General features: G+C 45.7%; 39 protein-coding genes (2 of these 39 running past the window's edge). 6 read left to right on the top strand and 33 right to left on the bottom strand.

All coding sequences use genetic code 11. The features are described 5' to 3' along the window. The 3 genes from NXH67_RS07970 to NXH67_RS07980 form a co-directional block, all read right to left on the bottom strand. Positions 1 to 772 carry the 5' end (the start) of a DUF4332 domain-containing protein gene (locus tag NXH67_RS07970; RefSeq protein ID WP_272797029.1) on the bottom strand. Its footprint begins 3668 nt before the window's first position, so only the first 772 of its 4440 coding nucleotides appear in the window; it begins with the start codon at positions 770 to 772; the stop codon falls past the left edge of the window. A gap of 311 nt (positions 773 to 1083) precedes the next feature. After that, positions 1084 to 2103 (bottom strand): DUF4332 domain-containing protein, encoded by a 1020-nt coding sequence (locus NXH67_RS07975; protein ID WP_272797030.1) that lies wholly within the window; start codon positions 2101 to 2103, stop codon positions 1084 to 1086. Between the two features lie 265 nt (positions 2104 to 2368). Beyond that, the gene (locus NXH67_RS07980; RefSeq protein WP_272797031.1) at positions 2369 to 3478 is read right to left on the bottom strand and encodes an ABC transporter ATP-binding protein; all 1110 of its coding nucleotides are present in this window, start codon (positions 3476 to 3478) and stop codon (positions 2369 to 2371) included. 1012 nt (positions 3479 to 4490) lie between these two features. Here NXH67_RS07980 and NXH67_RS07985 point away from each other — a divergent pair. After that, complete coding sequence (locus tag NXH67_RS07985; RefSeq protein ID WP_022778830.1) at positions 4491 to 4787, top strand: hypothetical protein; 297 nt, start codon at positions 4491 to 4493, stop codon at positions 4785 to 4787. A gap of 478 nt (positions 4788 to 5265) precedes the next feature. On the opposite strand, the gene NXH67_RS07990 is transcribed toward NXH67_RS07985, so the two are convergent. From NXH67_RS07990 to bglS, 9 genes are all read right to left on the bottom strand, one after another. Further along, positions 5266 to 6069: a YesL family protein gene (locus NXH67_RS07990; RefSeq protein ID WP_022778829.1), complete on the bottom strand. Its 804-nt coding sequence runs from the start codon at positions 6067 to 6069 to the stop codon at positions 5266 to 5268. A 30-nt stretch (positions 6070 to 6099) separates the two neighbouring features. After that, positions 6100 to 6573 carry a GNAT family N-acetyltransferase gene (locus NXH67_RS07995; protein ID WP_022778828.1) on the bottom strand — a complete coding sequence of 158 codons (474 nt, stop codon included), beginning with the start codon at positions 6571 to 6573 and terminating at the stop codon, positions 6100 to 6102. Positions 6574 to 6586: 13 nt separating this feature from the next. Further along, positions 6587 to 7537, bottom strand: coding sequence for an alpha/beta fold hydrolase (locus NXH67_RS08000; RefSeq protein WP_022778827.1), 951 nt, complete (start codon positions 7535 to 7537; stop codon positions 6587 to 6589). Between the two features lie 89 nt (positions 7538 to 7626). Continuing rightward, entirely contained in the window at positions 7627 to 9663 is a 2037-nt protein-coding gene (gene metG, locus NXH67_RS08005; protein WP_272797065.1) for a methionine--tRNA ligase, read from the bottom strand. Between the two features lie 111 nt (positions 9664 to 9774). Next, positions 9775 to 10650, bottom strand: coding sequence for a methionyl aminopeptidase (locus NXH67_RS08010; RefSeq protein WP_022778825.1), 876 nt, complete (start codon positions 10648 to 10650; stop codon positions 9775 to 9777). A 261-nt stretch (positions 10651 to 10911) separates the two neighbouring features. Beyond that, entirely contained in the window at positions 10912 to 12453 is a 1542-nt protein-coding gene (locus tag NXH67_RS08015) for a bifunctional metallophosphatase/5'-nucleotidase (RefSeq protein WP_272797032.1), read from the bottom strand. A gap of 147 nt (positions 12454 to 12600) precedes the next feature. Further along, positions 12601 to 16143 carry a leucine-rich repeat domain-containing protein gene (locus NXH67_RS08020; RefSeq protein ID WP_272797033.1) on the bottom strand — a complete coding sequence of 1181 codons (3543 nt, stop codon included), beginning with the start codon at positions 16141 to 16143 and terminating at the stop codon, positions 12601 to 12603. 117 nt (positions 16144 to 16260) lie between these two features. Beyond that, on the bottom strand, positions 16261 to 17502 hold the full coding sequence (locus tag NXH67_RS08025; RefSeq protein ID WP_272797034.1) for a family 43 glycosylhydrolase: 1242 nt from the start codon (positions 17500 to 17502) through the stop codon (positions 16261 to 16263). Positions 17503 to 17706: 204 nt separating this feature from the next. After that, entirely contained in the window at positions 17707 to 18999 is a 1293-nt protein-coding gene (gene bglS / locus NXH67_RS18300; protein WP_330676643.1) for a beta-glucanase, read from the bottom strand. 246 nt (positions 19000 to 19245) lie between these two features. Between bglS and NXH67_RS08040 the strand changes: the two genes are divergently transcribed. Then, complete coding sequence (locus tag NXH67_RS08040; RefSeq protein WP_272797035.1) at positions 19246 to 20184, top strand: hypothetical protein; 939 nt, start codon at positions 19246 to 19248, stop codon at positions 20182 to 20184. A gap of 34 nt (positions 20185 to 20218) precedes the next feature. Here the strand turns inward: NXH67_RS08040 and rpe are convergent, their stop codons facing one another. The 12 genes from rpe to NXH67_RS08100 form a co-directional block, all read right to left on the bottom strand. Beyond that, positions 20219 to 20872, bottom strand: coding sequence for a ribulose-phosphate 3-epimerase (rpe, locus tag NXH67_RS08045; RefSeq protein WP_272797036.1), 654 nt, complete (start codon positions 20870 to 20872; stop codon positions 20219 to 20221). Beyond that, positions 20872 to 21813 (bottom strand): transketolase family protein, encoded by a 942-nt coding sequence (locus NXH67_RS08050; RefSeq protein ID WP_022778818.1) that lies wholly within the window; start codon positions 21811 to 21813, stop codon positions 20872 to 20874. Before NXH67_RS08050 ends, rpe begins: the two co-directional genes overlap by 1 nt. Before the next feature lie 14 nt (positions 21814 to 21827). After that, a complete protein-coding gene (locus NXH67_RS08055; RefSeq protein ID WP_026668733.1) occupies positions 21828 to 22658 on the bottom strand; it encodes a transketolase in 831 nt (276 codons plus the stop codon). 224 nt (positions 22659 to 22882) lie between these two features. Continuing rightward, complete coding sequence (locus NXH67_RS08060; RefSeq protein ID WP_022778816.1) at positions 22883 to 23578, bottom strand: L-ribulose-5-phosphate 4-epimerase; 696 nt, start codon at positions 23576 to 23578, stop codon at positions 22883 to 22885. 330 nt (positions 23579 to 23908) lie between these two features. Continuing rightward, positions 23909 to 25504, bottom strand: coding sequence for a xylulokinase (locus tag NXH67_RS08065; RefSeq protein WP_022778815.1), 1596 nt, complete (start codon positions 25502 to 25504; stop codon positions 23909 to 23911). 25 nt (positions 25505 to 25529) lie between these two features. Beyond that, the gene (locus NXH67_RS08070; protein ID WP_272797037.1) at positions 25530 to 26606 is read right to left on the bottom strand and encodes a GntR family transcriptional regulator; all 1077 of its coding nucleotides are present in this window, start codon (positions 26604 to 26606) and stop codon (positions 25530 to 25532) included. A 120-nt stretch (positions 26607 to 26726) separates the two neighbouring features. Continuing rightward, positions 26727 to 27542: a DNA-3-methyladenine glycosylase family protein gene (locus NXH67_RS08075; protein ID WP_272797038.1), complete on the bottom strand. Its 816-nt coding sequence runs from the start codon at positions 27540 to 27542 to the stop codon at positions 26727 to 26729. Then, entirely contained in the window at positions 27539 to 27985 is a 447-nt protein-coding gene (locus NXH67_RS08080) for a restriction endonuclease (RefSeq protein WP_022778812.1), read from the bottom strand. The genes NXH67_RS08075 and NXH67_RS08080 overlap by 4 nt, the downstream gene beginning before the upstream one ends. A gap of 11 nt (positions 27986 to 27996) precedes the next feature. Next, complete coding sequence (locus NXH67_RS08085; RefSeq protein ID WP_272797039.1) at positions 27997 to 29034, bottom strand: hypothetical protein; 1038 nt, start codon at positions 29032 to 29034, stop codon at positions 27997 to 27999. A gap of 27 nt (positions 29035 to 29061) precedes the next feature. Beyond that, positions 29062 to 30495, bottom strand: a complete 1434-nt coding sequence (locus tag NXH67_RS08090; RefSeq protein WP_272797040.1) for an MBOAT family O-acyltransferase — start codon at positions 30493 to 30495, stop codon at positions 29062 to 29064. Between the two features lie 26 nt (positions 30496 to 30521). Continuing rightward, positions 30522 to 31613: a PTS transporter subunit IIC gene (locus NXH67_RS08095; RefSeq protein ID WP_272797041.1), complete on the bottom strand. Its 1092-nt coding sequence runs from the start codon at positions 31611 to 31613 to the stop codon at positions 30522 to 30524. A 123-nt stretch (positions 31614 to 31736) separates the two neighbouring features. Then, positions 31737 to 33242: a hypothetical protein gene (locus NXH67_RS08100; protein WP_272797042.1), complete on the bottom strand. Its 1506-nt coding sequence runs from the start codon at positions 33240 to 33242 to the stop codon at positions 31737 to 31739. Between the two features lie 144 nt (positions 33243 to 33386). Between NXH67_RS08100 and NXH67_RS08105 the strand changes: the two genes are divergently transcribed. The 3 genes from NXH67_RS08105 to NXH67_RS08115 are packed head-to-tail and all read left to right on the top strand — an operon-like array spanning position 33387 to position 40897. After that, entirely contained in the window at positions 33387 to 36962 is a 3576-nt protein-coding gene (locus tag NXH67_RS08105; RefSeq protein ID WP_272797043.1) for a lectin like domain-containing protein, read from the top strand. Positions 36963 to 36992: 30 nt separating this feature from the next. Further along, on the top strand, positions 36993 to 40115 hold the full coding sequence (locus NXH67_RS08110; protein WP_272797044.1) for an ATP-binding protein: 3123 nt from the start codon (positions 36993 to 36995) through the stop codon (positions 40113 to 40115). 20 nt (positions 40116 to 40135) lie between these two features. Next, positions 40136 to 40897 carry a response regulator gene (locus NXH67_RS08115; protein ID WP_022778805.1) on the top strand — a complete coding sequence of 254 codons (762 nt, stop codon included), beginning with the start codon at positions 40136 to 40138 and terminating at the stop codon, positions 40895 to 40897. A 72-nt stretch (positions 40898 to 40969) separates the two neighbouring features. Here the strand turns inward: NXH67_RS08115 and pelA are convergent, their stop codons facing one another. The 4 genes from pelA to NXH67_RS08135 all read right to left on the bottom strand — a co-directional run bounded on the left by pelA (position 40970) and on the right by NXH67_RS08135 (position 50253). Next, positions 40970 to 44149 carry a pectate lyase gene (gene pelA, locus NXH67_RS08120; RefSeq protein WP_272797045.1) on the bottom strand — a complete coding sequence of 1060 codons (3180 nt, stop codon included), beginning with the start codon at positions 44147 to 44149 and terminating at the stop codon, positions 40970 to 40972. A gap of 168 nt (positions 44150 to 44317) precedes the next feature. After that, positions 44318 to 46150 (bottom strand): hypothetical protein, encoded by a 1833-nt coding sequence (locus NXH67_RS08125; protein WP_022778803.1) that lies wholly within the window; start codon positions 46148 to 46150, stop codon positions 44318 to 44320. 34 nt (positions 46151 to 46184) lie between these two features. Next, the gene (locus NXH67_RS08130) at positions 46185 to 48593 is read right to left on the bottom strand and encodes a toll/interleukin-1 receptor domain-containing protein (protein WP_272797046.1); all 2409 of its coding nucleotides are present in this window, start codon (positions 48591 to 48593) and stop codon (positions 46185 to 46187) included. A 100-nt stretch (positions 48594 to 48693) separates the two neighbouring features. Beyond that, the gene (locus NXH67_RS08135; RefSeq protein WP_272797047.1) at positions 48694 to 50253 is read right to left on the bottom strand and encodes an ion channel; all 1560 of its coding nucleotides are present in this window, start codon (positions 50251 to 50253) and stop codon (positions 48694 to 48696) included. A 234-nt stretch (positions 50254 to 50487) separates the two neighbouring features. On the opposite strand from NXH67_RS08135, the gene NXH67_RS08140 reads away from it, so the two are divergent. After that, positions 50488 to 53049 (top strand): GGDEF domain-containing protein, encoded by a 2562-nt coding sequence (locus NXH67_RS08140; RefSeq protein ID WP_272797048.1) that lies wholly within the window; start codon positions 50488 to 50490, stop codon positions 53047 to 53049. Between the two features lie 55 nt (positions 53050 to 53104). On the opposite strand, the gene rsgA is transcribed toward NXH67_RS08140, so the two are convergent. From rsgA to NXH67_RS08165, 5 genes are all read right to left on the bottom strand, one after another. After that, positions 53105 to 54082 carry a ribosome small subunit-dependent GTPase A gene (gene rsgA / locus NXH67_RS08145; protein ID WP_272797049.1) on the bottom strand — a complete coding sequence of 326 codons (978 nt, stop codon included), beginning with the start codon at positions 54080 to 54082 and terminating at the stop codon, positions 53105 to 53107. A gap of 352 nt (positions 54083 to 54434) precedes the next feature. Further along, positions 54435 to 55085: a CatA-like O-acetyltransferase, family 3 gene (locus NXH67_RS08150; protein ID WP_272797050.1), complete on the bottom strand. Its 651-nt coding sequence runs from the start codon at positions 55083 to 55085 to the stop codon at positions 54435 to 54437. A 12-nt stretch (positions 55086 to 55097) separates the two neighbouring features. Next, positions 55098 to 56153, bottom strand: a complete 1056-nt coding sequence (locus tag NXH67_RS18305) for a DUF3795 domain-containing protein (RefSeq protein WP_330676645.1) — start codon at positions 56151 to 56153, stop codon at positions 55098 to 55100. A gap of 34 nt (positions 56154 to 56187) precedes the next feature. Next, a complete protein-coding gene (locus NXH67_RS08160; protein ID WP_272797051.1) occupies positions 56188 to 57024 on the bottom strand; it encodes an AraC family transcriptional regulator in 837 nt (278 codons plus the stop codon). Between the two features lie 232 nt (positions 57025 to 57256). Further along, on the bottom strand, positions 57257 to 57671 hold the 3' portion of the coding sequence (locus NXH67_RS08165) for an ORF6N domain-containing protein (protein WP_272797052.1). Its footprint extends 611 nt past the window's final position; only the last 415 of its 1026 coding nucleotides appear in the window; the start codon falls outside the window, past its right edge — the gene reads right to left on this strand; it ends in the stop codon at positions 57257 to 57259.

Here is a 57671-nt window from a genome sequence, read left to right on the forward strand (position 1 = left end):
CCTCAGAATCAGCAGGATCCTTAATTACGCCATCTACATCCACCCTGAGATTAGCAACATTAATGGACTCTCTGGTCTTCTTTTCACCTATGCTGCGGTAAGTAACCTTACCTGTTAAATATCTGGGATTGGGGAGTGCTACCGTAATACCTCGAAGAGCATCAAGACCTTCGTTTATGATCTCACTTTCGCTTTTCTTATCAAGAACTTCAAGGACATAATCCATGCCAAAAAGATGCGTAGGCTCAGGATCATTGGCATCAAAAACAAGTGCCGTCTGTTCGTACTTGTCTTTGAACTGTCCAAAAAAGTTTTCAAGTTCCTCGCTATCCTTACCGAGTGCCTCAATTACCAGCTGAAGATTATGACTTGCAAGAGCAGTTGGACACAGCTTGGCAGCCTCAGCTTTGAGATCCTCCAGAGCACCAGAATCATACTCAAAGTCAGGATGGGTATTGGATATGGACTTTAGTACCCCCCTGGTTGTTTCAACATCAATCTTGGCAAGATCCTGGACGCAGCGCACCCCCGCCAGCACCAGAAGATATGCATAATCCTCTGTCATGCCGTTGACGCGCCACAGATCTGCCTGCTTTACCCAAATGCTGACATGTCTTTTGTCAACCTGGAGCTTGCTTGCGATTGTCTGCCTTTGCTCCGGCGTTCTGCCATTGGCCAATAGCCCCGCGATATCCATGATCTTGCAGTTATTTGCAAGATTACGCTTTTGGGCCTGGCTGATTCCTTTGATCGGTATTAGTGATGTTCCCATTGTTATACCCCTCTACAATACAAAAACCACAGGTACTTTTATCGCATCGTCGAATTGATGTATTCGGCATAACATAATTTTATATTATTATCAGACATTAATCAGTATTGTTTATAAATCGTTAACAGTTTGTTTAAATACTCATACAATACACACAATATGTTGTATTTTGTAAATTTATATCCACTAATTTGAATATGCTTCCATTACAAAAATCATATGCTTCTGATAGAAATCACTGCCACTTATATAGATTCATGTCCACAAAAAAAGAATGCGCTGTATATTCACAACGCATTCCTTGATTATAATCACCTTCTTCTGCCGGTGCTGCCACGCTGAGTACCGGAGTTCCCTGAATTGCTTCCTGAATTACTTCCTGAGCCGCTGTTGCTGCTTCCTCCTGTCATACCGGGATGATCCACTCTTCCGGTTGGTCTGGGGCTGCTGTTACCATTACTGCCTCTGCTGTTATTGCTACTGTTATTACCGCTGTTATTACTGCTATCATGGGTACCACTATTAATACCACTTCCTCCGCCCGTCATTCCCGGGTGATCTACTCTTCCCGTGGGTCTGGTGCTACTGTTACCATTACTGTCTCTACTGCTATTATTTCCACTGTTATTACTGCTATCATGGGTACCACTATTAATACCACTTCCTCCGCCCGTCATTCCCGGATGATCTACTCTTCCCATGGGCCTGGTTCTGTTTCCGCCATCATCGCTATCACCGCCGGTGCCGCCATCGCTTGGTGTCATCTTGAAGGATGTGGTGCTTTCCCACTTATACCCTTCCGGTAGTTCAATCTGGAAAACATCATCTCCACTTGTAAATGTCATTGTTCCGTTAAAACTATCCGCTTCAACCTTTATCCCCTTGGTGCTTCCTCCTGCATACAGCTGCTTAGGCTCAGGGTCAGCATCATCAAACTCAAGCGAAGAAGTCATCTTCTCTGCCTCGTTCATCATCTCATCCAATGAAGCCTCATCATACTTATACTCAGGATGTGCATTTGACACCGCCTTGACCGCTCTTTTCGCATAGTCATAATCAACCTCAGCCAGATCACTCACACTGCGAATTCCCGCAGCAACCAAAATAAATGCCTGGTCCCCCGTCATTCCCTGAACTCTCAGCATATCCGCCTGCTTCACCCACAGATCCACATATCTCCTGTCAACACCCAGCTTATCCGCAATTACCTTCCTCTCCCCCGGCGTCTTCCCCACCTCCAACAACTTATCCGCTGTCGCAATACTACACAGCTGCGAAAGACTTCCTATCTGAGACGAATTTAACCCTTTGATTGATGATAATGATGCCATCGTATACCCCCCCTATTTATCAAACAAACATTGACGATATAACAACATTTTATTATATTTTCAGAAATTAATCATCAAATGCAATTATTAATCATCAAATCTATTTGCCCATCGGTAATATTCTCTAATATCACGACAATTATGACAAATACCCATTTCCAGCCCTGCATTTTTATCAGCTCTTTTTATGATATAGGAATTTCGGAGAAATTTCCTATATCACAAAAAAGAGCCGTGCAAAATGCACGGCTCCGGGAAATCAATATTAGTTGGTGATGGTCTTCTCTGTCTCTTTGTCGAATACGTGGATCTTCTCAACATCGAACGCAAACTTAACCTTATCGCCAGGTCTAGCTGTTGTTCTTGAATCAACTCTAGCTGTGATAGGGAACTCAGCAAGATCAAAGTACAGATAAACTTCTGCACCGAGAAGCTCGTATACGTTGATTGTTGACTCGAATACAGCCTTAGATGTGCTAACAACCATCTCTGAATCATCAACATCCTCAGGTCTGATACCGAATACAACCTTCTTGCCAGCGTAGCCACCCTCGATAAGCTTCTTAGCCTTTGCAGGAGGAAGCTCGATTGACTGACCAGCGATCTTAAGGAATGCCTTGTCGCCCTGAACTTCGCAATCAGCATCAAGGAAGTTCATCTGAGGTGATCCCATGAATCCAGCAACGAAGAGGTTGCCCGGCTTGTCATAGAGGTTCTGAGGTGTGTCAACCTGCTGAACAACACCGTCCTTCATAACTACGATTCTTGTACCAAGAGTCATAGCCTCTGTCTGGTCATGTGTAACGTAGATGATTGTTGTGCCAAGTCTCTGGTGAAGCTTAGCGATCTCAGTTCTCATCTGTACACGGAGCTTAGCATCAAGGTTTGAAAGAGGCTCGTCCATAAGGAATACCTTAGGGTTACGAACGATAGCACGTCCCATAGCAACACGCTGTCTCTGTCCACCTGAAAGAGCCTTAGGCTTAAGATCAAGGAGCTTCTCAAGATCAAGGATCTTAGCTGCCTCTCTAACCATCTTGTCGATCTCAGCCTTAGGAACTTTACGAAGCTTAAGTCCGAAAGCCATGTTATCATATACTGTCATATGAGGATACAGAGCGTAGTTCTGGAATACCATCGCGATATCTCTGTCCTTAGGCTCAACGTCATTAACTACTCTGTCACCAATCTTAAGAGTACCTGAAGAGATATCCTCAAGACCTGCGATCATACGAAGGGTTGTGGACTTACCACATCCTGAAGGTCCTACGAAAATGATAAACTCTTTATCCTCGATGTTGAGGTTGAAGTCCTTAACAGCCTCAAAACCGTTAGGATAAACTTTAGTAACATGCTCAAGTGATAAACTTGCCATACCTTTTAATCCTCCTAAATTTACATAGCATAATTGCCATTCAACAATAAAAGTATATCTTCAACGTTTTTTATTTACTATTCACTATTTTCACAAATATTTAACTTTTCATTAGCAATTCTGCCAAAGAAAAAAGCCCTTTTTCCCCCTCTCCAAAATAATGCCGAATAATTTTTTTTAACACTGTGCAATTTGTATATTGAATATCTCCAATTTGGTTAGTTTTGGTTTCCCGGACGTCCCTTGTGTAGGTTTTGATGAGTCACAGTAGAGGGATAGAAATATTCGCCTCTCGCTCGCTTAGATTGCATGGCCCTTGCTTCTACCCTCCATAATCTACGGCTCAAAACTCCGCCCGGTGAGTGATTAAAGTTTATGACAGCTTCCAAGGCTTGGTTCTTTCGAGGGAAGCATACAAAATGCTTGTTTTCGTGCGCCTTGTGATTATCTAAGACTCGATGCCAAAGGAATGCCTCCTACTCATGCCTATTCGTGAACAGTCGTCATTCCTTCGTCCTCTCGTCTTGATAATCATCGCGTCGTACAAGAACTGCACATTTTGTATGCTTCCCCCGGCAGAGCCAAGCCCCGAAAGCTGGCGAAGACTGTGAACATCGCAGGTGCCGGGCGTCAGACAATGAGCCGTGGACAGATTATGAAGGGTATCTTCAAGGGCTCATGAATCTTAGCGCTCTCTCACAGGCGAATATTTCTATCCTTCCACTGTGCCTCAGCCAAGTCTATCGAAAGGGACTGTGTATGGTAACTCAAATCAATTCCAAATGTTGGTCTATATATTCAAAACCTAATGCAAATATGCACAGTGTCTGGGAGGCTGCAATCCACGTTTGCTTAGGTTACTTAATAGTTGCCCCGATACATAAATTGCAGATTTAGGAAAATAGCCTAGTGTTTTCTGGCTTATGAGTTGTATATTTGGATGAATATTTGAAATAGAATGGGGTAATAACGCGAAAAAATAAAGTAAAAAACATAGTGGGGAATTTAAGTTATGGATAATGAGAAGAAAGAAGTACTTATTGGGATTGATGTTTTTCTGTGGATAATAGCTTTTATTCCGGGAGTTGTTTATGTAACTGAGCTGATTCATGCCTACCGAGATGGTGTAAATATAGCAGGTTTTTTCAGTGATAATGCAGTTACATATTATGGCTGGGAAGGTGTCAAAGCTGAGATTGACCTTATTCTCTGGTTAGGAGCTTCCCGGTTTTATCTCTGGCTTGCGCTATTGATCATAGCCACAATCTATACAATATTCCTTGTATACAAACTTAAGACTAACAAATAACCCAATATGCTCTCCACATATATTCAAGTCACCATTCAAACATACCCTGCATTCTGAATACTACAGTCCTTTTTTGCTTTCGCGATTGAAGCCTCCCCGTAAGCTGCAGATAGAGTAATCTGATTACTCCTCCATTTTTTGTGGCATCGAGGGTCAGCAACTTGCGAGGAGGAAAGGTATCACGCAGAAGGATGACAGAAATAGTCGCCTCTGAGAGAGCGTATAGATTCATGAGCTTTTCAGAAAGGTCCTGATGGGTCTGTTCGCAGCTCATTTGTCTGACGTCCGGCCACATCACCTCCGGGTAACCACGACGCAATAATCCGGACGGAGTTTAGGAGCTGCAGACCCGTCGGGGCCTTTATGGAAAGCCATGCAATCTAAGCGAACGAGGGGCGACTATTTCTGCCATCCTTCTGTGGGATGCCTTTCCTCCCGCAAGTTCCGTCCGGGTATCCACACAAAAAAACACGGTAGATTACTCTACCGTGCTGTCCTCATCAATTTTGGAGATTGCTCTATTAAGTTCTTCCTCTTCGGAGATCTCTTCTTCCTTTGGCTCGAAACGCTTGAAGGTATTATTGTAGAGAAGCGCCTCCAGATATGCAGGACCTGCTATGCCGATAAGGATCATAACAGGAACAGCTCTAAGATCAAAGAAGTACAGAACCACAATCGGAATAGCTGTTGCAAATGCCATAAGAACTGTCTTGGGCAGCGCAAGTACTGCCATAAGGAATGAGTTCTTGATTGTTCCCGGAACTGTATTTACAAACTTGGACAAGAGCGGGAAGGTATACAGCGATGCCATATACAGAATAAGTGCAAAGGCAAGCACAATATAACCGTAAATCGTGCCATTTCCCAGCATAATGAGAAAATCAAGGAACAAAATACCGGCGATACCAAACTTGATTACCTGAAGAACAGTGGCCTGCTTGAAGTTTTCCTTAAATGACTTGAAGAAGGATTTGACAATATAGCTGTCCTCATCTCTTACCATCTTGAGAAGCACGTAGTGCATTCCCGTGCAGGCAGCGCCAAGCGGTATAGAGCATACGATTCCGCCAAGCCAGGCGGCAATGATCATTCCCGTATAGGCCTTGAGCTCTATAATATCCGTGGCATTCATAAGCGCCTCATATACCGGATACAGCATCAGTACCTGTTCAAATACAAGGGGAAGAGCGAACAGAATTGTCAGTAGATTAAGAATCATGATATCCGCGATTCTTGTGAGTGCTCGCATAAGCGGGCTGTCGAGATCAAATAACTTACCCATAAAACCGTAAAACCTTTTACTTTCTAAAAATTATTTCCTTTTGTATCTATGTAAATCCAGCTGCATCGGCGTAAATCTGATGCCATCTGCCACTGTCTCCACACCCAGGTCATAGAAGCCCTTGCGGTGATAGAATCCCACCGCATAAGGCGAAGCATTAACAGTCATCTGTTCAAAGCCCTCTTCATTAGCCACATAATATCCGGCAAAATGTATAAGGGCACTGGCCACGCCGTTATGATGGTAATCCGCATCTACAAATAACAGAGAAATATGCTTTCTCTCTCTGAGGGAAAGCATACCTACACACTTATCCGCATCAATTGCCACAAAGAGCTGGTAGTTACCCGCCAGAAACATTTTCCTTAAAGTATCATCTGTGACAAACTTGCGGAAATTCTCTATTCCTTCCTGAGAATAGTCGGGGGCATCGAATCTTACGAAGGTATCCCAGGCAAGCTTCATAGCCCCGTCCCAGTCAGAATGGTAAGCAAATCTTACCATTATTTTTGAAGTGTCAACCTTTTGCAACTTTGTCTGCTACTTTCTTAATCCACTCATACTGATCGGCAAATACTTTTTCTCTGCCGATTTCCTGCTGAAGCTCATGACGCATACCATCATACATCTTGATCTCAACATTTTTCAGCTGAAGGGTATTTTTATAAATATATAAAAGCTTCTCAGGGCCCTCTCCGTAGTTACCTACAGGATCCTCTTTACCTGCTGTGATAAGGATAGGAAGTTCTTTAGGAATATCCTCCATAAGCTCCACATTCTGAACTCTGGTAAGGAGTGTCGCCATGGTCTTGAATCCGTTCAGAGTAAATACGAAGTTACAGAACGGATCTGCAATGTACTTGTCAACGCTCTTCTCATTATGAGAAAGCCAGTCCTGCTTGGTTCTGGCATTTGGAATCTTCTTGAGATATCCCTTGAAAGCCATATTATTGACCATATTTGAACGGGTCTTCTCTCCAAGGAAGAAGCTAAGGAAGCTGCACAAACTGCCCATTGACTTAACTGTTCCGGTGGGTGCAAAAGCTGTGCCCTGAATAATGGCACCTGCGATACCTGTTCCGTATCTTGTTATGTACTCTCTGGCAACAAAAGAGCCAAAGCTGTGTCCCAGGATAAATACCGGAATTCCGGGATACTCTTCCTGAACCATCTTCTTAAGCCTGTGAGCATCACGCACTAGAACGGTTGCGGCGTCATCCTTACAGAAATATCCTTTGGTACCGTGTTCGCCGATGGAACCGCCGTGTCCCAGATGGTCATTACCCATAACCAGGATGTTCTTCTCAGCCAAAAAGCGTGCGAACTCATCATAGCGGTCAATGTACTCCTGCATTCCGTGAATGATCTGAAGAATAGCAATGGGCTGTCCCTCAGGAATCCACTTGATTGCATGGATCATGGTCTGTCTGTCTCTTGATTTGTAAGTCACTTCCTCTTTGCGTACCATAACAGGAATCCCTCCACATATAATTTTAGGTTATATATTTATAATACCACAATTAAATGAGCGCTATACAAACAAATCTTTTATTACTATCAGCAGATCTCAGCTCCTGATGGCATAGGCTTCTCGGGAGTCATGAGGGCAAGGTTGCCTTCAGCATCCTCAGCGCACAGAAGCATTCCCTCAGAAAGAACTCCTGCAAGCTTGGCGGGCTTAAGGTTAACAAGAACCATTACCTTCTTACCAACCATCTCCTCAGGTGTGTAATATTTTCTGATTCCGGAAACAATCTGCTTAACCTGGCTTCCGATCTTAACCTGTGAGCAAAGAAGCTTCTTGGACTTCTCAACTGCCTCGCAGGCGATGATCTCACCTACCTGGAACTGCATCTTGCCAAAATCGTCATACTCAATCTCTTCCTTGGCAGAAATATCGATAACTGCCGCATCATCAGCCTTATCCTCTGCCTTAGCGGGTGCGGGACCAAGTCCTGCCTTATAGAGGTTCTCAGCTGCGATAGCCTGCGATTTCTCGAAGTCTTCCTTCTGCTTTCTTGTGATCTCTGCTGCCTTTTCAAGAACGTCCTTTAAGTCCTTACGGGCAAAAAGCATCTCGGGTGTCTCCACAACCTTGGTTCCGCTTGCATATACACCGAACTTATCAAGGCTGTCGAAGTCTCTCTCGGGAGAATTGAGCTGCTGTCTGATCTTCTCTGCAGTCTCGGGCATAAAAGGATCAAGGAGAGCCGCACCTATTGAGATTGACTCTACGAGGTTGTACAGAACTGTAGAAAGTCTGTCCTTCTTGGCCTCGTCCTTACCAAGAACCCAGGGCTCTGTCTCGTCGATATACTTATTGCATCTCTTGAAAAGAGCGAATATCTCTGTGAGAGCATCGGCTACGCGAAGCTCATCCATTTTTTTCTCAACCTTGTCATAACAGCCGGTTACAACTGCCTTAAGGTCTGCATCAACGTCCTCAGCTACGCCCTTGTCAGCAAGAACACCTCCGAGATACTTGTTGCTCATTGCGATGGTACGGTTAACCAGGTTGCCCAGTGTGTTGGCAAGATCTGAATTGAAACGCTCAACCATCAGCTCCCAGGTGATAACACCGTCGTTGTCAAAAGGCATCTCGTGAAGAACGAAGTATCTTACGGGATCAACGCCAAAGAGGCTAACAAGATCATCTGCGTAGATAACGTTGCCCTTGGACTTACTCATCTTCTCGCCGCCCTGAAGGAGCCAGGGATGTCCGAATACCTGCTTCGGAAGGGGCTCGCCGAGGGCCATAAGGAAGATAGGCCAGTAAATAGTATGGAAACGGATAATATCCTTACCGATAAGGTGAAGGTCTGCAGGCCAGTACTTCTTGTACTGCTCTGTGCTGTTACCGTCCGCATCATAGCCGATACCGGTTATGTAGTTGGTGAGAGCATCAAGCCATACGTAAACTACGTGCTTGTCGTCGAAATCAACAGGAATTCCCCACTTGAAGGAGGTTCTGGATACGCACAGATCCTGAAGTCCGGGAAGCAGGAAGTTGTTCATCATCTCGTTCTTACGTGCAACGGGCTGAATGAACTCGGGATGAGTGTTGATGTGCTCGATAAGCCTGTCGGCATATTTGCTCATCTTGAAGAAGTAAGCTTCCTCCTCAGCGGGATGAACAGGGCCGCCGCACTCAGGGCACTTGCCGTCAACGAGCTGAGACTCTGTGTAAAAAGCCTCGCACTCTGTACAGTACATTCCCTTGTAAGATCCCTTGTAAATATCGCCCTGGTCATAGAACTTTTTGAAGATCTTCTGAACCTGCTTAACATGGTCATCATCTGTGGTTCTGATGAATCTGTCATAGGATGTGTCCATAAGGTTCCACAGTCCCTTGATCGTATCTGATACCTGGTCTACGAACTCCTTGGGAGATGCGCAGCCGGCCTCGATAGCTCTAGTCTCGATCTTCTGTCCGTGCTCATCTGAGCCTGTCTGGAAGTGAACATCGTAGCCGTCTTTTCTCTTATATCTTGCAATAGCATCTGCCAGCACGATCTCATAGCTGTTGCCTATATGAGGCTTACCTGAGGTATATGCGATGGCAGTTGTGATGTAGTATTTACCTTTATTCTGCATTTTTATATCCTTCCTTACTTTTTTCATATGGAAGTTCCGCTAAAACGCTAATGCGTTTTCCGGAACAAAGTAGTACACCAGGCTCGAAAGGACCTCGCCAGGTGATTACTTTTACCAGCATAGTAATTCGTAGCCTGTCTCGGTGACAAGGATCTCTACTTCCCACTGTGCGGAAGGCATTCCATCCTGGGTGTATACGGTCCAGTCGTTCTCATCATCGATGAAGATCTCCTGCTTGCCCATATTTACCATAGGTTCGATGGTGAATACCATACCGGGAACCATCAGCATTCCTGTGCCTTTTTTGCTGACGTAGCTTACAAAAGGCTCCTCATGGAAAGCGTTGCCGCAGCCGTGGCCGCCGATTTCCCTGACTACTGTATATCCGTTTTTAAGTGCGTGCTGGTGAACAGCGTAGCCCATATCTCCGATGGGAGTCCAGGGAATAACTGCCTTAAGACCCACTTCAACGCACTCTTTTGTCACATCGACAAGTCTCTTCTTCTCGGGAGAAACATCACCGATGCAGAACATTCGTGATGAATCTGAGAAATATCCGTCGAGAATTGTGGAACAGTCTACGTTAATAATATCGCCATCCTTCAGGATGATGTCATCAGAAGGGATACCATGGCAAACTTCATCATTGATTGAGGTGCAAACACTCTTGGGAAAGCCCTCATAATTTAAGTCCGCTGGGGTGCCCCCCATCTTCCTGGTGACCTCGTTAACTATGTCGTCTATCTGCTGAGTCGACATGCCGGCTCTGATCTTGTCGCCGACCTCATCAAGAACAGCCATGTTGATAACGGCGCTCTTTTTGATGCCTTCAATATCCTTTTCGGTTTTGAATAATCCTCTGTCCGGGATCTTGATGCCCTGATGCTCGAAGCTGATGAGCTTGTCGTCAAAGGCAGCATGGCAGCTCTTGTACTTCTTGCCGCTGCCGCACCAGCAGGGATCGTTTCGCTCTAATCTCTTATACATTTTAAGACCTTCTTCTTATAAAAATCGATAAAAACTCTACTATAGTATGCCTTCCCTCGCACAAATTGTCAAACCTTCTATCCCTGGAGAAGAAGTCTTTTGATGATACAGCTAGGAACATATAACCACCGTAAAAAAGCTTGTTTTCGTGCGCCTCCCACCCCGAGCCTGTGCTGTTTTTTGTGAGGAAGATAAGATATTGGGAAATAAAAAAAGCCATGACCGCTGTGATTGAGGCCATGGCTCGGTATAAATGCTATATTATCTGATACAGGTGAATTTGCTATTGTGGATCTCGGGTACGGGGGTGTGGCGGCGGATAAAGTCGATGAGAAGATCAGGCATCTCGTCGGTGGTGCTGCGGATGGTCTTGCTGTCGCCGATGCATTTGTAGCCGCCGGTTCCTGTGGCTCTGTAGTTGCTGGTTACGAGGGTGTAGGTCTCGGTATCTGACAGCTCTGTTCCGTCTATTTTACGAAGAGTCACAACCCTGTCTCCCACAGGTCTTCTAAGGTCAAAGGTGTACTCAAGGCCTGCGTAATAATCGTAGTTATAATGCTCAACCTTTGGCTGAAGGAAGATGTTTGAAACCTTAACTTCGCCGGTCTTAGCATTATAGTCAAAGTATTCTGCGCTTCTCTCAAGGGCCTGCTTCAGCACTGCCTTGGTAACTTCCTTAACTTCTATAGTATTGGCAAACTGGTAGATTCCCAGCACGTCTCTTACTGTAATATCCTTCTTAAGTCCAAGAGGATCGTTGGCCAAAGAAGTGCAGGAGAAGTCTGCTCCTGTTTTTTCCAGCTGAACCTGGTTAAAAATGGATGCAACCTTGCTGCCGCTAAGGGCTGTCTCAAGCTTTGGCTCGGGAGCAATGGCCTCTGCGAGGCTTCCGATTGGCTCGTCAAGCCAGGTCTGGACTTTATCGGTAAGTTCGTTCATGAAAGAATGCTCTTTTGCCAGCTCTTCATATCTCTCATCAGGCTCTTTTACAGAAACAAGACTTGATGTCACGCCAAGGCCCTCAGCCTTATTCACAGGAGTTTTTGCCTCAAGATAGCAGTATTTAAGCGCATTTGACGGAGGCTGAACGCCATAGGTCCCCTCTATGGTAACGCCCTCAACCGGAATATGCTGATGACCGGTGAGCAGAATGTCAAATCCCATCTCTCTCATGATCCTGCAGGCCTGATTCTCAGCGGTCTGAGACAGAAGTCTTCCTGTCTGTAAGTCTTCCTCAAAGCCTCCATGATAGATGCAGACTGTGATGTCGCATTTATCCTTAAGGTACTCATACTGCTCTTTTATCGCAGGAAGAGGCTCGGAAACAGTGATCTTCTCAAGGTGCTCTTTTGCCTCCCAAACATTGACAAATCCTGTAACTGCAGCGGTTATACCTACTCTTGTTCCATCTTCCAGGGTGTGGATCACATTCTTTTTGATATCCAGCTCTCCCCCAAGGTCTGTCACGTTGCAGCTGATAAGCTGAGCCTTCATATACTTGGCATAATCAGCAATTGCTTCGTATCCGAAGTTGAAGTCATGATTGCCCAGAGTATAGTAATCCAGCCCCATGGCATTGAATCCCTCAGCCATCGGATTGAAGTCATACTCATCCTTGTGCTCAAGATAATATGACAGAAGCGGCGTTCCCTGCAGGGAATCTCCTCCATCAAGCACCAGCGTATTGCCGTCCTTCTCTATCTGCGACGCCAGGCAAAAAAGCCCCGATTTCTCAGCCTTGTCCTTCGCATAATTTATCGGAAACAAATGTCCATGTGTATCAGATGTAAAAATTATTCTCATTCCTATACCTCTTAACAGTGCCTGTCACTTTAGCCTGCCATAGTGCCTGTCACTTTAGTAAAGTAAAATAAATGCTCATGCGAAGAGTCTCCTCCCCACATGAGCACTTTATTATAGTTTACCATCTAAATTTCGTCAATGGAAACTCTAGTAACGTCTTGTCTTCATTGGCGTTATGTTAAATGCAGCAGTCACAGTTCCGCCGTAATTGCCCTTGCCTTTGAGGGTTATTGTAGCTTTTCCTGCTCTAACATTATTAGTGCATCCGACAATTTCATAGTCATCATCGTCAAGTACTGTTTTACCAAGCGTTACTCTTATACTCTTTTTGTCAGGAACCACTGCTATTGAAGTATAAGCTTGATCCTTAATGGTTACCTTGGCGTAATCTATGAGTTTATCCATGATTCTGAAAGTAACAGTAGTCTCGCCGGTGTAATTGGAAAGGCCCTTAATGGTGCAATTCACAACAGTCCCTGACTGAAGGCAATCCTTCTTATCAACAGGGTCACCTGCATTTCTTTTGACCTTTTCATCCTTCTGAATGACTACGCAATCCTTGGCATAGCTATAGGTGATATCCTTGGCAATATCCTTGCCGACCCTCAGCTTGTTTCCGCGGTCATCCATGATTCTCAGATCAGACGGTTTGATGTAGGCGCTCTTTCTGAAAGCTATATCCTTAGCAGTTACTTCTGAGCTGCCAAGATCATTTGCAGTTATTTCAAAGGTCCCGGTAATAGTTCCGATATAATTACCCTTTCCTTTGATCACAATCTTGCCTGTGCCCGGCTTCTTGTTTCCTGAGAGCTTAACGGAATAATCCTTTCCTTCAACAAGTCTATATCTGCCATCAACAAGCTTAACCTCGGGCTCAGCGCCTTTATAGCTGTATCTTACATTTTCCTGAATATCAATAGTATCGAGCTTTGTAATGTAAGGTTTTGTAATCTTAAAGGGAATCGTCACCTCTCCGGAAAAACCGTTTACGCCCTTGATCACCAGCTTGGCAGTACCTATCTTCACGTTATTGATATACTCATAGGTATACTTACAGTCAGGATATTCCGGATAGTCGGGATTAGCCATTCCGGCTTCAAATTCATATCTTGGCATCCCCTGAAGGACCTTGCCGTCATAAGATACAGTCAGATTCTTCTGGATTCGGCTCTGTCCTGTATACGCCAGGTCTTCCACTCCGGAGATTTCTGCGTCCTTGATTGATGTGCCCACAATATTGTAGTGGACAACCTTCACACCGCAATAGGTGTTTGTATCAACCGGGTACAAATATAGCGTACCTATACCGGTATTGATACAGTTGCCTAACTCGTAATAGTAATCTCCTTCCTCCCATCCATAAAACTCGTCATCCACATAACATTTCAATACTTTTTTACCGTATTTTACAAGAAGCCTGGGAATTTCCGCTTCTCCTGTATATGTACAGTCCTCCAAGACCTTTACGCTGCACTTGCTGAAGTCCTTCAGCTTACTTATGGTCACTGAACACGTCATAGTTCCGGCAAAATTGCCCTTACCTTCAATCACAACATCATAATCTCCCGGTGCCTTGAAAGCATCCGGATCATACTCATAAGCATCCGGATCATACTCATCGTACTTTTTATCGGTATGCGGATAGGTCAGCGTGTAATCCCTGCCTTCCTTCAAGGTGTATTCACCATCTTTGGATTTAAGCTTAAGCACAGGCTTGGGTTTCTGAACCTTACCATTGTATTTAAGAACCGGACACGTCTTTGCAAAATATACATTGGTCTTATCAGGATCGTCAGAAAGCACTGCCCGATCGATAAAATACAGCTGGCCGATTGTGCCTGAATAATCGCCCTGAAGCTTAACCGCAAAAGAATGAAGTCCGGCATTTATAATGTTATGATTGTCCACAGTATAATCTCTTCCGTAAGCGAGCTCTTCTTCGTCCAAAAACACCTTAAGATCCGGGAATGTGACGGGAAAACCGGTAAACTCAACGCTGGACTTATAGCCATAACAGGTCACAACTCCGGGCTCTCTCCAGACAGCGACAAGTGTTGTATCTTCATATAACGGTGTCCTGAAGTCAAACTCCTTGCCGGGAGCGTTTTTGTCCTCCCAACGCACGAAGATTTTGCCATCACACTTAGGACTTGCCGGCATTACAGCTGTTTTGCCGCCGGGAATGATCTGATAGGGAACGACAGCGTCACATCCGGTATCAAACATAACTCTGCAGTCAGCTGTCTCAAGTCTTGCATACAGATCGACATCATCCTTAATCTCTGTTTCAAAGTTCCATCTTGTTTCTACGCACTGATTATAAGCATCTGAGTACCAGCCATACAGCTTGTCTCCCTCTTTGAGCACAAGCTCAGGAGCAACAAGCACGCTCTCAGTTGTGTATATCTGCTCAATAACATTTCCGTAGGGGTCATGGAAATGCGCCTTCAAAATGCTCTTATAAGCCTCAAACTGTACTTCCCTTCCTGTCCATTCGGTATAATCACCGTTTACAACTTCCTCCCACTTGTGGTATTCAACAGGATAGCGTATTACAAGTTCCCTGCCTGTGGGGCCTGCACCAAAGTGTAAAAACACATCCTTACCCAATGTCTCAGGAACATCTCCTCTAAAGGCCACTTTATAAGCCTTCGCATTGTAAAAAGCCCTGTCTCCTATGTATTCCAATCCAACCGGAAATGTCAGCTCTGCCTGACTTAACTTAACATCCTTAAAAGCCTCACTTCCGATCTTCTTCAAAGAATCAGAAAATGTAATCCCGGAAATCTTACATCCGGAAAAAGCTGAATCATCAATTACTTCTGTTCCATTAAACTCTATACCATTCTTGAAAGGCGCACCGGCAAAAGCATATTTTCCAATATATCTTATAGTCTTGGGAAAAACGACTTCATTGTTTGCATATGTGCTAAGAGAGCAGTTGGCAAAAGCACAGTCCCCAACACTATCCATAACCTCAGGCAGTTTCACGTACCTAAGATCCGTACCATAAAATGCATGATTACCTACTCTCTTCACAGTACTTGGCAGCTTAATTGCCGGACTATGTATCACATGACCGCGAATTGCCATACAGAAGGCATAATCTCCGATGCTGGTAATTCCCTCTTCAAAGGTAATCTCAGAAACATTCGTCCACTCACTGGCCCATGGCGCAAGATTATCCTTAGAATAATCATACATCTCGCCGCTGCCGGAGATCTTCATGATCACTTTTTTGCTTGTAAACTCATGGCCGCCATTAACCTCAGTAGTATAATGATTCATCACCTGATACTGAAGGTTATCTCCGCACTTTCCTTCCAGGAACACTTCATCCCTGGTTGTAACCTCTCCCTGAAAAGCAGCATCGTCAATGTCTTCATCGTCTGCTAATTCTGAATCTGTCTCATCGTCTGCTTCTTCTGTTTCTGACTCCTCTAATTCAACATCTTCGAATTCAGTCTCTTCTGTCTCAGTCTCTTCTGTCTCAGTTTCTTCTAATTGTACTTCTTCGATTTCTACTGCTTCTTCCTCTTTAGCAGTTTCATCTATTGCAAAATCTTCGCATTCAAAAAGCGCAGCCCCGTCCTCACAGGCATATACCTGCTCAGGCAGACAAACTGCGCTCTCAGCCGCCAAAAAAGCGGATAATAATATTGGTGTTATTCTGGCTAACACTTTTCCCATACTTACGTCCTCCCATGATACTTCAAATATCGATATTTTAGCACCACGGTAAGCGTATATACAAGCGGATTAACCGCCTCATTCATGAACAATCTGTGAATTCTAATGGGTTTTACATCAATCTATTCTGCTGACTCCGCTGCATTTGGGAATCACATCAATTGTGCCGTCCTCATTGTAGTTAAACTCAGCAACGCACACACTTCTGTGGAAAAGGCTTCCTCCGGGCAGATCTCCTGTGTGGTAAAAGAGATAGGAATGTCCCTTGAAATCGCAGATTCCCGGATGGTTAGTAAATACGCCATCCTTCTCATCCATTAGAACTCCCCCATAAACCCATGGGCCTGTAGGGCCTTCCGAAGTGGAATAAGCAAGGTGCTCCATATTTTTGCCCTCGCCGAAGGCAGCATATACCATATAGTAGAGACCGTCCCTTTTGTAGAACCAAGGGCCCTCGCCATAGGAAGTGCCTGTGTCATGACTTCCTTTTGCAAAAGATTCCTCTGTCATGGGAACCTTAACGATGCCCACTTCTTTGTCATAAGAGATCATGTTTTCATTAAGAAGAACATATCTAAGCTCAGGATTGCCGAAGTACAGATAAGCCCGCCCGTCATCATCGATAAATACAGTGGGATCTATGTCGTTCCAATCACCCTCATCAACAAGCGGATGTCCCAGATCCCTGAAAGGACCTGCGGGGCTGTCCGAAATACCTACTGCAATGGCCATTCCACCATTTCTCTTGTGCACTGGACAGTACAGATAGAACTTGCCGTTTCTCTCAATGCACTGGGGCGCCCAGGCTCTGTCATCCGCCCAGCCGATATCATCCAGTGAAAAAATGCAGCCGTGGTCCTCCCAGTTCACCATATCCTTGGTGGAAAAACATCTCCAATCCTTCATGGTGTAAAAATCATTGACCAGCTCATCCTCATCATGAGTTGTATAAAGATAAAGCGTATCTCCATACACCATAGGCGCCGGATCTGCCGTGTAGATGTTCCTTACTATCGGATTCTCATGAAAATTCTTCTCTTCATTCTTTACTTCTGCCATTTTAGTCTCTTCCCCTCTTTCCTTACTTGCGCTATCTCCGGATTCTTCTGTACTGGATTCCTGCGTAGATTCCACCACCTCTGATTCCTCTGTTGTATCCTCTGATGCTGTATCCTCTGATGCATTCTCCTCTGCTACAGATTCATCCACCCTGACTTCCTCAACACCGGCTTCTCCTACTGAAGTATCCGGTTCCTGACTGCTGCCTGCCTCATTCCCGGTGACGCATCCCAGCATCCCCACCATCAACATCGCCGCCAGCAGCCCTGAAAGAATCCACCTCTTGCTCCTATCACTCATATCTTTAATTCCTTTAATAAACCTTATCTTTTCACATCATATTCTGATTTCCTCCACGAATCCACCGCCATTTTGCTGAAAGTCCGCTACATCTTGCTCTCCTTGATTGCCGCCTTCTGATTAACAAGGTGACATTTCTTCGGCGGCCATATACTTCCTACGGGCTGCTGATTTTGTCCCGCATATAGTTTTTCGGCTTAATAATTAATTTGCGATATCGATCCACCAGCGCTCGTAGTTGGATGATACATCCTTGTACTGCTCGATGTTCGCATTGGCACTGTTGCTGCCATATGCGATATTGAGGCACTTGCCGCTCTTGTGGTTGATGATCTTGTAGGTATTATTGGCTGCAGCATAAATTTCCCACTTCTGGCTATCGTCGCCGTAATAATCCCACTGATATACATTAGCTCCATCCCAGGAAGCTGAATCCTGCACCGACAGGGCCTTGCCCGTGGAGGCATTCTTAATAATGTAGTAGTTGCCCTCTTTTACAAAATACCATTTCTGGTTGGCATTACCTCTGTAGTAATACTGAAGTACGTTGGTTCCGTTGTCTCTTCTGTTGCCCTGAACATCCATTGCCATAGAGCTTGCGAAGTTCACGATCTTGTATGCCTTGGATGAATCAAACATAGCTCCGGAATTGGTATTTCCCGAATTGTTGTTTCCGGAATTGTTATTACCTGAATTATTGTTACCTGAGTTATTGTTGCCGGAGTTATTATTTCCGGAATTATTATTTCCGGAATTGCTGCCACCGCCTGAACTTGCATCATAGGATGCCCAGTCATAATAAGCCGTTATCCCGGTTCTTCCGTTGTAAGCATCAAGCCAGTCATCAACACCGGTTCCATTCCAGGCATTCATCATTATCTTGCCAGGTGTGGTGGGAATATCCCTTGTTGCCGTATAAACGGCCTTACCGTCAACGTACCAGGTTATGCTGCCCTGTCTCCAGTCAAATCCATAAGTGTGGAAACTCTGGGAAGCATCAAACCCAAGATTGTACAGATACTCGTGGTTGCCCTGTCCGTTGGTATAGTAGTTGAACTGCACCTTCGTAGTGTCTTTTCCCAGGAACTCGATATCGATCTCGTCCCATTTTGTCCCATCACTTGGACCTGTGTAGGTAAAAAAGGATGAAACAACGCCGGGATTCTTGATAGGCTTCATGTTAACCTGGAACAGTCCGTAGCCGTAATAATTCTTGGTGCGGTACTCGCCTGCTGTGTAACCCTGCCAGTTCCGGTCGATGGTGATTGCCATCTGACCATTCCTGAATGCAATGTTGTTCGGTGAAAATGTGCAATTGAACATTCCTCCGTTGCTCCAGGTTGCCATGTCAAATTTGCTGCTGTCGTGATAATCCAGCGCCATTCCGTCGTGTGTGCCACCCCAAGCACTCGCGGCAGATGCATTGACAGCTCCCCCAATAAGAGTTCCCAATGCCAAAACAGTTCCCAATACAAGTGACATAATTTTTCTTCTCATACAAAACACCTCCTTATCCACAATAATAGCTACAGAAATATTACAAATATATTAAAATCTTGTAAAAAATGTCAGAATATTGCGAATATTTAAATGGCTCTTCGTCTTAATTCCTCTTTTTCGCCATTTGCCGCAGCTCATTTTGCCGAATAAAGGCTACATCGCATCCTTGGCGATTGCTATACTTTAGAATCATATGTAGATGTATTGACGGTCTGACGTCACAGCCGTCGCAAGGAGGACTGTATGAAAAAAAGAAAACTGTTGCTGATACCGCTTCTTACTCTGGCATTACTCACCGGCTGCGGCGATTCATATCATGAAGCCCCGGCTATGGAATCCGAATCCGTAAGCGTCGCGCCCGGATCATCGGATAGTTTCTTCGTCGTAAGCGAATCCGCTTCCAAATCAACAGGCGGCGATTATTCATCCACCACCATCTCAGGTGACTTCGCAGATTATTCCTATAATTTTGCAGCAAATGGAAACACGACTAAGACCAAGCAGGACATGCTTGACTATTACGAATCTGTACAAAAGCTCGTTAATGAAAACGGCGGCTTCATTGAAAATGTTGATAACAAGTACAATGGATATGTGATCAATCCCGCCGATGACTATATTTCAGACTCAGAAAAAGAATATACTGCCACAGGTACTTTGTCTTTTACCGTTGAGATTCCCAACGACAAGATTCCCGTTATTACAGACAGTCTTGAGAATTTTTGCAAAGACAACCATTTCATTGTAACCACTTATTCTCAGAAGATAACTAACTATCAGGGTTATCAGATTGTCGATTCCTACGACCAGAGCTCCTACAACAGCAATGTCATCACTCAGAAAGAGCTTGATCGCACACTGAAATATGCCAGCCTTAGGGTCAACATAAGCTATAGCACCCGCCGCCCCTTCATTGCAAGACTGGGACTTGGCATCAAGCAGTTCTGGCTCAATTTTATCGATGGCATCGGCGAAGTTATTATGGTATTCATGGCCCTGGCAGTTGGATTTATCGTTCTGTTTGTTGAAGCAATCATCTTCTACAAGATCTGGAAGGGAATGATCTTCAGACACAGAAAAAAGAAACCTCAGTACTATCCCGCAAAGCATATTTACGTCGACAACGAAAATGCTATTACAGAAAATAACACCAAGGAATGCTTATGCGACAAATGCATATGAATAACTTAAAAAAGGTCCCCTAGGGGACCTCTTTTTATGCCATTATCTTGAGATATTCAGAAACAATCTCTGTAACATCGCCCTTGAATATACCGGATCCGGAAACAATTACGTTGGCTCCGTCATCAAGAACTTCCTTGAGGTTGCTAAGATAAATACCACCATCAACTTCTATGTCGGTGGAAAGACCTCGCTCGTTAAGTATACCGCGAAGCTCCTTAACCTTCTCACCACAGGGAGGCATGAAAGCCTGTCCGCCAAAGCCGGGTTCCACTGTCATAACAAGGATCATCTCTACCTTATCAAGATAGGGAAGAAGCTCGGAAACAGGAGTTGCGGGCTTGATGGAGATTCCTGCCTTTTTGCCCAGGCTGTGGATCTTGTCGATAACTGCCTGTACATCAGAGGCGGCCTCTAAATGGAAGGTGATAATGTCGGAGCCTGCCTTGGCGAACTCCTCAATGTATCTGATGGGCTCCGTGATCATAAGGTGCACGTCAAATACCTTGTCTGTTACTTTGCGAAGCCCCTGAACAACATTCATACCATAGGAAATGGATGGCACAAATGTGCCATCCATAACATCGATATGAATATACTGAGCTCCCGCCTTGTCAGCTGCTGTGATCTGCTCACCGAGGTTAGCAACATCGGCAGCCAAAATTGAGGGACTTAAAATATTCATCATTATTTCAAAAATTCCTTTACTGATGTATAAACACCGTCTCCGTCGAGACCGTACTTCTTAACAAGAGCTGCTGCAGATCCGGACTCACCGAACTTATCCTGCATACCGATCTTCTTAACAAGTGTAGGGCACTCTTCTGCGAGAACATCACTTACTGCACTTCCGAGACCACCGATAACTGAGTGCTCCTCAACTGTAACAACCTTGCCGGTCTTCTTGGCTGTTGCTACAACAAGCTCTCTGTCGATAGGCTTGATTGTGCAGATGTTAACTACTTCTGCCTCGATGCCGTCAGCTGAGAGTTTCTCAGCTGCCTCAAGGGCTGCTCCGACACCGATACCTGTAGCTATAATACTAACATCTTTACCCTCTCTAAGTACAGTACCTTTTCCAATCTCAAACTTGTAATCAGGTCTGTCATTAACAACAGGGCAAGCTGCACGGCCGAATCTGATGTAAACAGGGCCTTCGTGCTCAGCTGCTGCTCTTACGCAGGCTCTTGCCTCGATGTCATCTGCAGGGCACATAACAACCATTCCGGGGATAGTGCGCATAAGTGCGATATCCTCGTTACACTGATGGCTGGCACCGTCCTCACCAACGGTGATTCCTGCGTGTGTTCCGCCGATCTTAACGTTGAGATGAGGGTATCCGATGGAGTTACGAACCTGCTCGAAAGCACGTCCTGTAGCAAACATAGCAAATGTGCTGACGAAAGGAATCTTGCCTGTTGTAGCAAGTCCTGCTGCGATGCCCATCATGTTGCACTCTGCGATACCGCAGTCGATGTGGCGATCGGGGAACTCCTTCTTAAACCAACCTGTTCTTGTTGCTGCTGCAAGGTCTGCGTCAAGTACTACAACCTTGTCGTTAACCTTGGCAAGCTCTATAAGTTCTTTACCATAGCTGTCTCTGGTAGCAATTTTCTTAACTTCACTCATCGTCCTACCTCCTATCAAGCCAGTGACTCGCCGATCTTGTTAAGATCGTCCATAGCCTTAGCATACTCTTCGTCATTAGGTGCTACACCATGCCATGAAACCTGGCCTTCCATGAAGGAAACGCCCTTGCCCTTAAGTGAATGAGCGATGATGGCTGTAGGCTGACCCTTAGTCTCTCTTGCCTCCTTGAAGGCAGCTCTTAATGCATCGAAATCATGAGCATCAACATTGATAACATGGAAGTTGAATGCCTCAAACTTCTTGTCAATAGGATAAGGTGAGCAAACCTGATCAACAGGTCCGTCAATCTGAAGACCGTTGTTATCAACGATAACTACGAGGTTATCAAGCTTACGGAAGCCTGCGAACATAGCTGCCTCCCAAACCTGTCCCTCTTCGATCTCACCGTCGCCGAGAAGTGTGTAAGTTCTGTAATCCTTGCCGTCAAGCTTGGCTGAAAGAGCCATACCGCAGGCAACTGAGATTCCCTGTCCGAGAGAGCCGCTGCTCATATCAAGACCGGGAAGATACTGCATACTGGGATGTCCCTGAAGTCTGGAACCAAGCTTACGAAGTGTGGTAAGCTCCTCAACAGGGAAGTATCCTCTCTGTGCCATTACTGAGTAAAGGCCGGGAGCTGTGTGTCCCTTGGAGAGTACGAAACGATCACGATCAGGGTTCTTAGGATCCTGAGGATCGATATTCATTTCTTCAAAATAAAGATAGGTGAAAATATCTGCTGCAGAAAGAGATCCGCCCGGATGTCCTGCGCCTGCTGCGTGAACCGCTGTAACAATGCCCTTGCGGACTTCATTGGCTGTTCTTTTTAATTCTAGATTGGTCATAGCCATACTTCCTTTCCCCTTTGTATTGAAAACTTTGTTAAACAAATCTCAAAACGCAATTACAATTTATCACATGAAAATGTATGCGTCTATAAGACAAATTGCTCAAGTTTTTACTTATGTTGCCATTGAAAATCTCGCTAAGTATACATGGTAGTTCTGATCTCGCTTACGCTCGCCAGAACAAAGTAGTACACTAAGCTCGAAAATACCTCGCTAAGTGATTACTTTTGGCCGTAATAAGCATTAGCACCGTGCTTACGGAAATAGTGCTTGTCCTGAAGCTCCTGAGGTGCAGGCTGAACTCTGGGATTGATAACTTCGCATCTGTAGGCCATCTTGGCAACTTCCTCGGTTACAACAGCGTTGTGAACTGCCTCATGAGCATCTTTTCCCCAGGAGAATACGCCGTGGTTCTTGCAAAGAACTGCAGGAACAGCCACAGGATCTTTGCCCATGCGATTGAACTCGTTAACGATGAGGTGTCCTGTGTTCTCCTCATAAGCTGTCTCGATCTCGTCCTTGGTAAGACATCTTACACAAGGGATCTCGCCATAGAAATAGTCAGCGTGGGTTGTTCCGTAGCAGGGAATGCTTCTTCCTGCCTGGGCCCAGCTGGTAGCATAGGAGGAGTGGGTGTGAACTACGCCGCCCACCTCCTTGAAAGCCTTGTAGATCTCAACGTGTGTAGGTGTATCTGAGGATGGATTGAGCTTGCCCTCCACCTTTTTGCCGTTAAGGTCCATAACAACCATGTCATCGGGAGTCATGGTCTCGTAGTCAACGCCGCTGGGCTTGATTACGAAGAGGCCGCTCTCTCTGTCGATGGCACTTACATTGCCCCAGGTGAAGGTAACAAGACCGTACTTGGGAAGCAGAATATTTGCTTCATATACTTTTTTCTTTAATTCTTCTAACATCGTTATGCTCCTTATTACGATATGCTAAATCTCTCTTTTTTGCCTAAAGCATATGAGCGCTGCCCGTTAGAATGTTTTAATATGCCTATGATCAGAAAAATTACCGATATCTAAAGCAATTTCACCTGCACATACATATGAAAGCCTTTTTTTCATATTCTTTCGTATGTATTTCTGCCAGTTTGTATTATAGAATTGACGATTAATGCATATTAAATATTTCCATATAAGCATTTCATATGCCGAGGTATCTATTTGGCTTAGTTTTGTTCTTGTTTACGCTCGTCAGAACCAAGCAATACTCCGGATTCGAAGAACCTCTCCCTGCGATTACTTAAGGTTCTCCACTGCTGCTCTCTCTACAGCCAGACCTGCGTTGTAATCCTTCATAAACTCATCGAATCCCTTAACATCCTCAGCTACAGGCTCAAAGGTCTCAACCTTGCCGCCTACGAATACCTTGTTGTTAAGGTAGTTCTCAAGGGTCTCGCCCTCAGCCTTCTGGCACATGTAACCTGCAAGGATTGCCTGTCCCCAAGGGCCGCCCTCTCCTGCTGTCTCCATGAGCTTGATAGGTGTGTCGAGAGCTGCTGCCATTACTCTGTCACCAACGCCTCTTACCTTGAAGAAGCCGCCCTGACCAAAGAAGAAGTCAGCCTTAACGTTCTCTTCCTTCATAAGGATGTCGTTACCGGCCTTAAGCGCTCCGAGAGCTGTGTAAAGGTGACATCTCATGAAGTTGGAAAGGTTAAACTTGTCATCAGGTCTTCTTACAAAGAGAGGTCTTCCCTCGTTGAAGCCTGTGATGCTCTCGCCTGAGAAATAGTTATATGCAAGAAGTCCGCCGCAATCTGCGTCGCCTTCCATTGCTTTGCGATAAAGTGTTCCGTACAGTGTATCATCATCCACATCCTGTCCGATGGCACCTGCGAACTCTCTGAAAAGTCCAACCCAGGCATTCAGATCAGATGTGCAGTTGTTGCAGTGAACCATGGCAACTTCCTCGCCGCTTGGTGTTGTTACAAGGTCAAGCTCAGGATATGCCTTGGAAAGGCTGTGCTCAAGAACAACCATGGAAAATACTGAAGTTCCTGCTGAGATATTACCTGTTCTTACGCCAACTGAATTGGTGGCAACCATTCCTGTGCCAGCATCTCCCTCGGGAGGACACACAGGGATTCCTGCCTGAAGTGTTCCTGTGGGATCAAGCTTCTTAGCACCTTCTGCTGTAAGAGTGCCTGCCTTCTCACCTGCGGGAAGTGACTTGGGAAGTACTTCTCTGATCTTCCAGCTGATATTCTCTTTTGCAAGAAGCTCGTCGAACTGATCAAGCATCTTCTCGTTGTAATCGCAGGTTGCTGAATCAATAGGGAACATTCCGGAAGCATCGCCTACGCCCAGAACCTTCTCCCCTGTGAGCTGCCAGTGAATGTAACCTGCAAGAGTTGTGAAGAAGTCTACCTTGGAGATATGCTCTTCCTTATTAAGGATTGCCTGATAGAGGTGAGCAATGCTCCATCTCTGAGGGATGTGATAGCCAAAGAGTTCGGTTAACTTGTCTGAAGCCTCTTCTGTAATGGTGTTTCTCCAGGTTCTGAAGGGAACAAGAAGCTCTCCCTCCTTGTCAAAAGCCATGTAGCCATGCATCATAGCTGAGAAGCCCATAGCGCCTACAGTTGTAAGCTTTTCCCCATACTGCTTCTCAACATCCTCTGCCAGCTTCTTGTAGCAGTCCTGAAGACCTGTCCAGATGTCCTCCAGAGTGTAGGTCCAGATTCCGTCCTGAAGTCTGTTCTCCCAGCCATGTGAGCCGGAAGCGATAGGTGTGTACTTCTCATCTGTAAGTACTGCCTTGATTCTTGTGGAACCGAACTCGATTCCGAGAAATGTCTTTCCCTGTGCAATTAGTGTTTTTACGTCTCCCATTCTTTTTTCCTCCGTTTGTTTATCATTAACGTCTGCTGATTGATTCCCTGATTATCACGTCCTCGGCAAATTCGTAGGTGGCATTAAAGTATGCGTTGCCGCCGTGAATAAGACGTATCATGTTCTGCGCTGCCTTCTCCCCAAGAAGCTCCTTGGGATGTGGAATTGAAGATATCGGAACTCCCACGGTACCGGTCTTGGCAAGATCCGAATCATCCATGCCAACCACCGACATGTCCTCCGGTAGCTGTAGTCCTGCCTCAGACAGTACCTGCATCAGAAGCCCCGCCACCTGATCATTGTAGCAAAAAACAGCCGTACAGTCCCTGAGCCTCTCCTGAACCCTCATAAGGGCTCTTGGTCCATCCTTGATGTCTATGGTGTCAATCCAGTTCACATGGTCATAGGTAAAAGAGAGCCCGTACTCAGTCATAGCCTTGAGATACCCGCGGTATCTCTCTCTTCCCTGGCCGTCGTCCAGCTTGAGAACGCATCCTATATTCTTATGTCCCGCCTCGATCAGAGCCTTCACCGCTCTGTAGGCGCATTCCTCGTCGTCTATTGAGACGTGGGGAATATCAAGTTCCGGGTAAAAAGTGTTTATGAAAAGAAGCTTAACTCCTCTGTCCGTCAGCTTCTTGTACAGATCCAGGTTAGGATTGGGAAGAGCGCTCTTAACCGGTTCCATGATGACTCCGGCTATATCCGTTCGCCCCGAGAGATCAGAGAGGATCTGACGCTCCTTGGTGGCAGTGTTGTTGGTAAACGACAGCTGCATGGAGTAGCCCTTCTGACTTAGAGTATTCTCGATTCCTCTGATGGTGCTGGGAAAAATGTAATCGTCCACATAAGTTGTAACAACAGCCACCACGGTTCTCTCACCCTCGCCCGCATGAAGATCCGCAACATAAGTGCCGCTTCCTCTCATGCTCTCAAGAAGGCCTTCCTTGGAAAGCTGTGAAATGGCATGTCTTACCGTCTGGCGGCTAAGTCCAAACTGCTCACACAGCTCATTCTCCGAGGGAATTCTGTCCCCGGGCTTGAGGCTGCCGTTGTCTATATTATGATTAATCCAATCAATAACCTGCTGATATTTTGCCACGATTCGCTCCCTCTCACGCATTTAATCATAAGACCGGAGGGGGAGATGTGCAATGATAAAAGTGTACAATTATGAGAAGTTGTATATGTACAAGTTGATGGGGAATAAGGGAAGCCATCCTTACATAGTAGTTCTGGAGTAGAAGAACAGATACTGCTGCATTATCCCATTATACGGCTTATACTTCTCAAACCTAAATCCATCCGCATACTCCTGCTCCAGCACCCTATTGATCCACACATCCCTGGGAAATGCATCAAGTCTGTGATACCCAAACAGTATCTCGCAGTTCGCAACCTTAACTCCCACGCCAAAGAGCTCCAACAATCTCTCCATCAGTCCGGCGTCATCAAGATTCTTCCAGCTGTCCAGATTCACATAGCCGCTGGCAACATCCTGAGCGGCTTTCATAACATATTTATCTCTGTAGCCAAGACTGCAGGCTGACAGATCCTCCATAGAAAGAGCTGCAATCTCCGCTGCTGTGGGAAATGCGTACAGCACTTCACCTTCGGGAGTTCTGCCTGCTTCACGGCCCACCTTGGCACAGAGCTTCTCGATGGAAGCCTTAATTGCAGGAATGTTCTTCCTCTGGGAAATAATAAAGGAGATCAGCATCTCCCAGGGATCCTGCTTGAGTATTCTAATTCCTTTGCCATACTCTGCAGCAGCAAAAAGATAGGGATCTTCCTCAGGATCTATTCTTCCCCGCAGTTCACTGTAATTAAGCCCCAGGTCAAAATACTCCTTCCAGAAGTTCTCATATTCTTCTTCACCGCAACTAAGGTCGTACTCATTCTCCCCTACCTGCTTTATAAAAAGATACTTATCCCCCGCCATGACAGTGTAACCCTCGCCACAGGCATTGAAGCGGAAACACTGGCCGCTGTCGGCAATCTTTAATAAATCAAAATCGTCCGAAATTGTTACTCTCATTTATCCTTCTCCATACTATCCAAATATCCCCTATCCCACAGCATCACATTCAATCTCGTCGCCATCTCCACCGCGGGCTGGGTAAAATACTGATTCGTCATCACAACTCCCACCATCCTGCCGTAAAAGTCTTTTCCTGCGTACACCTCCTGGACTGCTTTTACGCCGATGGGCTTGTCGTAGCACTTGCACTGCACGGCGTAGGTGATCCCGTCTTTTTCCGCAAGGATGTCTGCGCCGAAGTCGCCGCTTCCCTTGGTCACCTCCGCCTCCACAAAGCCGTTGGCCTTCAAGAGGTCTGCGCAGTAATATTCAAAATCATGCCCCTCCATCTCATCCATGGGAAGTGGCTTATTTCTTTTTCTCTTAATTATCCAAAACAAAAGGGCCGCCAGTAGCACTATGCCCATTCCGATAAAAAGAAATGTAATCTGTCCTGCCATCTGACGCCCCCTTAATTATTCTCATTTACATCTTCGCTGTCCTGTCTCTCCACCTGACCCCGGATGTACGCCGCATGTCTGTCCCAGGACTCATAGCGCTCATCCCCTCTTCTGTCGGGAATATCATAGAGACTTTTTATCACCTGTCCCAGGAAATCCGAATACTTGCAGCTTCCCTCATAGTTAAGATGGGAGGCATCGTTTAAGTCAGTGGCGAAGTCAAGTCCCATGGTGTCATACCAGTGGTTGAAGTTCTCGTATCTGACTCCCTGCTCCGCCGCGATCTCCTTGATCCTGTTGTAACACCCGGCTTCCGGAGAATCTATGTAGTAAGGGTTCACCACAAGATACAGCTCAATACCGTTATCCTTGCAATAATCAATGATCTTAAGTAGATACTCCTCGGTCTTGGGCGGAAGAACCGTTACATGCTCAAAATCATAATAGGGAACTTCGTAATAAGTATTTCTGAAATGGGGCGTGAAGCCTTTGAAGGCCTGCCGCTCTTTCTTGGACATAAAGAGGTACTCAAGGTCATATTTGTTAAGCTCCTTGTAGCGAAGGTGCCAGGTCACAAAGGAGGGAAAAAAGTCCCATATCCTGTCAGGCTCCGCTGAAGCCATGATCATCTCAAGCTTGGTCTTGGAGAATCTGACGCCGTTAAGATTGTCCGTCAGATAGTAATACTGGTACTCATCGTGGAAGGATGCCGGCGAGTACAGATCCAGCACCACGAGCCCAGGCGACTGGTACTTGCACAGCTCCTGCAGATAATAATAGGTTATCCAAAGAGGCTGCTCCGCTGCGCTGTAATCGTAGGAGGCGATTCCGAAATTCTCCCACAGATATGCGGTGTTCATATCATAATGAACATGGCTGGAGCCAAGAAAAGCCACATCTATGGTGTCCCTTGGCTGAACATACAGATCCCTCGCCTGACGGATTCCGTGTATGGTCTTGAAGCTAAGGAGTCTGTCGGCAAAAAGGAACGTAACTACAAGTGCCAGCACCAACGCTATGAACTTTATATATTTTGAGGATCCTTTCATCCGCTTCTTCCTTCCGAGTCAAAAATGTTAAAAGCCCATGTAGATCAGCCTTGTTTCCAGGGCCGGGCCGTAGATTCCGAAAATAAATATTGCTGTGGCAAGAAGATAGAACCATATGTATCTCCTGCCCTGCGTCAGCTCTGAGATGATCTCAGGCATATGTGTCTGCCTTGCATAGGCGTATCTGTCGAGTAATGCGATGATAAGTACAAGTACTGCAATAACGCATATCTCCACAGTTTTTAATTGAAGAAGCTCCAGCTGCGAAGTCAGCTCGCCGGAGAGAAATCCGTTTTTCCATATAGCAGTTATGTATCCAAGTGCTCCTGTAAAAGAGGACGCTCTGAAGAATATCCAGGCAAAAGCTGCCTCTGCAAAAGTAATGATCCTTCCGGGAGCACCGCTCCTTATGGCCTTATAGCCTCTTTTTCTGGTTTCCAGGTCAAGAGCAGAATATATGCCGTGGAGAAATCCCCATACAATGAAGTTGAATCCTGCGCCGTGCCACATTCCGCAGACCAGGAATACGATCATGGTGTTCAGCACTTTTCTGAGATTACCCTTGCGATTACCGCCGAGGGGAATATAGATGTAGTCAAGGAACCAGCTGCTGAGGGAAATATGCCACCTTCTCCAGAACTCGGTGATATTGCTGCTGCAATAGGGAAGGTCGAAGTTCACCATCAGCTCGATATTAAACATTTTGGAAAGGCCCATGGCCACATAGGAATAACCTGCAAAGTCGCAGTAGATCTGAATTGTATAAGCGATAGCTCCGACAAACAGAAGACTTCCGCTGTACTGCGCATATCCGTCGAAGAGCTTATCCACATAGATTCCCAGCCTGTCCGCTATAACCACCTTCATAAAGCATCCGTACAGGATGTAGTACAGAGACTTTTTCCATCTCATGGCATCCTTAAAGGGCGCATCCACAGCCTTACGAAGTTCTGCGGAAAAGTTCTGCCACCTCTCAATGGGTCCGCTGACAAACTTGGGGAAATAAGAAAGATACAGGATCACGTCAAGGGGATTATGCTCCGCCCTGACGTGCTCCCTCTTAATATCGGCAATATAGCTAATTACCTGAAAGATATAAAAAGAATAACCAACCGGCATAAACAGCTTTTTGAACAGCTCCGAATCCTCTGCAAAGCGTCCGTAATAAGCCGGCACATATTTAAGAACAAGAAGGCTCAAGGCCGCTACAGCTATGAAGCCATAGGTGATTCCAAGGGACAATCTCTTTCTGCCAGCTGCTGCGGTCTTCTCAACGAGTAGCCCCGCTGCCCAGGCGCATATTGCCACCACAAGCACGCTCACACCCGCAGCCCTGTTAAGTCCGAAGACATAACCTACGCTGGCCAGTGTAAGAACCACTTTCCTGGCCCTGCCCCTGAGGATATAGAACAAGGCGCATACTGCTATAGCATATGCAAAAGAAAAAGCCGTAATGGTCATAAGCGGTCATTACCTTTCGTAGTATATCAGTTAAGCTTAAGGTCTCCTTCCTTGACCCAGCCAAGCTTCTTAACAACTGCGTGAATAGCAAGTGAAAGAATAGCGGGAAGGACGAAGGAGATCAGAACAAGTCCGATCCAATCAAAGGCTGTGATTGCTGCCTTGGTTCCCTCTGCGATGTCGTTAACCCATCCGGTGTAAACACCGATCTGGCCTACAAATCCGCAGGTTCCCATTCCTGATGAAACCGGAGCGCCGTCCATCTTGAGCTTGAAGATGCAGGTTGCGATGGGGCCTGTGATAGCAGAAGCAACTGTAGGTGCGATCCAGACTCTTGGATTCTTAACAATGTTGCCCATCTGAAGCATTGAGGTTCCGATACCCTGTGAAACAAGGCCTCCCCACTTGTTCTCCTTAAAGGAGATAACAGCAAAGCCCACCATCTGTGCACAGCATCCGGCAACTGCCGCTCCGCCTGCAAGTCCTGTAAGACCAAGGGCTGCGCAGATAGCTGCTGAGGAAATCGGAAGTGTAAGTGCCATTCCAACGATAACAGAAACAAGGATACCCATAAGGAAGGGCTGCAGCTCTGTTGCCCACATGATGAGTTCACCCAGCTTCATAGCGATTCTTCCAAGAGGCGGTGCAATAAGCCATGAGAAGAATACGCCCACGCCAACTGTCACAAGAGGAGTTACCAGGATATCAATCTTGGTTTCCTTGGAAACAGCCTTACCGAACTCAGCTGCAAGGATTGCTACGAAGAGGACTGCAAGAGGGCCGCCGGCTCCGCCGAGAGCATTGGCTGCAAAACCAACGGTTACCATTGAAAAAAGAACAAGCGGCGGACACTTAAGGGCAAATCCGATGGCCACAGCCATTGCCGGTCCGCTCATTGCTGATGCAAGTCCCCCTACAGTGTAGTCGGTGCCTGCGATTGTTGCTACTGTCTGAGTCAGAAACGGAATATGAAACTGACTGCCGATTGTGTTGATGATGGTACCGATAAGAAGGGAACAAAAAAGTCCCTGCGCCATAGCGCCAAGTGCATCAATACCGTAACGCTTCAAGGAAATCTCGATGTCTTTCCTCTTCAAAAAACTCTTAATACTTCCCATACTTTTTCCACTCCCTGCCGGTGACTATTTTTGTTAAACCCTGTGTGATCTGCCCCGGCTATCTGTTTACATTAGCATTGATTGTATCATATATTTTTGGAAAAAGTAGCAAAAATATTATTTTTATCTGACTTTTTTGAAAAGATAGTAATTAAAGTCGTATCCGTACCAGCCGTAGCTCTCCGAATCTATGAGTTCATAGTGGTCATCAATGGACTTAGGGATGTCGTCCCTGACAAGCACATAATCGATGAGGCCCTCGCGGACATAGCGCTCCTGCTCCATGTAAGGATTGTTCTCCGGCTCGTCTATATCCAGTGTCTGAGTCTGGAACCAGCGACAAGTTGGAACGATGTCACACAACGTATAGAGTCCAGCATCGAGACATCCCACGTTGAGAAGCGTCGGATCCTTAGTCTGAAGCACTTCGTCCCTGAATCTGTACAGGAAAAAGTCATCCCGGCTAGTCTTCATAAATGGAATATTCATCGAATTTGCATAAACAAACAGCACTGATAAAACAGTACACAGCACAGCCAGCACCACCGTGGCCGAACCCGAATTGGTATTGATCAGCTTATCAAGAAAAACTGCAATCACCGCTACTCCAAACACAGCGAACATCGAAAGGGGAAGGCCGTAATAAGGAATTTCCCTTCCGCCCCCGAAGATTCCCAGGAAAGTAAAGGCAAACAAAACAGGGACGATGAGCCTTGCCAAAACTTTTTTGCCCTTGCCAAAGAACGTGAAGATAAGTCCTGCGATTCCCGGCACATAGTACTGCCAGTTGCTGCGAATCTGCCAGTAGAGGAGCTTGGCCATATTGTAGATCTTCTCGAAGAAGGTCGGGCCGTAATCATCAAATTTGCTGTAGAGGAATACGTTGATGTATACGTATCCCCAGTACCACTCATATAGCGCTCCCTGCACTCCGAAGTAAATGAACCAGGGCACAAAGGGGATAAACATTCCAAAGAGGAAGACGAAACAGGCCTTGATGCCTCTCACAATTTCTTTTTTGGCCACATAGGAAAAGAATACCATCATCATCCAGGCAAAGAAAAATCCCAGGCCCGTGTATTTGATATTCGCAACCATGCCCGCAAGGACGCCGCCAATCAGAACATTTCTAAAGGGCATTGTCTCCTGTTCGTAATGATTCTTGAAATAATCAGTGACAATATAGAGTCCCCAGATATAGAAGGGAAGGCATATCTCCTCTGCCGCTCCGCCCCACCAGAAGCTCCGTGAGCACACGATCATGGCAAAAGAGACAGGCGCCAGCGCAAGGGCCACCCCTTTACCCGCATAGAGCCTTACAATGCGGTACATCCCCGCAATATCCAGGGCTCCCAGTATTATCTCCATAATGAACACGCCGATAAATGTGGTGTGTGACACCAGGTAACACAGCCCATAGAAGAAGTACAGGTACATTCCCTTCTGATCGAAGATGTCGCGGTAGGGCATCTTGCCGTTGAATATTCCCTTGCCTACGGAAAAATAGCTGTTGGCGTCGTCCCAGTTGTTCAGGGGATAGAGAAAGGACGAGCGGGATGCCAGCATGAGGCATAGGGCTGCGGCGAGAAGGAAAAATGTATAGTGAATCAGGGTTTTCTTTTTATCCATAAAGTCTCCGGTGATGGTTTATAGTCATTGCCTTATTTTACTATATTTAGAAGAAGAATAAAATTCATTCTCCTATAAACTCCCTCGCCTTTCCTGCCGATATATATACGTAAGGCTTGATTGGAAATCTAAGGAGTGAATGTCATGAAAAAACAACTGGTTTCATTATTACTTTCATTTGCTTTAGTACTTACTAATACAAGTATTATCAATGCTGCCGACAAGCTTCCCTCGGCTATAGAGGAATCTTCGGAAGAGCTTGAAATATATGCGGAATCGGATGATTCATTCGTAGAAGCTTTGGATGACCAATCATCTGAGTCCATTTCGATACCTGACATGGAAGAGCTGACAATCGATGAAGGAGCCTTCGATGCCTCTTTTGCCGATATATCTGATCTCAGTGAAGAAACTGATCTTACCGAGGACGAAGAGCAAAACCAGCTGCCTCCTTCGGGTACTGTAACAGGCCCGGAATTCGACTCCCTGATTCCGGATAGTAACCCCGATCTGAGTGAAGAAATAGAATATGATGTCAGCGGTAATAGTTTCAGCTCACTGACTCATAATAATCTATATGTATCACTTCCAACATATACTACGCCCAAACTCCCTCCACTTCGTAATCAGGGCTACTATGGTACTTGCTGGGCTCATTCCCTTCTCTCGATGGCAGAGATAAGCCTGCTAAAAACCTACAATGATCTTAATGATGTGGATCTGTCCGAACTGCACCTGGCATACTTCACCTATCACACAGTCCCGGATCCCCTTGGAGGAACTTCAGGTGACACCAACAACTTCACAGGAGTTAGTAGCTTTCTTAACAGAGGCGGCAACCCCAATTGTGTATCAAATATCCTTGCGACCTGGACCGGCGCAGTAGACGAAACCGATGTTCCCTACTCTGATGCAGCCACCGTGGATGCTAATGGCCTTCCGTCCGACCTTGCCTACCAGTATTCTGCACATATGGAGAACTTCTATACCGTGCGAATAACAGACCATCCATATGATATTTATGCCGTCAAAAAACTTGTCTATGACTGCGGCGCTGTAGGTATCATTTTTCAGGCAGACACTCAATACTATAATTCCACCTATAACAGTTATAATGCGCAGGTTCCCGGTACAAACCATGCCGTAACCATCGTTGGATGGGACGACAACTTTGACAAAAATCACTTCAATACACCGGCTCCCTATAACGGAGCCTGGATCATAAGAAACAGCTGGACCTCCGGAAGCTATGAAGATAACCAGAGCTTTTACGGTTATTTCTACATGTCCTATTATGACAAATCCCTCTATAACCTTGGTATTGCTTATGATTTCCGAAAAGGCTATGACTACAATAACTATCAGTATGACGGCGGAATGTTCAATGAGATAACAAGGTACACACAAGCTGCAAATGTCTTCACAGCAAATGGCAAAGAATCCCTGGAGGCAATATCCTTCAGCACAATAGATGCGGATTGCCATTATGTAGTTGATGTCTACACCTTTGACAAAGACGCCGTAATTACCGACCCTACAGCAGGAACCAAAGTGGCCTCGGTTAGAGATACAACAGTTTATGGCGGCTATCTCAGAGTGCCTATGGAAACAGCCATTCCGCTAAACGCCGGAGATAAATTCTCTGTGGTAGTCACCCTTTCACGTGAGGACGGTATATCCCGTTTCATGGCAGAAACTAATCTCACCGGTGCTCTGGTATCCAACGTATCAGCCCGAAGTGGACAGAGCTACGTGGTGGAAAACAGTCAGTGGATAGACTACGGCGCAAAATACAACAAAAACGTTCGTATCAAAGCATTTACCCGCGACGTAGGCGACAGCGGTCTTATATCCCTACAGCTCCAAGGTCCCACAGAAATAGAGGAAGGTGCCGCCGCCACCTACACTGCGGTCCCAACTCCTTCCGACTGCAATCTTAAGGACCTCACCTGGGCCAGTTCAAATCCTTCTGTATTATCAATTGATCCAAAGACCGGATCTGCCATCGCCCTTTCCGAAGGCACTGTTACCATCACCGCCACCTGCGATGGCGTCACCGCTTCCATAGATGTAGTCTGCTCTGCTAAGCCCACAGAAAGCTACATCATCTACGATCCCAACGGCGGCTCAGGTTCTATGAAAAAAAGTCTTTTCACCAATGACACTCCCATCACCATTACCCCTAACAGCTATAGCCGGGTCGGCTACAAATTCAGGGAATGGAACACAGAACCCGACGGTACAGGAATCGCTTTCCCCGACAGATGTACGATCAAATACACTCTTCCCGACGATGAGACTAACCTGACTCTCTATGCCCAGTGGACAGGCAACAAATACATCGTCTACTACAACGGAAACGGCGGAGTGGGCAGCATGACTGCCACAAATGCGCACTACGGAACAGCGTTCCAGCTTCCGACCAATGCCTTCCGAAACGGCAAAAAGGTCTTTTCCGGCTGGAACACGGACAAAAACGGCAAAGGAACGCAGATTGCCGCGGGAGCTCTGGTCAAGAACCTGACTTCCGTCTACAACGGCACTGTAACTCTCTATGCCCAGTGGACAGACTACGCCATCAACAAGGTCAGCTCCATCAAGATTTACACTCCAAAAAGCGTAGGCTACGTGGCCAAAGGCAAGACTCTCAGAATGATCGCCGAGATTGACGGCGTTAATTCCAAAAAGTCCCGCTACGGCAAATACCTGATCTGGTCCATTGATGAGGAGCTGGGTACCGGCGGTGCAACCATTAATCCCAAGACCGGAGTCCTTACAGCAACCAGGGAAGGAACCGTATATGTAAAGGCTACGAATGCCGCTAATAGCGAGGTCTACGGCCTAAGCGAAGAGATCTACGTCTACATTCCCTTTAAAAAGGCGTCCTTAAACAAATCCTCCGTAACCCTTGCCCCCGGTACCACGTACCAGTTAAGCGCCAGCCTCGTTGCTGCCACCAAGGATTCCGAGGATTACCCGACTCTTGACAAGAATATCACCTGGAGCCTTAGAAACACCTCCGATTCCCAATATGTGACCGTTGATTCCACAGGTCTTGTGACAGCAGTGACCCCAACCATCAAACCTGTGGTCGTACAGGCCAAATTTAAGCCCTACAATCAAAAAGAAAAAACCTATGTCTGCAAAGTAACCGTTAAGGACGTGGCCATTAAGAGCCTCTCCTTCAGCCCGAGCTCCCTCACCATTCAGGAGGGCGGAAGAAAGACTCTCTATGCACTTACCTCTCCGGAAACAATTTCAGTCACCGGCGTCACCTGGGAAGTTGTCTCCGGCTCGCAGTACATAAGCCTTATTCCCACATCGGATTACAGCTGCCTCATTGTCGCAGGTGCTGCGCCAAAGAATAAAGTAACCGCCAAGGTTAAAGCAACCTCTGTAGCCACCAACGCCAGGAAGAAGAACGTATCCAAGACCTTAACCATAACCGTTACCGCCAAGGCTGCTTCCATATCACTAAGGCGCCCCACCCCTGATATTAAAGCGGGCAAATCCTTTACTCTTTCGCCCATTGTTTACACCTCTCAGCACGGAGTAAAAGCAGTGAACCAGAAGGTATGGTATTCATCAAGCAACGAATCAGTCCTCACCGTCAGCCCTCAGGGCAAGATCACAGGCAAAATGCCCGGGGATGCTTCGGTAACCATAACCTCGCAGGATAACCCGGATACAACACTGACTATACCGGTAAGGATTTACTAAGAAACAGCGCAGCAGGCGGAAAGGTACTCTATGTTCCAGAAAAATGCCATTGTTCCTGACCTGTCAGGACTAAAAAAAGCTCTCCCGGAGCTGATAGAGTTTTTTAACAGCAAGGATTATTCCGACGGAGTAATAGAAGTCTATATAGGAAACATTCCCGAAACCGATGTCGGCAAGATCCTTGATCTACTAAACGATAGCTTTCCCAAGATGAAAGTTATCGGCTTTTCCGTTACACAGCAGGCATATCTGCATGACATGGAGAGCGCCATCGTCATTAGCTTTACCGCCATGGACCGCTCAAAGGCAGATCTTTTTTACAAAGAGATACAGCTTGAGGAGGACGACTTTCTTGAAGACTGCTTCTCCTATGCAAGGGACCTTAATGCCCGGATTAAATCCATGAAGGATGTCAAAGCAATCGAGATATACTTTTCCTATCTGAAGGCAGGAGCCGGCAAATTCCTGTCGATTCTGGCAGAAGGCCTTGAGGAAGTGCCGGTATTCGGAGCCCTTGCCGCAGGCAACAAAGCAGGTGAAGTTCGCAACTTCATAACCATGAAAACTGATGATTCCTTCATCATTGGCGGAAAAGATCACTCTCCCGGTGTCAGCGGCGTTATCTATTCCGGAGAAGATCTGTATGTCTATGAGGATTACCTATTTGGCTGGGAACCCATAGGCAGATACATGGATGTGAGCGCCACCAACAGGACAAAGGATGGTACCACAGTCATCAGGTCCATGGACGGAATGAAGCCCATCGATGTTTACAACAAATATCTGGGCGTTGAGCCCAACGACTATTTTGTAGCCAATATAGGGGAATTCCCCCTTGTTATAGAACGGAACGGTCTCCTTATAGGCAGAACCCCCTCCTCCTTCGATGAAGAGGGCGGAGTGTATCTCGCCGGAGACATCGATACCAAGGAAAAAGTCAGATTCTCCTATGCTGAAGCAGGAGAGCTTCTTGATGCCACCAAAAAGGCCTCTGTAAGAATGCGTTCTTTTGGTGCAGAAAGACTCTCCCTGATCATCTGCGGAAACAGATTCAATTTCCTTCAGGATGAGGATCATCTGGAAATCGATTATTACAGCGAAGGACGAAGTGAATGCCCCGGAATCATTCTTGGCATGGGCGAGATCTACATGCACAAAGGAAAAGGCGGCATTCTCAACTCTGCCCTTGTGGCAGTCGGTATGAGAGAGGGCCTTGGTGGCAAGACCTCCTCTCCTCTCTTAGAGCCCAGCTCCCTTCACCACTATAATGACTTAATCCCCCTCTCCGAAAGGCTTTCCCACTTCCTAAAAGCCATGACCGGAGAGCTGGAGGAAGCTGTTGATGCTGCCAAAGCCGCCAACAACGCCAAGAGCGAATTCCTCTCCAACATGTCACATGAGATCAGGACTCCCATCAACGCAGTCCTTGGAATGGATGAAATGATACTTCGCGAATGCGACGATCCCGTCATCCAGGGATATGCCCATGATATTCGCAGCGCCGGCAACACCCTTGTCAGCATCATCAATGACATCCTTGATTTCTCCAAGATAGAATCCGGCAAAATGGATGTGCTCCCTGTGGACTACGATCTTTCCTCGGTTCTTAACGATCTCATACACATGATCATGCCCAAAGCTACCCAAAAGGGCCTTTCTTTCGTACCGATCATGGATAGAAGCATGCCCAGTATTGTTAACGGCGATGAGATCCGCATTAAGCAGTGCATCTCCAACCTTCTGTCCAATGCGCTCAAATACACGGAAAAAGGCACCATAACCTTTACTGTTTCATGTATGCAAACCCACAGCGATTCCGTGGATTTCCTTGTTTCAGTCAAAGATACGGGAATAGGCATCAGAGAAGATGAAATGGAAAAGCTCTTTAATTCCTTCCAAAGGGTTGATGAGGAAAGAAACAGAACAATAGAAGGCACCGGACTTGGTCTGAATATAACACAAAAACTCCTTAATCTCATGGATAGCGAACTCCATGTTGAGAGTAAGTACGGCGAAGGAAGCGAATTCTATTTTGTTATCAATCAAAAAGTTGTGAAATGGGATCCCGTCAGCGAATACATGGAGTCCTACACACGGACCCTTTTCAACAAAGAAGCCTACAAGGAGAAATTCACGGCGCCGGAGGCTGAGATCCTGGTTGTAGATGATACTCCCATCAATATAACCGTATTCAAGGGACTTCTTAAGAAGACTCTTGTCCATATAGACGAGGCTCTAAGTGGCAGGCAATGCCTTGAGATGACACGGGAAAAGAAATATGACCTGATCTTCCTTGATCACAGAATGCCGGAGATGGATGGAATCGAGACTCTTACGGCACTTCAGAAGGAGGCTGATAATCCAAACCTTCACACCCCGGTGATCAGCCTTACCGCCAACGCCATCTCGGGAGCAAGGGAAATGTACATACAAGCGGGCTTTATTGACTATCTGAGCAAGCCCATCATGTCGGATAAGCTGGAAACCCTGATGATACGCCATCTTCCCAAGGAGAAGGTTCATCTGGATAATGTTCCCTGCGACAGCCCTGAGCCCCCTGATGAGCCTCTTCCCGATTGGCTTAAGCAGGCACCCGGCATCGACTGCAGGGAGGGCCTAAGTAACTGCGGCTCCGCAGAAATGTATCTGGACGCCCTTGAGTCCTTTGCAGATGCTGCCCCTGATAACAAGAGATTGATTGAAGAGTTCTTCAATGCAGGCGCGATTCCTGACTACACAATCAAGGTCCACGCCCTGAAATCCTCAGCCAGAATTATCGGTGCAAAAGAGCTCTCCGAGCTGGCCAAGTCCCTGGAAAAGGCCGGAGACGACGGCGATCTTGAGACCATTAACAGAGATACCCTGCGGCTCCTTGAAATGTATGAGGAAGTCTGCAGCGGCCTTACCGGGCTCCAAAAGGAGCCGGAAGATGATTCAGGTCTCCCTCCCATTGACCCGGAGCAGCTCCGGGAAGCCTTCTCTTCTATGAAAGAGCTGGCTATGGTCTTTGATTATGACAGCATTAAATTTATAATGGATGGTATAAGTAGTTATCGAATTCCCGATGAACGAAAGGATCTTCTGGCAAAGCTCAAGGACGCCATGAGAAATGCCGATTGGGATATGATAAAAGAAACTCTCGATGAATTCTGATAATCAGACAGGAAGAAGCTATGGATAAACAATTACTTCTTATAAGCCAGGGCTCCACCTTCATGGTGGACGCTCTCTCCAGCGGCCTCAAAGATGCAGGAATAAATGTAATAAAATGCGCTCCCAGAGTGAATGAGCTGGAACAATACAAGGAAAACCCATCGGTATTTCTTTTTTACCTGGGCAATTACCTTGAGGACATTAGTGACGCTCTTGTTTATATCAAGGATCTGTGCGTTGAAAAAAATAAGATCCTGTGCACCATAGGCGACATCTCCGAGCGCGGAGTCCTCACCAGGATCATACCCGAAAACCTTATCATGGAGCACTATTACAGGCCCCTTGATATCAAAAGTATTGCCAGAAACATGCTGGAGGTTCTCTACACGAACGAAGCCCTGTCCCGTCAGAAGACTATCCTACTGGTGGACGACGATCCCACTTTTTTGACCCTTGCCAAGGGCTGGCTTGAGTCAGAATACAAAGTTATCATCGTCAATTCCGGAATGCAGGCCATCGCTTACCTTGCCATAAACAAACCGGACCTTATCCTTCTCGACTACGAGATGCCCGTAACTCCCGGTCCCAAGGTCCTTGAGATGATAAAAAGCGAGACCTTTATCCAGGATGTCCCCGTCATCTTCCTCACAGGAAAAGGCGACAAAGAGAGCGTAATGAAGGTTCTGGCCCTTAAGCCCGACGGGTATCTTCTCAAGACCCTCCCCCAGTCAGAACTGCTTAAGTCCCTGCGCCAATTCTTCAAATCAAGAGAACAGAGCTAAATAAAAAATATCTGATTTACCAAAAAGAACCGTGGCAAAAGCCACGGTTCTAAGTGTTTTCAGAACAAATCTTTATTCCAGTGTATATTCAAATGAATCTCTTACCTGTCCGGTTCCGATAGCACCAAACTCTATGCTCTGTCCGTTTGCTATGGTCGCATTCCAGGAAAGTGGTGTGATCACATAGTAGTTGCCGCTTGTCTTAACATCCACGTTCCAGTAGGAATCAAGATTTACCTGGTTCTTGTTGATCTTAAGAGTCCAGCCGTTTACAGTGCTGCCGGAGTTGTTGGTGATCTTGAAGCTTGCCTGATAGCCGCTTCCCCAGCTGTTGATACTATAACTGAGTTCAAGTCCGCCTGTAACCACAGGTTCTGGCTCTACTACTGGCTCAGGATCCGGTTCCACAACAGGATCAGGATCTACAACTACAGGTTCAGGATCGGGTTCTACAACTACAGGTTCGGGATCGGGCTCAACCACTACAGGAGTAGGCTCCTGAGTCTGCTCTGCAACCTTCTCGAACTGCCACTGCTGATTGGGCTTGCCGTTGTAGGTCCACTGGCATACATTGGTGCCGTCTGCTGTCTTCTTGGCGTATACATCAAGAGTCTTGGTAGCAGATGAGCACTTGGTTCCGATGGTGAATACGCCGCTCTGATCTGTTGTCTTAAGGATGAACTGCTGAGCATTTCCGCCATAAGCCTGATAAATGCCGATGTCTGCGCCGTCTGTATCCTCGCCATTGGCAACATCGAGCATTACATTGCCAAGCTTGTTGGTAAGTGTAATATATCCGTTACCTACATTTGTCAGATACCACTTCTGAGCATCAACGCCTGTGCCGGTCTTGATAACTACGCTCTTCCAGCCGTTTGCGTTGTCAGCATTAACTGTAAGATACTTCTGGGACTGAACGCCCTTGATGTAGTACCAGCCATCTTCCACATATCCTGTGCTGCCTGTATTTACAGGTTCTGAAGGCTGAGGGTCGGGCTCTGGCTGAGGCTCGGGCTGCGTTGCTCCGCTTTGGCTGCTGCCTGAGTAGTTGTAGTAATAAGGTGCATTTCCGCCAAAATATGTAAGTACATCAAGGCCGTTTCCGGAATATTTAACCGTATTTCTGACTCTTCCTGAGGTATTAACCGCTCTGCCACCAGCTGTTGTGTTGTATTCCTTGAAGTTAGCATTCTCAGGAGCATTGCCGCTCATGGAAGTCCAGCCTGCTGAGGTGATGAGGCTCTCATAGGCAAGCTCTGTATTAACAAATGCTACATCTGCCTTGTCTCCCCAAGGTCTTCCAAAGTAACCTGATGCTACCTTCTTGCTGCCGTTTGCTGTTACTTTACAGTCATAGAAAAGAGATCTTCCGTCGCTCTTCATTGCTGTGATATATCCGCCCACAGCCTTGTCTGAATAACCTGCGAACTCCAGCTCACAGTTCTGGAACACTGCGATGCCCTGTCCGAAGATATAGTCTGTGTTACCTACAACGTGGCAATCACGGTAGTAGTCGTAATTACCTCTTGTGAAAAGAGTATCCTGACTGCCGAGGAATGTGCAGTTGTAGAACTCACTGTAATCGCCCTCAACTGCGATGGCTGCTGCTCTCTCTGTAGCTGTCTTGCTGGTAACGTCAACGCCTTTTCTTCTCTGGAAGGTGATGGACTCACTTCCTGAAGGAGTTACACCGTCTGCGATCTCTTCATCTGTCACATATTTGTTAAAAGAATTCTCGAAGGTAATATACTCAGCACGGAAATAATCTGCGTTGCCCTTAAGTCCAACGGTGCTGCCCCAACGAGTGGCTTCGCCCATACCGGACTTGGACTTTGCTTTGTTTGCATCGTAGTAGCCGTTGCTGCCCATACTGTAGTACTTGTATCCGATTCCGTAGTACCAGGTAAGCTTAACTTCCTGTGAAGGCTGATCGTTGATAAAGCTGATGTATGGTGTGTTTACAATAACCTGCTGACGGTAGGTTCCCGGAGCGATATGGATGTATACACGCTGCTGCTCGCTCTTGGGATTAAGCTTGGCCGCTGCATCCACAGCTGCCTGAACCGTTGAATAATTGCCTGACTTATTGCTGTAACCTACATAGAGGTTAGTTCCGGGACGATCTGAAGGGTTCGAAGTACTGCTGCCGCTGCCTGAATTCTCAGGAAGTGTTCCCTTCTTAAGATTGTCTGCACACCAGGTGCCGTACCAGGAGTAACCTGTTCTGCGCTCCTGACTGATCTTGGTAACATCGTCATAGGCCTTGCCGTCGCGGTCTGCGAACAGGGGCTTATTTGTGTTAAGATCGTAGAATCTTGCCCAGATGGTTGAACCATAGGAGGTTGTCAGAACCTTGTCTGTCTTATTGGAATTCCAGTCCCATTTCTTGTTCTCAATCTTAACTGCGTCAAACCATCTTACTGCAGCATTGATACTCTTAATTACAGCATTACTCTGCTTTTCCTTGGGAAGGTCCCTAAGGAAGGTTACGATGGCTGCGCTCTCTGATGAACAAACAGACGCAAGCTCATAGGCACGGGCAGAATCAGGAGCAAGTGTATACTCATTGTGCTGCTGACCCCAGGCTGTCAGGGTTCCGTTAATTGTTATCTGAGTGTTTAAGATACACTGAACACCCTTATCCAGTGCGTTAGCGGCCTTACTCTGGTAGTTGTTGTCTACCCATGAGAAAGCGCCGGATTTCTGTGATACTTCCTGCATGATCTTAAGAACATTGACCATGGCATTGTCGTTGTAGGTAATATGCGCATGATAGGTTCCCGCATCATTAAATACCTGCGGCCATCCGCCGTTTGAATACTGACCATTGAACAAAAGAGTAAGACCCTTCTCGCAGGACTGTCTATACTTGTAGGTTCCGGTTGCGGCATAGACATTTGCCAGGAAACGGATCTGTCCCCAGGTCGCATTGTTGTCGATGGTGGATTTGTTCCAGGAGCCGCTGGTGGAGGTCTTCATATCCTTGCGCCATCCCCCGTCTGAGAGCTGATACTTTATCATCTCATCCGCAAGGCCTGTAGCCTCCGAGCTCTTCCACCAGGATGCACTCTTTTTGGAATAAGTGCTCCAGCTAAAATCATTGCTTCCGGCGTAGACCGTCATTGTGCCCACGCTCTGCGGCATAACTGCAGAAACCGGCGAAACTGCCAGCATAGCAGCAAGCATTATGCCTGTTAAAACTTTTGTCCCCCTCTTGAAGCCATTGCTTCCCCGTACAAAACTTCTTTTCATCCTTCTCCTTCCTTTCTTTTGCTACGCGCAAATTTGCGCCCGTTGATCAATACAATTATGATAACCGCGAACAGCCTGCCACGCAAGGAAATACCGCACTTATTTACAAATTTATTTCAAAAAAATTACGGGCCGCTTAAATCTTAAGCAGCCCGTTACTTTATCATATTATTCAGTTACCTCAGTCTTATTGATAATGCCGCATACCGCCTTGACGTTATCTCTGTCCACCTGCTTGTAATCATGCTTCTTGCCTGTAAGATTCGTCTCAAATTCGGAAAGGGCATCTATCTTATCCCAGGGGATAAGGCAGGCATGACGCCGTTTAACTACATCCTTGGTAAGATTGATAGAAGGATCCTTCTTGTACAGTTCTGCCCTCTCACTGCGCTCATCATCGGTCATCGGCTGATATCCGATTGCATAATGGAAGCCCATCCATCTAAGATGCTCGCACCTTGCCAGATTCTCCAGAAGCTCACCTCCGATACTGTCTGCAGGCGTCTTAGCAAGGCCCAGACGTCTGATAAGTCCTGAGAGATAATCCGCGCTGGCACAGCAGCTCATGCGGCTGAAGTAATCACAGCTCTTCCACTGTTCCTCAGGGTCTCCTTCTTTGCAGTAATAATGATTTATTTCCTTGGCCAGAGCATCAAGGCTCCTGCCATACATGATCTCCTTGTCAAAAACGCTGGTGGTTACGCAGTCCTCACCCTTCTTATTGCGGATGATCTTGTCGTCATAACACTGATAAATGGGTAGCGTTGCCCCATTGTCCGAGAGAATATCCATGATTCCGTAGGTAATCTCCTGTCCAAGGCTCTCATTTCCCACCTCCACCGTTATAAGACTTAATCGATTGGCTTTTTCCTTAACATAATCAGCGAACCTTATGCTTCTTGCATCTGCTGCTTCAAACTTAATATCATAGTTTTCCAGAAGTCCCGGATATCTTGAGGAAAAGAATCCGTTTACCTTTTCATAACAGGAATCAAAAATATGAACATGAAGAGAACTTCCCTCGAACTGCGCAACCGGAACTAACTTGCGAAGGATCTCCTGACCGATGCCACCAAAGCCCACCATAAGAACATCAATGTCCTTCGTAGCTCTCCCCTTGTCGTCAAAGCTCATCACATCAGCAATTGGATACTTCCACGTCAGGAGCCTGGCGGTGAGTTCTGTCTGCTCAAAAGCCTTGACCTTACCATACCCGTAGTCTGTTCCCAGTGCCAGCAGTTCATTTCCGATACTTGAGGCTCTTGCAAACATCACAAGCTCAGTGTTTTCAGGCTGGATATTTGCTCTCTTAAGGCAGTTCATCATCTTATGGGCGTAGGAATAATTCTTTTCATAATCCCCGGATAGGACGCTGACTCTTATCCTTCTTTTGCCGTCTTTGAGAGCCAGCCTTTTTATGAACTTATCGCTTGGCTGCATAGCATCAGGATCCGAGTAGACAAGTGCTCCGGTACGGTTCAGATAACTGTCGGGGACACTTCCGCCGCCCACAAATACCAGTGCGACACGTCCTTCCTTGCACAGCGCCTCGCCAAGCCTTAAGGTATTATCATCAATCCCATAGATGATCTCTATATCCCTGAATCTAAGAAGCCAGGTACGAAAGCTCTTAAGTATGTCTTTACCTATAACCAGAATTAAAGCGCTTATTACCGAATAATAGGCAAAAAAGTGCACGATCCAGTAAAAGCATGATGTGAAAATGTTCTGCCCCACCACCTTTACAAAGGAGTCATGGGCGCTGTCACCGGCATTTCCAAACATCCTGCTGACATGAACAACGGTCCTCAGAACCGCAATTGGGGGCAGCTCACTAAACTGGGAAGCATCTATATTTCCATAGATGACAAGTCCTCCTGCGATGGCCACCAGAAAGGAGATACCTGTCCATTTTTTTACATGCTCAGTATCAACCGTAAACCATATGATAAGGGTCAGAAACACTGCTGCTGCGATCAGAATAATTATCACGTTACTCATACTCTTTTACCTCTCGTTTATCTTAAGGTCACCGTTACTTAAGTCCGTATTTCTGCTTGATGGCCCCCGGCGGAGCATAATCCGCCAGGTACTCATCGGCCATTTTGCATATCCCCTTGTAGTCCACAAAAGGAAGCAGATATTCACCCTCGTTGTCGTATACTATAATCCCTTCGTTTGTTTCACCGAACACAGAACCTATCTCACATACTATGCGCATATCCTTGTCAAAAATATATATCTTCTCTCCTCTTAGTACGTAGCTTCCGGTAAGATCACTAAGCCCAAATGAATAGAAGTTATCCTCGGAAGTGGCAAAGGAGCTGACTTTTTCTCCCGTTTCAGCATCGTAAATGCAGGCGGTGTGGTTACTAAGAGCCGTCATAATATACTTTTTGTCCTCAGAGTAATAAATAAAATCAACAAGTCTCTGATTTACATCAAATTTCTCGCTGTCTGTGAAGACCTCCTCCGGAAGATAGGACTGCATCATCTCCGTATCAAAATCACCGTCATAGCGCGCTGCCAGAGTACTTGTCTTATCGGAATAACGGGTCACATAGCTCTCGCTATTGAAAACACAATAGAGATCACCGTTCTTGTAAGTCACGTCGCTGACTGCCAGACTGGGAACCGTCTTAAAGAACACCTCGGTTGCATCTGCCTGATTGTACTCGCTGCAGCTAAAGACTTTGCTTCCACCGGTCAGATAATACAGTTGACCATCTTCTATCCAGGCTTCGAAAATGTTCCCCGGTGCATAGTATCTCTTAACAAGCTCGCCTGTTTTTGGTTCAAGAATTGCCACTTCCGTCTTGCCGCATATATACAGGTATTTATCGGATATCCTGAAAAAACCGTAGATAACCTCAAAGTCTTCAAGGGTTGTCTTCCACTTCTCCTTTTTGGATTCCGGATCCATTAAGGTAATGTCGCAGCTAAGAAGTTCACCCTCGTATCTTCCGGCGGCAACATACAATACATCATCTCCAAGGTATACCACAGGCTCCCGGAAGGATTCCCCTTTATACAGATCAAGCATTTTACCATCTGTTGTATTTATCTTGACCAGGAAGTAGTTCTCTTCCATTTCGGAAAAGCAGCAGGTAAGCACATTCCCTGACAGCCATGCCTCCCGGATACTTACAAATTCTTCGAAAACATCGCTGTGGTCGAATTTGAAAAGAATCTGTCCACCGTCTCCCACAGCGTAGAGAATGTTGTCGAAACTGTCTATAAGCACCATTGTCCCATCATCAACCACGAAAAAGCTTGCATCTGCGGGGACCTCCACCGGGGTACTCTCTTTTGTCTCAAAAGAATAGTAATAACAGTTTTCACCGTTACCCCAGAGCACACCTTCTTCACCGCAGAATGCAGACTGGATCCAGCCATTGTCACTTACGATGGTATGAAGAACACTTCCCGTCTCCGCATCGCACACATAGGCGACCTTGTCCTCATTTAGCAGCACATATTTGCCGTCTCCTGATACATAGAAATTGTACAGCATAGATCCCGCATCGTAGGCGCAGACAGGCTCATGACCTCCTGACATCTTGTATACATCCATGGATTCATACAGTGCCTTAAGCGCATCTGCGTTATATCCTTCCTCTTCATCATCAGGAAGAACGCTCCTGACAGCATAGACAGCATCCTTTCTCCTTCCGGCCTTCATAAGATTTCCTGAGGCTGCAGCCATGGATGAGGCAAAACTGTCCTGAAGCTCACTGTACTGCTTGTTAATGGTCACATTCTGAGCGCTGATCTTGATCAGCATTACGGTTGCAAAAATAGCAAATGCCAGGACAGCCGCTCCGATACTGCCAAAGATAGTCGCCAGCCTTCGCATTCTCTGCTCTCTGTGCCTTTGCTTAAGGTCATCATAATTAAGCCCGAACATTGCGGCGCAGAGCTTGATCACTGCAATATCCATGGCCTTCAGGACCTCTTTTTTGGTGCCGCCCCTGGTATCTGCCGCAAGCGGCTCCAGTTCGCGCCTTGTTATAATGGTCTCGCCGTTTTCTGTTGTAGTCTCTATGTCCTCATAACACAGAATCTCGGGAAAAGAATTGACCGGCTCATCCTCAGCCAGCACAACCAGAATGTGGTCCCTTGGATGGGTCTGCAAAAAGACCTCGATCTCCTTCATACACCATCTGGACTCAGGATATCTGGGCGTACAGATGGTTATGAGAAAGTCCGAGTTAAGAAGCGCCTTGCTGATAGGGTCGGAAAGATTGTCCGTAAGAGGAAGCTCGTCCACGTCGCGAAAGACCCGCTCTATCTTTTTCTTTCCGCTTGCTACCTTAGGAAGCACAGACTTAGGGAGTTTGAAGCTCTCCAGCTTTTTATGGAGATTTTCAGCCACAAAGCTGTCAAACTCATTGTGCCTGTAGCTTATAAATGCATCATAATGAAGATCGTTTCCTCCTGACATATTGGTCACCCCGGGCGCTTATGCGCGTGTTCGCTCAAGACCATGTTTACGATTTATCATGATACAATTATACTGTTTTTTATGTACAATTAAAACAATTTTATAAATTATCTATCTTCGACAGAAGTTCCCAGGAATAGGCATCCTTGGCCTGTTCTTCGTAAGGAAGATCGTCAAAGGGAACCAGCAGGTTATGCTCTCTCGCTGAATCATTCCGCACAGCGGCGTAGTGCCAGTTATTAACGATATGAAAACGAGTCCATCTCTCATGCTCCAGATGCCACAGCGTAAGCTTCTGCTCATCGGTCAGCGCCTTGTAAGCGGCATAGGCTTCCCCGGACGTCGCAGCCTTAAGAATTCCAAGCTTGACAGGCATGTGATCCGCAACTTCCTGGTTTGACTGCCTCTTGAAGGCTGACAGATGGTTCCAGTCAGGGGCTGCTGCGTTATCCTTTCTGTAGGTCTCATGCATACCGATGGCAACACGGCTCATTTTTTCCTTAAGGACGAACTCTTCTGTATAGATATCCTCTATTGAGCCAAAGGTGGTCACTCCTGAGTCATTGATCTTTCTGGAATACAGAACATGGAACTGCTGGTCCTTATTTCTGATCGCATAATATTTGCGGAGCCTGCTAAGGACAGTGAGATTAACGCTTTCATCGAAGTCGCAGATAATGATTCTGTCGGCATTTTCAATTGTCTCTCTGTCTTCCATCCAGGAGGCCTGATGATAGATTATGCTGTCCACCGTTTCGCTCTTTTTATCGATGGAAAAATAATCGCCAAGGTAGTAGTGCTCTGTCCTGAAGGTATTAAAGTCTCCGAACAGATGATATTCAACGCTCTGCGTAACCTTATAAACATTTCTCTTCAAGGCATGCTCAAGGATACTGCTGCTGTACTCTCCATCACCGATGATCACTATCCTTTCGTCATGTCCAAGATCGGCTCTCAAAGGATAGGCGTTCCAGTAGAGCCTGCTGATATTCTCATATTTGCTAAAGCATACCAGATTAACGGGAATTATCTCCGGAACATACTCCGTGAGGCAGTAGCAGTGGAAGGGTAAAATATTGTCCCTAAGGTATCTGTTGCACTGATCATAATACTCTGAATAGTTCTCATAATCATTGTCACAGTCCCTCATAAAAAAGAGATGCAGCCTTGATTTATCACCTTTTAAACTGATGATCTTTTCGAAGGAACAGTCGATAGGCAGTACACCTGAGGGAGTGAAGTCATTGATTTCCCCGAGGCATATGAAGATTCCTTTGCCATGGCTCTTAATGTCACTTATGAGAAAGCTCGTTTTTTCATTTATCTCCGAAAACACATACCAGTTCTCATTTCTGTGCCTTTTAAGCCTCCAAAGTTTGATGCCGTCGGAATTGAAGGTACTGATGATAGTCGCCAGCAAAAAGCCCATCAGCCCCATGCTTGACAGTATGAATATAATACCGATGATCTTGCCCCATAATGTCACAGGATACAGATCTCCGTATCCGACAGTGGTAAGAGTCACTATCATATACCACAGCGCATCGCCTATGCTGGTTATGGAAGAGCCACCGGCTCTTGCCTCTACCATGTATAGGAGGCCGCAGAGTACCAGCATTATCAGACATATAACACCTATGTAGCCAAGTTTTTTCTTCATACATTTGTCCCCCGAAGACTTCAAGTGATCCTGTACCACATCTATACTTAAGCATATCAAAATGTCCTGTTTCTCTGCAAACCTTTTTGTATCCCGCCCATATCTTAATAAACATTATACTTCATAAAAATTATCTAAATATCGATAATTAGATTTCTGATAGTGCTAGAATAATTATGATGGTTAACTATTGTGACCTGATATTTTCATGCAATGATCAGAGGATTTGTAACTATGAGTACTGCCATTTTACCGGAGGGCAAAACCGAATATTTGATAAATAACCTTGATCGGGCGATTAGTGAAGGATGGATTGAAATATATACCCAGCCTGTAGTTCGCTCGTCCAACGGCAAAGTAAGTGAGGAAGAGACGCTGGCAAGGTGGGACGATCCTGTCCTGGGAGTACTTAACCCCTCCGAATTTGTTCCCGTGCTTGAAGCAGCTGATAAAATTGAATTCCTTGACCTGTATATACTGCAAAAAGTTCTGGAGAAGATGCATAAACAGCGTGAAATGGGGATGGATCTTGTAAGAAATTCCATCAATTTTTCGCTCCTGGATTTTCAGCAGGAAGATATCATAGACAAAATTGATGACCTGGTCACTTCTTTTGATATCCCCAAAGACAGAATTGCTTTTGAGATCTCAGAAAGCTCTGTTTTAACTGAAAACACGAAGACTCATCCACAGTTGGAATGCCTCCATAAGCTGGGCTACAGATTTGAGCTGGACGATTTCTGCTACAATTCGATCGCGCTTCTTTTGTCTGGCAAGATCAGATTTGATACTGTCAAGCTGGACATGGCGCTGACCAGACAGATCCCTGATAATCCCATCGCCCAAACCGTTTTATCCGAGCTGACAAAGATGTCCTCCAAGCTTGGTCTTGATACCATCGTTAAAGGCGTAGAGACTAAGGCGCAGGCAGATTTTTTAAGCGAGATCGGTTGTGCTAAACTCCAGGGCTATTACTTCAGCAGACCGGTTTCCGTAGCAAGCCTCTTTGAATTATCAGCAGATAAACAGAATTTCCTGTTATTAGAGCGCACAGAGGAGGAACCCTATTATAATGCTGTAGACAGGATGAGTATACACGAGTTATCCATTACCGATGTAAACAGCGAGGTTCTTGGTAATTATCATAACACAATACCGATCGCCATCATCGAAGTTGACGGTGATGAGCTTACTATTTTGCGTTCCAACAAGGACTTTACGAGATTTCTCCGGGATGATTTTCATTTCGACAGTTCCAAGTCAACTATATCAATCAAAAATCATGAGAACAAACCCGGAATTTACGCCCTTAATTCGATCAAACAGTGCATATCCATCGATGCTCCCATGGTTATTGATGATAGAACCCCTACCGGAAAAACTGCTCATATCATGCTGCAAAAAATCGCACACAACCCGGTTTCGGACAAGAATGCGGTCTTAACAGCCATCATTTCTATTGAAGAATCTAACGCGATCACCGATTCTCTATCCTTTAATTATATTGTCCGCGCGCTGTCAGCTGATTACGTGGCCATGTTCTTTGTAGATATCAGAACAAATAACTATGTAGAATATCATTCTGATGGTGCAAATCGCGATGTAACTGTTGAAAAAAGAGGCGATGATTTCTTCTATGATGCCGGAAACGACGTCAGTAAACGGACTTATCATGAAGACAGACAAATGTTTAAGGAAATCTGCACCAAGGAAAACATTTTAAGAGCCATAGACGAACAGGGCAGCTTTTCCATAACCTACAGATTAGAAGACAAATTCGGAATACGTTATGTAAATCTAAAAGCAGTAAGAGACCGAAGCAATAGCAACCACCTGATCATTGGTGTAAACAGTGTCGATGATCAGATGAAACAGCAGGAAGCCTTTCTGGCAATTCAGAAGGAGAAGGTGTCCTATTCAAGAATGGCCGCCCTTGCCGGTAATATCTATGCCGTTTACACAGTAAATATCGATAATGATTCTTACTCTGCTTATAAAACCGGCGAAGGCGAGAGCTATATCGGTTTCAAAGAAAAGGAAGAAGATTTCTTCAATGAAACGAGACGCCGAATCAAAGATCTGATTTACGAAGAAGATCTGGAGGGCTTCTTAAAGGTCATAAACAAAGAGACAATAATCAAAAAAATCTCAGATGATGGTGTCTTTGAATATACCTACAGATTACTTGTGGATAACAAGCCTACTTACTTCATGTTCAAAGCCGTAATAATATCTGAAAATGGCGAGCCCAAGCTGATAGTCGGTATCGTAAATATTGATGCTCAAAAGAGAAGGGACGAGAAATATGCAGAGACTCTGTCCGCTGTAGAAAATATTGCCCTTAAGGACTCCCTTACCGGAGTAAAGAATAAGCATGCCTATGCCTTGGCAGAAGAAGAGTTTTCTTCGCAAATTGCCTCCGGTGAAGCTCTCGAATATGCAATAGTTGTTTTTGATCTGAATAACCTTAAGTTTGTAAACGATACTTATGGCCATAAAAAAGGCGATGAATTCATAAAGGAAGGCTGTAAGATCATCTGCAAGACCTTTGCTCACAGTCCCGTATACCGCATAGGAGGAGATGAATTCGTGGCCATTGCCAAGGGCACGGACTATGAAAAACTCGATTTCCTCATGGGTGTCATAGACATGAAAAATAACGAAAACAAGGTCAGCGGTAAAGTAACCATTGCAGCAGGCACAGCCCGCAGTTCTAAAGGTCTTTCCTTCAATGATGTATTCAATCAGGCCGATACCTGTATGTATGAAAAGAAAAAGAAGATGAAGCAGCTGTAAATGCCTTTCATGGCATCTACGCTGCCTTATCTTCTATTCTGTCATGACCTTATCATCAAATCTGAATATTTTCTCTTTTGAACTTCTTAGCCGCCTTGGCCCACTTGGATATTTCTTTCTTCCTGGCATAGTTTCTGGTATTTTCTGCACTAAGGGATTTGTATAGTATGTAACGTTCAGCGGACAATTCTCCGTTTTCTATTGCCGCTTTTATAGCACAGCCAGGCTCTGTATCGTGCTTGCAGTCACTGAATCTGCAGCACCTCTCAAGTTCCAGGATGTCTGAAAAAGTGTTGTCGATTCCCTGCTCTGTGGCCGCCATTCCCAGCTCTCTCATACCGGGAGTATCGATGATAGATACGCCGTTTGGAAGCTCGATGAGCTGCCTGTGGGTGGTGGTGTGTTTTCCTGTGGAATCGGATTCTCTTACCGCAGAGGTTCTCATTATCTCTTCCCCGGCAAAGGCATTTAACAGCGTTGACTTTCCTGCGCCTGATGAGCCCATGAGGCAAATAGTGACGCCGGGCCTAATATACTCCTGCAATTCATCCACGCCAATTCCATATAGCGCAGAAATTGCATGAACTCTCACCTTATCGGATATACTCTCCACTTCTCTTATGTACCTGCCATAGTTGCTGCAAAGGTCTGATTTGGTCAGCACCACAACCGGTGTGGATTTCCCCTGAAGAACGACGCTCACATATCTGGCAATCCTGTTGTAGCTGTAGTCCTCATTAAGGGATGTGACTATAAAAGTGTAATCCACGTTAGCCACCATGTACTGCATTACCCCGGTCTTAGCCTGATCGGGCCTTTGCAGGAAGCTCTTTCTCTCACATACCGAAAGGATGGTGGAATCGCCCCGGCTGTTATACAAAAATGTAACATAATCTCCCACAACCGGGAGCTTGTCCGCATCCTCTTCGTAGAAACTGCCTTTTAACTTCGCCGGAAGCTCCTGTTCCTGGTATCTGATTTTGTAGCTGTTCTTGTTGATCTCTGAAATTCTTCCAATTATTGTATTATTCAATTCTTTGTCTCCTTATATTTTCATTAGTCAGGTTAAGTTACTTGCGCATAGTATGGAGACCCGGTCATGGAAATTTGCCTGAAATGGCACTGAGTGTAAAATAGAAAAACCGTAGCTAAAGAAGCCACGGTTGTAAATTCATAAATATATAAGCCTGATAAAAACTGTTAAAAGGCATAAACCGAGGTCCTCATACAATATGAAGTTGCAATGTCTGTTATGTACTTTACACTCATTATTATGATTTCCTCGCTTTCTTTAGTATTTTTACTACAATGATGATTCTATCACCGATAAAACGTAAATGCAATTGTTTATTAACTAAACTATCGCTTTCCTTCAATGCTGGAGGTCAGGTATTGCAAAAGGCTGCCATTTCCTTCTCCAGCAGTCTGTATACATTGGCCACAAGAAAACCGTCTGCTATGGCATGATTAAGGCGCACCGTCACCGGCATCATGAGTCTTCCGTTTTCCTCTCGGTATTTTCCCCAGTTGATGATCGGAGGAAAATAAAGATAACCATCCGGCAGCTCAATATTCAACGAATCATAGGACAGCCAGGAAATATAGGATGCGTCAAACCAGTTCGGATGATTCTTAGAATCAAGGCCATACTCTCTGGTCTTCTTGGCATTCTCCACATCCTTCACCGCATTCCTGTAGAACTCGTCGTAGTCTTCTGAATAAACCGTATAAACCGGAGTACAGGTCTCTGTATCCTCATGAAAGACATACTGTATCGGGTTGATACTGTCATAGCAGATCAGCTCATCTGTCTCCCAGAGATACCCCATCCTATAGTCATCTCTTGAGTTAAGTACCTTGGACAGAATATACAGAAAATTGATGTAAAACTTAGTCCCCTTCTCTTTGGAATACTTCACCAGATCCGTTACATCTATCCTCGCTGTCATGGAAGTAGAGCACTTGCAATCCTCAGTAAAATGGCGAAAAACGCCGCTTCTGTAGTATTCTTTTTTGTTCACAACCTTATAGTTCATTTCACCCTTCTTTCAGTTCTTTTCCAGTATTTCAAAAGCTTTTTGGTAGTCCTGTCCGAGAATTTCCTGGGTCTTCTGGAAATCATATTTCTCATGTAGTCTGGTCTGGACTTTCAGGAATTCCTTTTTACCATATTTCCTGATATATAAGGACTGAGCTTTGGCAGCGTTTGCGCCATCATTTGAAGGCACAAAAAAGCCTTTATTACAGGTCTCAATTTCGCTACATTCGTAGCAGCCATCAATCCCTTTTTCTTTACAACATTTTACATTTGGACAGATCCTGCCTTCAGAACATGTAGCAAAAGAACAAACATTATAGCTTGTCCTACAGCCTCCGCACCATTCACCCAGGAAACAATGATTGCATGACAAGCCGCATATTGCCACAAGGTCGACACCTTTTCTGGCGTTCTTGCATAGTTTATCTTTTATGCGCCTCATGGCCTCTATATGCATGATCCAGTGGCGGGAAAAAGGCATCTGTATGAGGCCCTTTATATCCTTGCCACACCAATAGTCGATAAGCCAGAATGCGTTCTCATCTTCACTGACACATTTGCTCTTTATAAGCTGAGTCTTTGTCTCGCCTTCAAACTTTCTTTTTAAGTCCTTATAATTGAGACCTTTGAGAAGCTCATCGCTTGCTTCCTTTACAGCCTTCGCATACAGATAGAGCTGCTCGACATTCAGTTTCTTTGAAAACTCAGCAATCTCTTCTCCCACAAGTTCATTCCCGGTTGTAATGATGGGAGAGCTCGTTTTTTCCAGGAAACCTTCCCTAAACAGAATCTGCTCATCTTGCGCGATCATCTCATGGGCAACGATATCTTCAATCCTGAAAATATGCCATATAGAATAGGCCAGCGTCTTGCTATGATATCCGTCGACGCCGGGAAATGGCATCTGATAAAAAGCCTCCTCAGGGTAGCCTTCTACGATCCAGGTGACCTGCTGGAACATCTCATCTCTGAATGCGATTAGTTTCTTGGTAGCTTCATCAAAAGTCGCCTCTTTGGATAAAAGGCGTTGCACCTCTTTATTCTTCTCCGACCATTCTTTGTCCATAACGCAGATCACCTCCTGAAGCTTCGCTTACCTGTTACCTCTTTTTTACCGGAATGCAGATCTCGCTGACATAATCAGCTGCTGAGGGGTCTCCCGGGAGATAGTTCTCGATGTCTACATCAGGGATCAGCTCGTACTCAGACACCGGAAGCCATTCCTTGTAGATACGCTCCCACATATCCTGTATTGCATTGGGGGACGGACCGACACATTTAAATACTGCCCAGTCATATTCGGGAATATGGATAACTTCAAAGCCTTCAGGCACGCCATCTACATCCGATGCCTTGCAGCCAATGCCGTACTTAAACTCATCGCTTCCGCTTTTCGCCTGAGCGCATACCCCCAGATACCCCGGAATCTTTCTGTACTCCTCATTGGAATAGTACTCATCCCAGAACTTCGGTATCTCCGTTTCACTGGTTTCGGCATTAAACAGCTTAGCATGTACGAGAAGATCCATCTCTTCCCATTTCTCAATCTTGTATTCCATGATACTGCCTCCTTTAATCGTGATCTGGACGGTATACCTGCTCATGAACTGGATAGGCTCTCCTTTTTTGGCCTGCGCAGGCGACACACCGTGAAACCTTGTAAAAGCCTTGGTAAAGCTCTCCGGCGAATTGAATCCAAACTTAAGTGCAATATCAATAACTTTCCCATCTCCCTTTACCAGCTCCGATGCGGCCTGAGACAATCGTCTTTTTCTCAGATATTCCGCCGGAGACATTCCTGTCAGCAGCGTGAAAGCTCGCTGGAAATGGAACGCTGAAAGATTAACTGCCTTGGATATATCCGCCAGGGTTATATCCTCTGTCAGATTCTCTTCCATGTATTCTATTGCATCGTTTATGGTCCTTACCCAATCCATTTGGTATCCCTCCTTTCACTTAAGATTTTAAGGCGGTAATAGATTGCAATCCTGTCCTTGGTTGCTTTGTTTTGTCATTTTTCTTGGCGGTGGTAATGGAGGCGATGAGCTTTCTTCTGATTGTTCCACATTTTCTGTGCCTCCAAAGAATAACCATCTATCTGCATAGATGTGGAAACACGAGTAAATAGATATACTTTTGGTTTTTCTTTTCCCAATTATATCATCTCCTTTAGATATTTTTATCCGGAAGTTTTAGCAAAGCATCAATAACCGGGCGAACCATTTGTACTGATTCTACCTTGTTAATAGCACAGAGTTTTCGTCCTGCATCCTTACTGGATGCTCCACAATGGTATGCTTGCTCTGTTGATAATCCATAATCGAGTACAATAAGCCTATCATGACAATCAGGATTAGCCTTAATTCGAAGCGGTGGATATTGGTTTAGAAAATCATTAACCACTGATGTTGTAAGAAAGCCTCGCTTACCGTGTCCATTTTCTGTAAAAAGAATAACCTCAACCCCTGGATTTTTCTGCGATAATAACTGTAAAGACTTCGTATTCATATAATCGTCAACAACATAAATTGATTTTGCTGCCTGCTGATAGATATCTATGTAAGCCGCATCAGCTTCAAACTTC

This window comes from Butyrivibrio sp. DSM 10294, assembly GCF_028539135.1.
In the GTDB taxonomy this organism is placed as follows: domain Bacteria; phylum Bacillota; class Clostridia; order Lachnospirales; family Lachnospiraceae; genus Butyrivibrio.

Excerpts from the sequence above, each read along its gene's own strand:
- NXH67_RS08040 (WP_272797035.1), top strand. The coding sequence starts at position 19,246 with ATGAAAAAAAGAAAACTGTTGCTGATACCGCTTCTTACTCTGGCATTA.
- NXH67_RS08055 (WP_026668733.1), bottom strand. The coding sequence starts at position 22,658 with ATGACCAATCTAGAATTAAAAAGAACAGCCAATGAAGTCCGCAAGGGC.
- NXH67_RS07980 (WP_272797031.1), bottom strand. The coding sequence starts at position 3,478 with ATGGCAAGTTTATCACTTGAGCATGTTACTAAAGTTTATCCTAACGGT.
- NXH67_RS07995 (WP_022778828.1), bottom strand. The coding sequence starts at position 6,573 with ATGGTAAGATTTGCTTACCATTCTGACTGGGACGGGGCTATGAAGCTT.
- NXH67_RS08025 (WP_272797034.1), bottom strand. The coding sequence starts at position 17,502 with ATGAGTGATAGGAGCAAGAGGTGGATTCTTTCAGGGCTGCTGGCGGCG.
- NXH67_RS08125 (WP_022778803.1), bottom strand. The coding sequence starts at position 46,150 with ATGAGTAACGTGATAATTATTCTGATCGCAGCAGCAGTGTTTCTGACC.
- NXH67_RS07985 (WP_022778830.1), top strand. The coding sequence starts at position 4,491 with ATGGATAATGAGAAGAAAGAAGTACTTATTGGGATTGATGTTTTTCTG.
- metG (WP_272797065.1), bottom strand. The coding sequence starts at position 9,663 with ATGCAGAATAAAGGTAAATACTACATCACAACTGCCATCGCATATACC.
- NXH67_RS08065 (WP_022778815.1), bottom strand. The coding sequence starts at position 25,504 with ATGGGAGACGTAAAAACACTAATTGCACAGGGAAAGACATTTCTCGGA.
- NXH67_RS08140 (WP_272797048.1), top strand. The coding sequence starts at position 50,488 with ATGAGTACTGCCATTTTACCGGAGGGCAAAACCGAATATTTGATAAAT.
- NXH67_RS08080 (WP_022778812.1), bottom strand. The coding sequence starts at position 27,985 with ATGGCAGGACAGATTACATTTCTTTTTATCGGAATGGGCATAGTGCTA.
- NXH67_RS07975 (WP_272797030.1), bottom strand. The coding sequence starts at position 2,103 with ATGGCATCATTATCATCAATCAAAGGGTTAAATTCGTCTCAGATAGGA.
- NXH67_RS08115 (WP_022778805.1), top strand. The coding sequence starts at position 40,136 with ATGGATAAACAATTACTTCTTATAAGCCAGGGCTCCACCTTCATGGTG.
- NXH67_RS08105 (WP_272797043.1), top strand. The coding sequence starts at position 33,387 with ATGAAAAAACAACTGGTTTCATTATTACTTTCATTTGCTTTAGTACTT.
- NXH67_RS08050 (WP_022778818.1), bottom strand. The coding sequence starts at position 21,813 with ATGAGTGAAGTTAAGAAAATTGCTACCAGAGACAGCTATGGTAAAGAA.
- NXH67_RS08160 (WP_272797051.1), bottom strand. The coding sequence starts at position 57,024 with ATGGATTGGGTAAGGACCATAAACGATGCAATAGAATACATGGAAGAG.
- NXH67_RS08150 (WP_272797050.1), bottom strand. The coding sequence starts at position 55,085 with ATGAACTATAAGGTTGTGAACAAAAAAGAATACTACAGAAGCGGCGTT.
- NXH67_RS08085 (WP_272797039.1), bottom strand. The coding sequence starts at position 29,034 with ATGAAAGGATCCTCAAAATATATAAAGTTCATAGCGTTGGTGCTGGCA.
- rpe (WP_272797036.1), bottom strand. The coding sequence starts at position 20,872 with ATGATGAATATTTTAAGTCCCTCAATTTTGGCTGCCGATGTTGCTAAC.
- NXH67_RS08000 (WP_022778827.1), bottom strand. The coding sequence starts at position 7,537 with ATGGTACGCAAAGAGGAAGTGACTTACAAATCAAGAGACAGACAGACC.
- NXH67_RS08090 (WP_272797040.1), bottom strand. The coding sequence starts at position 30,495 with ATGACCATTACGGCTTTTTCTTTTGCATATGCTATAGCAGTATGCGCC.
- NXH67_RS08135 (WP_272797047.1), bottom strand. The coding sequence starts at position 50,253 with ATGAAGAAAAAACTTGGCTACATAGGTGTTATATGTCTGATAATGCTG.
- NXH67_RS08130 (WP_272797046.1), bottom strand. The coding sequence starts at position 48,593 with ATGTCAGGAGGAAACGATCTTCATTATGATGCATTTATAAGCTACAGG.
- NXH67_RS08110 (WP_272797044.1), top strand. The coding sequence starts at position 36,993 with ATGTTCCAGAAAAATGCCATTGTTCCTGACCTGTCAGGACTAAAAAAA.
- NXH67_RS08020 (WP_272797033.1), bottom strand. The coding sequence starts at position 16,143 with ATGGGAAAAGTGTTAGCCAGAATAACACCAATATTATTATCCGCTTTT.
- NXH67_RS08015 (WP_272797032.1), bottom strand. The coding sequence starts at position 12,453 with ATGAGAATAATTTTTACATCTGATACACATGGACATTTGTTTCCGATA.
- NXH67_RS18305 (WP_330676645.1), bottom strand. The coding sequence starts at position 56,153 with ATGGACAAAGAATGGTCGGAGAAGAATAAAGAGGTGCAACGCCTTTTA.
- NXH67_RS08060 (WP_022778816.1), bottom strand. The coding sequence starts at position 23,578 with ATGTTAGAAGAATTAAAGAAAAAAGTATATGAAGCAAATATTCTGCTT.
- NXH67_RS08075 (WP_272797038.1), bottom strand. The coding sequence starts at position 27,542 with ATGAGAGTAACAATTTCGGACGATTTTGATTTATTAAAGATTGCCGAC.
- NXH67_RS08095 (WP_272797041.1), bottom strand. The coding sequence starts at position 31,613 with ATGGGAAGTATTAAGAGTTTTTTGAAGAGGAAAGACATCGAGATTTCC.
- pelA (WP_272797045.1), bottom strand. The coding sequence starts at position 44,149 with ATGAAAAGAAGTTTTGTACGGGGAAGCAATGGCTTCAAGAGGGGGACA.
- NXH67_RS08100 (WP_272797042.1), bottom strand. The coding sequence starts at position 33,242 with ATGGATAAAAAGAAAACCCTGATTCACTATACATTTTTCCTTCTCGCC.
- NXH67_RS08010 (WP_022778825.1), bottom strand. The coding sequence starts at position 10,650 with ATGTATAAGAGATTAGAGCGAAACGATCCCTGCTGGTGCGGCAGCGGC.
- bglS (WP_330676643.1), bottom strand. The coding sequence starts at position 18,999 with ATGAGAAGAAAAATTATGTCACTTGTATTGGGAACTGTTTTGGCATTG.
- NXH67_RS07990 (WP_022778829.1), bottom strand. The coding sequence starts at position 6,069 with ATGGGTAAGTTATTTGATCTCGACAGCCCGCTTATGCGAGCACTCACA.